Below are 57,671 nucleotides of genomic sequence, written 5' to 3'. Positions count from 1 at the left end.
TATTATACTTTAATCATAATAATTCCTATTATACCAATCATCTCTATTTCATCTGTATTAAGAGGTTATTTTCAAGGAAAACAAAATATGATTCCTTCTGCAATGTCCACCATTATCGAAACGATCTTTAGAATGATTTTTGGGATGATCTTTTCTTTAATCGGATTAGAAAAAGGAGTAGAGTATGCTTCAGCTGGAGCAATGATTGGTATGGTGATTGGGGAAATGGCTGGATTTCTTACCTTGCTCATTCAATACCAATTTCATAAAAACGAAAATAGGCCTGTTCAAAAACAGAAATTACGACCCTTATTGAATCAAAACGAAAATATTTATCACAAAATCAATCGTATTGCTCTGCCTGTTACTACTAGTCAGGTAATCGGTTCTCTTGCCTATTTTATTGAGCCAAGCATTGTTTCACATAGTTTAGCAATTGCAGGGATCTCAACAGCAATGGCTACTGCTTTATATGGGCAATTAGCAGGTATGGCCTTACTTGTCCTATTTTTCCCGACCGTAATCACTTATTCTTTATCTCTTTCCCTTATTCCAGCGATTAGTGAAGCAGCTGCGAGAAAAGAAATGTCTTTGGTTTATAAACGGTTGCACCAAGCTCTCAATATCGCATATATGATTGGTTTGCCTGCTTCTGTTGTGATGTTTATTATGGCAGATCCGTTAGCAAATCTTTTATTTGCAACCCCACAGGTTGGCCATTTAATGAAAATAATGGCACCTTTTGCCATCTTCTTATATATTCAACGCCCCTTAGCAGCTACGTTACAGGGATTAGATCAGGCAAAAGAGTCGATGAAGAACTCGATTATTGGAGCAATTGCCAAAACGATTGCAATTTTTGTGTTAGCCTCAAATCCTCGTTTTGGGATTGATGGGGTTGCTATGGCGATCAATTTAGGGATGATGCTTGTCACAGTTCTTCATTTCCGCTGTATTGTCCATTTGATTGGCTATACCATTAAATTAAAGCCGATATTAACGATTGGCCTATCCTCCTTAGCTATGGGTTATATTTCTTATTTAGTCCTGTCCTACGCTAAATTCCCATTTCCTTTGGGGATTCGTATGATTTTATCACTTGTTTTAAGCCTGATCGCTTATCTTTATCTATTACTGTTATTCAAGGTAATAAAAAAACAGGATATCGCCCGTATTCCATGGATTGGCCCTGGAATCGCTCGTATCCTGCCTTAATTCTTCTGATCCTTTAAGTCAATAAATAATTTACCTGTATGGTCAACGGTGGCAAAAAAGACCTGAGAAATATCTTTGATACCATGTTTACGAATTTCTTTCTTTAACCAATTGATATCCTTATTAATTTTTCCCAAATTGGTCTTAATCGCTTTTCCATCCTCGATAATAGCAAGAGGAAGTCCGTAGTAATCTTGACCTGAGATATTCAGGTCTTCTTTTGTTACTGGCAATTGACTTGGTTTAGGAAAAACGGTTAATTTCCCCGACGGCTCTAAAATGGCAAATTCCACATCTGCTACATTATTGATATTTTTCTCTCTTAGTTGAATCAAGAGATCATCCATGGAATAACGCTGTTTCGCCATTTCTTTATCTCTAATTTTTCCATTCGCTATCAAAACGGATGGTTCCCCTTCAACCAAATCTCTTACTCTTTTACTTTTTAACGAAATATAAGATAGGAAAACTTGGGTTACCATTAGAGCAAGAATTGGCAATATTCCCTTTAATATAGAGCTATTTGTATCTTCGATCACCAAAACCGCGATATCAGCCATCATAATATAAACGACGACATCAAAGATTGAGAGCTTTCCTATTTCTCTTTTTCCCATCAATCTCAAAACAACTAATACAAAAAAATACATAAAGAGCGTTCGAAATAGAGAAGTAAAGATTGTCATTTGCTACTCCTTCTTATCCTGAGTTTCAAATTTTAGTCTTTACCAACTATCCGATAATTATTACACCCTCACAACCATTTTCTCTTTTTAAATGCATACAACATGGTTACAGCTAAAAAGATCATTCCTAAAACAATAACCACGATCGAGAGTGGATGTTCTTCATAAGGAATCTTTACATTCATCCCAAATATTCCTGTAATAAAAGTTAATGGCATCATAATGGTAGAAATAATCGTTAGCACCCTCATGATCTCCGTCGTTTTGGCACTTACAATAGAATAATACGTATCTAATGCACTATTCACCAAATCCCGATACGTTTCAGTGCTATCGACGATTCGTTCAAGGTGGTCAATTAAATCTATAAAGTACGGGATATTCTCTTCATTCACTTCAAATGTCCATAACCCATTAAGATGAGCAAAAATTCTTTTTTGTGGCATAATCACTTTTCTGATTAAAATAATAGACCGTTTTAACGCCATAAATTCTTCTGTGATTTCTTCCATTCGATGTTCATACATTTCATCTTCTAATTCATCAATTCTAACACGAATTCGGTCAAGGATAGGAAAATATTCATCTGTAATCCCATCTACAATGGCATATAGCAAATAATCTGGCCCTTTGCTCATATAATCTGAATGATTTAAACTTCTAGCCGCTACTTTACCAATCGGATTTAATGGATTCTTATGAATGGTTACCACATAGTTATCTCCTAAAAAGACATTCAGTTCTAAGGTGGAAATTTCATCATCACTATCTTCATTATATTTTAATGCATGGAAGACGAAAAAAAAGTAATCGTCATAGCGGTCAACTTTGGCCCTGGGGCTAATCTGCAAACAATCCTCAATCGCTAAAGGGTGGAATTGAAACAGTTTTCCGATATAGGTAAGCTCTTCAGCTTTCACATCATACAAATCAATCCATAATAAATTCTCAGCAGATTGTAAATAACGATTCAACTGAGTTAAATCAATATCGTGATACATTTTTTGTTCGTTACGATGATAATAATATGTCTTAATCATTAGATAATCCCCCTTTAAGACCACTGAAATATTATACTAAAGAACCCAACATAATGCTAGAATTCCCAGCATAATATTTACAAACTAATAAAAATGGGAGGGATCAGGATGAAATTAAATCCAATGACAAACATAACACCTAAAATTACCAATCCAATCTTAAGCGGGCTTGTTTACACTTACGCTATTGTGATCATCGCTTCTTTATTTTGGGCATTGCTTCTTTATTTTACTTCTCTATCTGATACGAATCTATCACTTTTTAGTTATACAATTACTGCCATCAGTTTATTATTTGGCGGGTTTGTCTCTGGAAAAAGGGCAGGTTCAAGAGGATGGTATTACGGAGGGATTACAGGAGCAATTTATGGTTTGATCTTAGCCATTATTGGTTTCTTAGGTTTCGATGCAAGCTTCAATCTTAGAAACCTTGTTTTAATCATTTTAGCTTTCTTGTTTGGAGCACTTGGTGGTATTTTTGGCGTAAATAGTAAAAAATAGTTTAGGGTAACTGTGGGAAATTTTTGAAATGAAACATAGAATACTATATCTCCACTAGGGTTTATGGTACAATTAAAAAAGTTGCTAAAGTTGAGTACTAACCAAAGCGGCAGTTGAGTTCTTCTTTCAGGGGGGATTCTATGTTTCAATCGATGAATACCATCATTCTAACCGTTGCGATTTTAGTCATCATAATTTCATCGGTTCTATTACAAAAAAATCCGTACCGAACACTTAAAGATATGTTTGTGAAACTTTTTTCTGATAAAAAATACCTACTTCATTTTTTGGCCTTATTTCTTATTCTCTATTTCAACAAAATCGAGCAAAAAATAGAGAAAGATTTAGTTGTGCCAGATTTTACCCCAATGATACATCAGTGGGAAGGTAATATTGTTTATTTTATTCAGCAGTGGTTTATGAATGATTCGTTAACTTATCTACTTACCTTTTTCTATGTCATCATCTTTCCAACAATGATGGTTACTTCTTTTATTGTTTATTCAAATCATGATGATGACAGATCGTTTTATTCACTCATTTATGCAATGATGTTAAACTATATCATCGCTATCCCGTTTTATCTCTTTTTCCCAGTTTATGAAGTATGGTATTATGATCCACACGTTCAGTTTTTGATTCCAAAAGTATATCCTAACTTTGAGATCGAATATCGAGCTCTTTCAGGTCTCGATAATAATTTTCCAAGCTTACACACTTCGATTTCTGTCACGATTGCTTTAATTGCTTTGCGTTCAAAAAGTAAATGGCTTGGTAAGATTACCATGTTCAGTGCGGGAGTAATTATTTTCTCTATCTTTTATTTAGGGATTCACTGGTTATCTGATATGACAGCTGGTATTTTATTAGGAATGATCGCTAGTCAAACTGGCTATATTCTTAGTGATAACCTTTCTACCAGCAAACAGTTAAGACTTAGCTCTTCGCGAAGATAAAGGAAGAAATCTATAAAAGCGCCCCAATGTGATGCTAAAAAAGAGATAGACTCTGGATACCAGATCTATCTCTTTTTATGTATTTTTGTCTATTTCTTATTTTCTTCTTTGTTATCTTCAACTACACCATTGATTGCATTACGATCAAATGTTAATTTAGTGCTTTCATTTACGCGAAGGGTAACCTTATCGTCAGTTAAGTCAATGATCGTACCATATAAACCTCCAATGGTAATCACCTTATCGTTTTTCTTTAAGTTAGAAAGCATTACATTTCTTTGTTTTGTTCGCTTTTGTTGTGGGCGAATCAACAAGAAATAAAAAATAACAAACATTAGAATCAATGGTAATATAGTAGCTAATAAGCTACCTTGGGCTGCTGTCTCTTGAGCCAAATTCATGAATTTTCCCTCCTTTCCTTAGAGTATAGCATACCATAAAGTTTAGAATGAGCGTAACTCATTTATTCCATATTGTTCAAAAAATTCCTCTTTAAACTCTAAAAGCCGATCTTCCATAATAGCCTCACGAATTTTTTTCATTAGTTCCAATAAAAAGTATAAATTATGATATGAAGTAAGTCTTAATCCAAAAATCTCATCTGCTTTTAAAAGGTGTCTAACGTATGCTCTTGAATAATTTTGACAGGTATAACAACCACAAACTGGATCAATTGGCCCAAAATCCCTCGCATACTTAGCATTACGTACAACAAGTCTTCCTTGACTGGTCATCGTTGTTCCATTTCTGGCAATTCTTGTAGGTAAGACACAGTCAAACATATCCATCCCTCGAATAACCCCTTCAAATAATGATTCAGGATCGCCAACCCCCATCAGGTAACGAGGTTTATTCTCTGGTAGTAAAGAAGTGGTATATTCCAATACCTCATACATCATATCCTTTGGTTCCCCTACACTTAACCCACCAACAGCATATCCGGGAAAATCTAAAGAAGTAATCTCTTTGGCACTCTGTTCACGTAAATCTTTATACATACCACCTTGAACAATACCAAATAATGCTTGATCATTTGGCCGTTGATGCGCCTTTAGGGAACGCTCTGCCCAACGAGTGGTTCTTTCCAATGATTGCTTGACATATTCCCGTTCCGCTGGATATGGTGGACACTCATCAAAGGCCATCATAATGTCTGAGCCAAGCGCATTTTGTATTTCAATCGAAGTTTCTGGCCCAATAAAGAGTTTTTCCCCACTTAAATGATTGCGAAAATGTACCCCTTCTTCAGTAATGTTACGGAGGTCACTTAAACTAAAAACCTGGAATCCACCACTATCGGTTAAAATTGGGCGATCCCAATTCATAAAAGAATGAAGACCCCCAGCTTCTTTAACTATCTCGTGTCCAGGTCGCAAAAACAAATGATAAGTGTTGCTCAAAATGATTTGAGCATTCATCTCTTTTAACTCTTCCGGGCTCATCGCTTTTACAGTCGCTTGTGTTCCCACAGGCATAAAGATTGGTGTCTCTATTACGCCATGAGGTGTATGTAAACGCCCTAAACGTGCCCCTGTTTTTTTATCTTTTTTGATCAATTCATAGCGAACTGCCGACATGATATCTCTCCTTGTATTCAATAAATAAACATGGCATCGCCGAAACTAAAAAAGCGGTAATGGTGTTGAATTGCCTCACGGTAGGCTTTCATCACCTGCTCCCTTCCGGCTAAAGCACTAACCAACATGATTAACGAAGACTTGGGCAAATGAAAATTCGTAATCATCGCATCAATTGCTTTAAATTGATAACCTGGATAAATAAAAATATCTGTCCAACCCTGTTTTGCAATGAAACGCCTTGATTCTTGGTCTATCACGGTTTCTAGTGTACGTACCGAGGTTGTGCCGACAGCGATGATTCTTCGTCCATCTGACTTAGCTTGATTTAATTTTTCCGCTACCTCTTCTGATAAAGAATAGAATTCAGAATGCATATGATGTTCTTCAATATTCTCTGTTTGTACTGGGCGGAAGGTTCCTAAACCAACATGTAAAGTAATATAAAGGATTTCAATCCCTTTTTCTTTGATTTGTTCTAACAATTCCTTTGTAAAATGCAAGCCTGCTGTTGGAGCTGCTGCAGAACCTAAATTTTTGGCATATACCGTCTGATAGCGATCCTTATCTTCTAATTGTTCTTTAATATAGGGAGGAAGCGGCATTTGGCCAAGTTGGTCTAGGATTTCATTAAAAACCCCTTGGTATTGAAAACGGATGATTCTTCCCCCTACCTCTGTCATATCCTCAACGATTCCCGTTAATAAGCCATGGCCAAAGATAATCTGATGACCAACTCGTAGCTTTTTTCCAGGTTTAACAAGGGTTTCCCAACGGTCATTCTCTAGCTGTTTTAATAAGAGAACCTCGATTTTAGCCCCAGTCTCCTTTTTTATGCCAAACAAACGAGCAGGGAGTACTTTAGTATCGTTAAGCACTAATGTATCCCCCGGTTGTAAATAGTCCACAATATCTTTGAAATGATGATGCCTAATCTCCCCTGTTTTTCGATTCAAAGTAAGCATCTTAGATTCTGCTCGATTCTTTAGTGGGGTTTGAGCAATCAGCTCTTCTGGCAAGTAAAAGTCAAATAATTCAATATTCATTATTCAAGTTCATCCTTTATCTATGATCCACATTATGTACTAGTATTTCAAACTGGATTGGTCTATATACCCAAGCTATTCAACGGTATCTACTATAGCAATCCTTGTTGTTTTTGACAACACCATTCTTACATTTTGCTTCTTCTTACCCTCTTGCATAGATAAAACTAACATAATATAATCATAAATAAGCATAAACAAAAACAAACAGTCATATTTTTAATGTAAAACGCTTGCAAGCATTCATAAACAGTCATATTAATGTTGAAAGGAGGGAGCTATTTTCTTGTTTAGTGAAGAACGAAAAACCAAGATATTAGAATATGTGCAAAAATACGCTAGAGCCTCTGTTCCAGAATTAGCCGAACTTTTTCAAGTATCAGAGTCGACGGTACGTAGGGACCTTAAAGAACTAGAGGATGAAAAGCTAATCAAAAGAACTCATGGTGGTGCAATTCCGATTGAAGGGGTCAATTTTGAACCTACCTTTCAAGAAAAAGAAGATCGTTATAGTAAGGAAAAAGAAATGATTGCTAAAAAGGCTACTGATTTCATTGAAGAAGGAGATACGATCTTACTTGATTCAGGCACAACCATCTATTATTTGGTTAAAGAATTAAAAAGATTTAACAGATTGACTGTTGTTACGAATTCCCTTGTTTTTGCTCAAGAACTGCAAGATATAAAAGGAATTGAAGTAATCATCATTGGTGGCTCTTTAAGAAAAGAAACTTTAGCATTAGTTGGCCCTTTTGCAGAACAATCCTTAAGTATGATTAAAGTGGATAAGGCCTTTATCGCAACAAATGGAATCGATCTAAAAGAAGGAATCACAACTCCAAACTTACTTGAAGCCGCTACGAAAAGAAGGATGATTCAATCAGCAAAACAAGTGATACTACTTACAGATCATAGTAAAATTGGAAAGGTTGCCTTTGCAAAGGTTGCAGACCTTCAGGAAATCGATAAATATGTAATCGATGATGGGATTTCTGAAAGCGTCGTCAAGCAATTAAATGATCTGGGAGTCGATCTCTATCTTGTATCAACATAGGAGGGAAATCATGAATCAAACCATTATTACAGTCACCTTAAATCCCGCCTTAGATAAAACGATTACCCTCGATCAACTTGAAATTGGAGGCTTAAATCGAACAAAGGAAATACGTATCGATCCTGGTGGGAAAGGAATTAACGCGGCAAAGGTCTTAAAAACTTTTCATGTAGATGTATTAGCAACAGGTTTTATTGCTGGTCAAACAGGAAAACAACTAATCGGGCAACTAAATCAATTAGCAATCCCTAACCACTTTGTAGAGGTAAATGGTGAAACCAGAACCAATTTAAAAATCGTAGACGAAGATGCAAATGTGACAACAGAAATCAATGAACCTGGATTTAGCATATCTAATCAAGAAATAGAGCTTTTTAAACAGCAATTGTCTCAAAGAATCACTCCTCATTCTGTTGTTATTTTTGGCGGGAGCCTACCAGTCAATGCTCCTACATCCATTTATCAAGAACTTATAGATATGACCAATAAAAAAGGAGCGAAAACGATTTTAGATGCGGATGGACCTGCCTTACAAGAAGGGATCAAAGCGAAACCGTTTGCGATCAAACCAAATCTTTATGAATTAGAACAATTATTAGGTCAGACATTAGATCACCAACAAAAGATACTTTCAGCAGGAAAGGAAATCATTGAATCAGGTATTTCATTGGTGATGATTTCAATGGGTGAACAGGGTGCAATTATTTTAAATGCAAAAGAAGCCTATCATATTACCCCATTTTCAATTACACCGAAAAGCACTGTAGGTGCCGGTGACTCAATGGTTGCTACCCTTGCATATTCACTGTTGCAAAATAAAAGTTTAGAGGAAACCGGTTTACTAGCCACAACTGCTGGAACGATTACTGCATCTAAAGAAGGTACACAAGTTTGTACTTTGGAGGAAATAGTCCAATCCATCAATCGAAGTAAATCGTCTAATTTAAATAAAATGATTAAAAATTAAGAGGAGGATTTATATGTCTAAGAAAATTCTAGCAGTAACAGCTTGTCCAACAGGTATTGCCCATACCTATATGGCAGCTGAAAGTTTGCAAAAAGCAGCAAAAGAAAAAGGTCTGGATTTTAAAGTAGAAACAAGAGGGGCAGTTGGTGTCGAAAATGGTTTAACTGAACAAGAAATTGCTGAAGCACATGCAATTATTCTCGCAGCCGATACGGATGTAGATGAAGCACGATTTGAAGGAAAAAATGTGATTAAAGTAGGTGTGGCTGAAGCGATTAAAAATCCTAACAGCCTAATTGAGAAAGCGTTGTCACTACAACCTACGAACAAAACTAGTTATACTGAGAAGGTACAACAAATAAAAGCGGAGAGAAGTTCTCAACGTACTGGAGCATATAAACACCTAATGAATGGCGTATCTTATATGATTCCACTTGTTGTTGCCGGAGGACTTCTGATAGCTATCTCATTTATCTTCGGTATTAAAGCATTTGATCCTAACGATCCTGCTTATAATCCAATCGCTAAAGCGTTGATGGATATCGGTGGAGGCTCTGCCTTTGCTCTAATGGTTCCTGTCCTTGCCGGATTCATTGCATTTTCCATTGCGGATAAACCTGGTTTAACTCCTGGACTTATTGGTGGTATGTTAGCTAGCAAAATTGGTTCTGGATTTTTAGGTGGAATTGTTGCTGGTTTTCTAGCCGGTTATGTGGCTAAGTGGTTAAAAAACTCTATTAAGTTGCCTAAAAACTTTGCAGGTCTTATCCCAATCTTAATTATTCCTTTCCTTTCTACTTTAATTGTTGGATTATTGATGGTATTTGTTATCGGAACACCAGTAAAGACTGTGATGGATGGCTTGACCAATTGGCTTACAGGATTAAGTGGTACGAATAGAATATTTCTTGGTTTGATTTTAGGTGCAATGATGGCCTTTGATATGGGTGGTCCACTAAATAAAGCTGCTTATACCTTTGCTGTTGGATTACTTGGAAGTAATGTTTTTGAACCAATGGCCGCAGTTATGGCTGCTGGAATGACTCCACCATTAGGTCTTTGGTTAGCTACACGTCTTGCACCAAAAAAATATACGGTTGAAGAAAGAGAAGCTGGTAAAGCTGCTGCTGTGCTAGGGATCTCTTTTATCACAGAAGGTGCCATTCCATTTGCGGCCGCTGACCCATTACGTGTGATTCCATCTATTGTAGCTGGTTCTGCAGTAACAGGAGCTTTATCCATGTTATTCGGAGCTACATTACGCGCACCACATGGAGGAATCTTTGTTCTACCTATTCCACATGCAGTTGGAAATCTTCTGATGTACACTGTGGCCATTATTGCAGGTACTGTGGTTACAGCGATTGTGGTTAATATACTAAAAAAAGCTAAAGAATAAGGAAAAGTTAAATAAAAACATAGAAACGACTTGGAGGTTAAGCAACATGAATTTATCTACCCTATTAAAGGAAGAAACGATTAAGTTAAATCTACAAGCTATATCAAAAGAAGATAGTATCAAGAAAATGACGGAACTTATGAACAGTGCAGGCTTTCTATCTGACATTCAAACCTATACTGAGGCAGTTCTGAACCGTGAAAAGCAAGGCTCTACTGGAATTGGTTTTGGCGTGGCCATCCCTCATGGAAAATCAAATGGTGTTAAAAAGCCAGGTCTTGGCTTTGCCAGATTAGCTCAACCTGTTGAGTGGGAATCCCTTGATGGAAATCCAGTAACGATGGTATTCCTTATCGCAGTCCCAGAAGAAAGTGCGGGAAATGAGCATTTACAAATCTTAGCTGCTATTTCTCGTAAACTGATTCACGAAGAGTTTAGAAATCAGTTGATGACAGCTAATACGCCAGAAGAAATTTTAAATATTTTAAACACAGCTGAATAAACTATAAGCCGATCATAAGAAAGACGTGCTGACCAATAAGGTTTTCACGTCTTTTTTATTCTTTATATTTAATTTGGTACTTTCTCACTGGTTATAATTTTTTGTAAGAGTTGCTCCTGGATAATAAAATTGGAGAATCTCTTGATAGGTTTTTCCATCTTTAGCCATTTGTCTTGCACCAATTTGGCTCATCCCTACCCCATGTCCATAACCATCCCCAGTAAAGGTATAGGCCGTTTGCTCTAATTTTGTCGCTTTTGTCGCCCCTAAAACCGAGATTGGCTTCCCGTTTCGGCCTAATTTTTGTGTATTTGATGTACTTTTTACATAGAGGTTGGATGGCTCCATTAACGTTACCTGTGTAGCTGATTGAACAAAGACTGGCGCAGTCGAACTTGAGATCGTGAACAGTTGACTCTTTAATGATAGAAGAGATCTTAAATAGTCTTTTGAATCTTTATTCCTATCATTTTCATCAATCGAGGTATCATAGATACCATTTGTTCCAATAAATCTCAGATCTAGTACTCTGCCAGAAGGAGCTTTATTGATGATTTCTAAACTTTCTAAAGAGCCGATGTCTTTATTTTTGTTTCGTAGTCGATTTTCAATCTCTGATTTTGTATAGGTCACTTGCCAACCATGATAAGCATTTCTTGAGTCGTAAAGCTCTGCATATTTCTTATCATAAGGGTCAACCTTTGATACTAAATAGGGATATGAACTACCCCAAACGTTTTCTGCTGATTCAGTATATCCCCCATTTGAAGCAGAATATTGTGCGGCAATGAGTGAATTGTTATATGTGAGAACTTGTCCTGCTGTTTCCCCTACTGCTTGGTTAGAACGATCTCCCTCTCTAAACCCACGGCTGTAAACACCAGTATATGCTTGGTATCTTGTCGTATCATCAATCACTTGATTGGAATATTTCATGGCAAAAGTTCTTGCTGCGACTGCTTGGGCTTTTAAACTTTCTAATTCCCATGAAGGACTCATTTCAATCGGAACCACACCTTTTAAATAATCCTCAATATTTAATTCATTGATCATTTTAATCGTTGGTGTTGGAAGCGATGTTGGGTTACTCACAAGATCGATTCGAAACTCCATGATGTTCCGATATTGGTTGACATCGTATTTGATCCCTTGCCAATAGCGAACCACATCAACCAAAGGAAAAGACTCGCTATCCGTTGATGGAATTGGTATTAAGCGAATCGTATCTAATGGATCGCTAATCGTTTCCCCTCTTTTTTTGATAAATAATTTATTGTTTTCCATCACCACATCATAATGAATCAATCCTTGATCATCTTTATCTTCTAATTCAAGGATCGTTCCTTCTACAAAGTATTTTCCTCTAAGAGCAAAACCTATCGTGTCTACAGGCATCTTTTGCTTCGTTGCATCGGTATTGGTGATTTCCACTTTTACAATTGGGATCTCTCCTACCTCTTCTCCACTACTAGCATAAGTGATAGGACTATTCATGAATAAGATAGGAAGGAATAAAACTAGGATAAGGAAAAAAGAGAATCGCTTCTTTTGCATATAAACCTCCTAAGCAGTGATGTCATCGAATCTATCAATTTACCAATATAATAGATTCGATATAAGGGCTTAGAATCCTGCTTAGGTTTGTAGGTCATAGGGCTTATTTTAGTGCTTAAATATTTGATTGGAAAGATATTTTCTATTGAGGATAGTTATGAAGTTAAGTTACTGAATCAAAAAAGAGGGAATGGCTGATCATATGAAAAGGTATTGGGATCTTTAGTCGAGTCTAGTTACTGCATGCATCAGATAACTTAATAGGTTCTCTTGCTGTATCCTCATAGGTAGTCTAAAAACTTAAGTGATGATATACCATCGCAATTGGCGAAAAAGAGTTTCAATTCCTCATAGGTAGTCTAAAAACCAAGGAAGCGTTGTTAAAACTAGCGGATGAATTAGGGTTTCAATTCCTCATAGGTAGTCTAAAAACTAGACGGGATTAAAATCAAAAATCCATACAGATATTTGTTTCAATTCCTCATAGGTAGTCTAAAAACGGGATGGCAAGAACTAAACAAATCGCTACGGGAATGTTTCAATTCCTCATAGGTAGTCTAAAAACTTATTCAAACCACCAAGAAGTTCCTTTGGAATTGTTGTTTCAATTCCTCATAGGTAGTCTAAAAACCTTCCCAGACGAGGAATCCTATACCTCGTCTTCTGAGTTTCAATTCCTCATAGGTAGTCTAAAAACTCAATCACGACGCTTCACCTACCCGCTGCGCGAGGGTTTCAATTCCTCATAGGTAGTCTAAAAACTTTTTAATTTGAATATGTGTCATTGCCCTAGGTAAAAGTTTCAATTCCTCATAGGTAGTCTAAAAACTCGTAGTAAATTCAATCCTATCTGATTCATCATTGGTTTCAATTCCTCATAGGTAGTCTAAAAACTCATGAGATCATGTTCAGTTGTTCAAACTTAGAAAGGTTTCAATTCCTCATAGGTAGTCTAAAAACCGCGGGAAGCATTAGAAGCATTACAAGGTATATCTGGTTTCAATTCCTCATAGGTAGTCTAAAAACATAGTAGGTGGTTTTTACTATCACGTATTTAATGAGTTTCAATTCCTCATAGGTAGTCTAAAAACCTTCTTTTGTCCGCTTATCCAGTTCTATGATTTTTTGTTTCAATTCCTCATAGGTAGTCTAAAAACATCTGATGGGTATATGATTCGACACTATTTACCAAAGTTTCAATTCCTCATAGGTAGTCTAAAAACTATTTTACTTGCTTCATTACATTAGCTAGTTTTTTGAGTTTCAATTCCTCATAGGTAGTCTAAAAACTCTTCAACACGGTTCCGAGTTTTTGAGAAATTGGGAGTTTCAATTCCTCATAGGTAGTCTAAAAACCCATAAGTACCAATACCAGCCCGATTACGATGAAAAGTTTCAATTCCTCATAGGTAGTCTAAAAACATAGTATGCTTCTAATTTATTTTTCCCTTGTTTCCTGTTTCAATTCCTCATAGGTAGTCTAAAAACCTATGTAAACGATAATGTACCATTTGAGAGTCCATCGTTTCAATTCCTCATAGGTAGTCTAAAAACGAGTTATTATGGCTTCTGATGTAATTGATTCTTTTGTGTTTCAATTCCTCATAGGTAGTCTAAAAACCTGAAATAGAATCCCGTGACTACATCCTGATTAGAGTTTCAATTCCTCATAGGTAGTCTAAAAACCTGATCCAATCACATTAAATAAATATTCAATCCAAAGTTTCAATTCCTCATAGGTAGTCTAAAAACCAATACTCTGTTTGGAGGTGAATCCTGATGCCAAAAAGTTTCAATTCCTCATAGGTAGTCTAAAAACCTCCTGACTGGAGTCACCATGAAAGAATCTCCGGAAGGTTTCAATTCCTCATAGGTAGTCTAAAAACGCAAAAACAGCACTTGAATACAGCGCTGTTTGTTCGTGTTTCAATTCCTCATAGGTAGTCTAAAAACGACCTTCTTTTTCTGCACCTGTTCCGTTTGTTGTAGCGTTTCAATTCCTCATAGGTAGTCTAAAAACCGAACTCATAATCAATAACGTCACCAGGTGTTGCATGGTTTCAATTCCTCATAGGTAGTCTAAAAACAAACGTTGATTAGCACTGCTGTAGCCGATTCTACAGGTTTCAATTCCTCATAGGTAGTCTAAAAACTAAAAATTCCTCAAGTTTAACTTTGGTCAAATCGTCAGTTTCAATTCCTCATAGGTAGTCTAAAAACCCAGTACGCTGGTATATTCTTTGTTCATGGTTGCCCGGTTTCAATTCCTCATAGGTAGTCTAAAAACTGGTACGGACGTTTGGGGAACAGTAAGATGTCGGCGTTTCAATTCCTCATAGGTAGTCTAAAAACTAGACTTACCAGTATAAGTTGCTCCACTTGGAGTTGCGTTTCAATTCCTCATAGGTAGTCTAAAAACGAAGAATTTAGAAGAGCAGCAGTCGCCTCAAAGTAGTTTCAATTCCTCATAGGTAGTCTAAAAACGACACTTTGATTTATACGAGGTTATCCCCGAATCAGGTTTCAATTCCTCATAGGTAGTCTAAAAACTTGGTCTATGTTTTGAATTATCCATTTTAATTCTTGTTTCAATTCCTCATAGGTAGTCTAAAAACTTCATATGTTGCAGAAGCGTGAAGTTTGCCGATCAAGTTTCAATTCCTCATAGGTAGTCTAAAAACGAAGGATCCAAGCGCAAATGCAGTCGCACTTAGAAAAGGTTTCAATTCCTCATAGGTAGTCTAAAAACACAGCTACAACCCACCCAGGAGCATAAACAGCTGGGGTTTCAATTCCTCATAGGTAGTCTAAAAACCATATAGGTAGTCCGCATTTTGATGAAAAGACACTTTGTTTCAATTCCTCATAGGTAGTCTAAAAACACGTGGTTTGGTCCGAAAATCTGAGGGTACATGGCTCGGTTTCAATTCCTCATAGGTAGTCTAAAAACGAATGCAACAGAAGCTTACAAGAAAGCAGGATATAAAGCGTTTCAATTCCTCATAGGTAGTCTAAAAACATGTGAAAGTTTCACTTCACAAATTAAAAGGAGGAAGTTTCAATTCCTCATAGGTAGTCTAAAAACGTGACACAGAAGGTCTCATTCCAAACCAAAAAGCAAGTTTCAATTCCTCATAGGTAGTCTAAAAACTTTACTGTTATATGTCCCTGCAGCATACTTTTCTATGTTTCAATTCCTCATAGGTAGTCTAAAAACTGGCTAGTGTTTTTTTATATGACCTAGATATGTCGTGTTTCAATTCCTCATAGGTAGTCTAAAAACGCTACCTGTGGATACGAACACTTGTTTTATAACTTGTTTCAATTCCTCATAGGTAGTCTAAAAACCTGTCACTACATACATAAGTTAACCCTCCTTTTCTTCGTTTCAATTCCTCATAGGTAGTCTAAAAACTTCTTTTACACTAAAAACAGAACAAATGTTTGTAGGTTTCAATTCCTCATAGGTAGTCTAAAAACTTTGTTTTACTGGTGCTTCATCTCGTAGCACAAGAAAGTTTCAATTCCTCATAGGTAGTCTAAAAACGAAAAGTTTGCCAAAGGTGCATTTAGAAACTTAGTGTTTCAATTCCTCATAGGTAGTCTAAAAACAGATTGCCTACCCCCTCCCCATTGTTAGGATTAGGGTTTCAATTCCTCATAGGTAGTCTAAAAACTTGTTAGATCGCGGATACGTGAGGGGATAAGGATGGGTTTCAATTCCTCATAGGTAGTCTAAAAACCTTAGAAGCCGTTCAGTTTCTTTCATTGCAGGAGAGTTTCAATTCCTCATAGGTAGTCTAAAAACATTTCTTCGTCTGTGATTTCTCGTATTTCAACATTTGGTTTCAATTCCTCATAGGTAGTCTAAAAACACAAAAATGTACAAGTTAAAGTGTGCGGAATAACTGTTTCAATTCCTCATAGGTAGTCTAAAAACCCATTTCGGACGGGGCTAATCCTTTTTCTTCCGCAGTTTCAATTCCTCATAGGTAGTCTAAAAACTTAGTGATTCCTGCAATAATCATCTATGATACGTATGTTTCAATTCCTCATAGGTAGTCTAAAAACAAATGAAGTGAATTACAAAAGGCAGGAGGAAGGTTATGTTTCAATTCCTCATAGGTAGTCTAAAAACGTTTTGGGTTTTTTTATTTGTCTAAAGAAGGAGGATTGGTTTCAATTCCTCATAGGTAGTCTAAAAACCAGGAAGGAGGGTACTTCCCCACAGGTAGACGAACGTTTCAATTCCTCATAGGTAGTCTAAAAACTTACAATCTAAGGTGGAACATATTGCCTGTATGGTTTCGTTTCAATTCCTCATAGGTAGTCTAAAAACACGAGGTTATTCAAACATTACCACCAACAATGCAAAGTTTCAATTCCTCATAGGTAGTCTAAAAACCTAACTTCGGAAAATTAAAAATCTCACCCAATTTTTTGTTTCAATTCCTCATAGGTAGTCTAAAAACCTCTTCCCGTTTTCATCATTTTTTGTAAGTTCCATTAGTTTCAATTCCTCATAGGTAGTCTAAAAACTATGTTCAATTAGTCAATATTATTCTTAAAATTTTAGTTTCAATTCCTCATAGGTAGTCTAAAAACTTGCTGGAAATTTAATTGAAGGTATAGATTTTACAGGGTTTCAATTCCTCATAGGTAGTCTAAAAACCAACAAACAGACGTACAAAAACAACCATACATCATACGTTTCAATTCCTCATAGGTAGTCTAAAAACTTCAAGACATGCAAGAAACTGATCCAATGAATTTAAGTTTCAATTCCTCATAGGTAGTCTAAAAACTTCCAGGTATGGAAGGTAGAGCGTTATTCAAATCTAGTTTCAATTCCTCATAGGTAGTCTAAAAACGGTGGAGGTTGGGGGGGAAAAACAGGTTTGTATTTAGGTTTCAATTCCTCATAGGTAGTCTAAAAACTTGGCGTTGCACGTTGTGGGTATTGTGGTAGTAGCAGTTTCAATTCCTCATAGGTAGTCTAAAAACCCATTTCAACTTGATTATAATTGGGTTTTTATATTTTGACAAATATCATAAAAAATCGTACAAAATTTAAAAACCCTTGGTAATATTGTTCTTCTTGTTATGTCGATCCCGGCTGTTTATTACAGGATTATAAATCGACGGAAAACAGATGTTAATATGTTATACAAAAATATCCTGAGAATTTTTAGTTAAACCCATAACTTCTCTAGTGGAATATTTAGTACTTTGGAAAGAATAGATAATTACTGAATCTTCCTCTGTTTTTATGATTTTCCCAATTTCAAATTTTAGTTTTTTTAAATTCCCTTCACTCAATTCCCCTTCCAAAACTGAATTTTGCACCCAAGTTAAATATTCCCTGCATTTTTTTAAAACTTTATTTACTCGTTTTTCTCCTACATCATAAACTAATATTACAAACAATTTACCACCCCGCTATAAATGGTGAATACTCATCATCATTCGTGATGTGTTTTTGCAATTTATACAGTTCAAGTCTAATCAACCTCTTATAGCTTACTTTATTATCCAATTTTGGATGATTAATCTTAGTATTAAGCTTATCGTTATACTCTGAAATAAACTTTTTCTTCCCATTATCATTTAGTATGATGCCATTTAACTGACGTTGAAAATCTTTAGAAGTTATAACATTCTTGTTTAATAGTGAAAATATTACCCTATCAACGATTACTGGCTTAAATATTTCTGCAATATCAAGATTTAATGTAAATCTTCTATTGTTGGTTGAGTGCAAATATCCTATTCTTGGATCAAGCTGGGTTTGATATATTTCACCAAGAACAGTAGTATATATCAAAGAATTCCCAAAACTTATAAGTGCATTTAACTTATTCAACGGTGGGCGTTTACTTCTTTTATCAAATTCAAAGTCTGGTTTATTAATAATTTTGTCAAAACATTTATAATATCTTTCTCTGATATTTCCCTCAATGGCCATAAGAATTTCAATATCTGTCGCATTATTAATTGCTTTATACAGGTTACTTATGACATCAATATCCTCGTTTAGGTCAATCCCCCTGTTACGATAATATCTTAAGATGACAAGAATATTTAAAACAGCACCCTCTATAAATTTTTTAGCAATGGTCATTCTTTTCTCCGTATTTAAATAATATTCAGCTTGTTTTAGTATTACATAGCCCGAGTTCAGATGTTCTCTGGGATAAAAACTTCCTATATAGTAACCGTAATAATTAAAATAATGAAGAACTATCTCCTTTTCAGAGGCGAATTCCAAAAATCTTTTATTAATATCTACTTCGCCAAAAACCCATATATTATTGATCTCATTAACGGGAAGGTATTTTTTTTCGTCAGAACTTTCAAAAAATAGGGTATTATCCTTTCTTTTTAATTCACCATTGTTAAATATATAGAAATCTTTTTTCATATAACCTCCTAGGAGTAACAATATTCTTTGTAAGCACAATTCCGACACATATTTATCTTTTCAACTACAGGTGGAGAAGGCTTATCTATAATAGCCTCTATTTCATCTATCATCTTATTCAATTTCGCTTCTTTTTCTTCATCAAGCTCAACATCAATTCTCTTTCTTTCTTCGGGATATTGCAGTACTCCCTTAGCCTTGATATTGGCATCTTTTAAAATTTTTAAATAAAATAGTAGCTGCCACTGTGAAGCTTCCATAAATTTAGAAGTTTTTTTTGTTTCTCCAATAACTAATTCATTACCAGTTTCATATAGAACATCAAATACTACATTGCCGAATTGAATCTCTTTTTTGCTTCGCTTGTAATAATTTTCGTGAATAAATCTGCCCAAATCCACGTTTTTATCCTGCTGATCAGGTATAATTCCATGCGACATCAGCCAAACTTCCCTTTTGCAAATATTGTAATACCATACTAAAGTCCCATTAACTTCCATGGTAGCACCTCTACAATATATCGTAACCTTTTTCTTCCCTAATGAATCCTGTTATCATATTGTAGTAATCTTCTACGCCCTCATAGGGAAGAACATGCAGCCCAAATTGTTCATTAAAAATACCTTGATATTTCACAGGGAGCGAAACGGTATAATCCCTTAAGGTGTTTTTTATTTCCAGATAAATTTCCCTGCTTTTATAAAAGTTCTTCTCTTTAATCATTTCAAGGTACCTGTCAAATACCTTTTTTGCCGTTTGGTCATATATAATAAATCCATCAAAATAGCCAGCATTGTTTTCTATTAATGAAAACTTTTGTAAAGGTATTCTATCTTTCTCTTCATTCGCTGACTTATCACCAGAAAAATTCATAGAAATAATGGAATTAATCAGTTTTTCTGATTTATCTTTATTTTTTTTCTCTTGAATCTTTGTATAATATTGTTCGATTAATTTAAAATAATCTTCTTCGTATATCTCGGCTTGATTTTGTAGAATCTGTTTAACAATATTTAACGTTGAATTACCATATACATTTTTGGCATATAACGTTTCTTCCGCTTCTTTCTCATCATCATATAATGAGTAAATATATACTTCGCCGATATCTTTTAAGCCATTTCGATTGCACCTTCCGCTACACTGGATAATTGAGTCGATCGGTCCTATATCTCTTATTACGACATCAAAGTCGAAATCAACACCGGCTTCAACTACTTGAGTAGAAACAAGGATTATTTTTTTCCCTTGATCAAGAGCTGCTTTTACTTCTTCAATTCTTTTTCTTCTATGTACAGGTAATAGATTCGTAGAAAGGTAAAATATATCTCTGCCGATATTTTTTAACCCGTTAAATATTTTTATTGACTCATTGATTGTATTACAGACGATTAAATAGGATTTGTTCTCAATATTGTTATTGAACTCTTCAATGAAATCAAGAATATTTTTCTTTTCCAGTATAGGTATTATTTTAGTGCGATTGAAAAATTTAAAATACTTTTGATGAGCTGCCAAAAGTTCAACGGCCCCATTAAGTATAAACGGTTTTGTTGCCGTCATCATTATGATTCTTAAATCGAATAATTCACTAGCTTTCTTAATTACATGGTCTACCAAGGGGAGAAGCGAAATATCTATTGCCTGTACTTCATCCAAGAGAATAATGGAGCCTTTCATGCTAATCAATTTTTTTAGCATTCTGTTTCTTGTACCGATTAAAGTTTCAAGGAACTGCACAAAGGTTGTTATCACAATACCGCTGTTCCAATTTTCAATTAACAACTCCGCTCTTAATTTATCAATATCGTATTTATCCGTATTGTAATCCATATTGGCAAGACTGTGATGCTTTATTAAATACCTCCCTTTTTCGCTTTCAAAATCTTCAATATTTGCAAAAAGATCTTTGATAACATCATAATTCTGCTCAATAATTGATGTAAACGGAAGAGAATAAATAATTTTTCTATTATCATTCAACAGTTCTTTTAATTTTAGGGCAGCAAAGAATCCAGCATACGTTTTTCCTGTTCCGGTCGGTGCAGTTATCGTGAATAATCTCGTTTTGTCATAACTTCTTTGGATATTTTCTTGGATACTCTCAAATATTTCCCTTCTAATTCTATTTATTTCCCCACTCTTGCCTTTTATTTTTTCTTCCCTTTCCCTATTCAAATCAACATAAGTCACATATTTTTCTTCAGGAATTAATGTTCCGGAAGCACTTAGTTTATCTGCAGAAATTAAGGCAGAATAAAGAATTTGATGTATAAAATAATTTTCATCCGTTTTATTGTTTCTTTCCGTTAGTACTTCAATTCTTTTAATTTTTTTCATCAATTCTTCGATATTAACATGTAAGAATTCTTTAAAACAATCTTCATATCCTAAAATACGATAGACCTTTCCAATATCATCTCTATTTATAGATAAATCTTCTATCTGTTTTCTGACGATTTCAATTTTTTCCAATATTAAATAATCATTAGGGGTTATTTCTTTGAAACTTGACGGTAAATCGTTGGACGGATTTTCTAAATTGCCATGATGGTGTAAGACTGTATTAAATATAATTAACGGTATAGAATTATTCTCCCCAAATTCCTTAATAGCACAAAATCCGACGAATAGTGCGGAAATAAAACTGTGATCACTAAATCTATTACGTTTTCCGCCAAGCAAATATTTTTGAAAATATGTTGTAAATTTTCCAAAATCATGACCGTAAGCCATAATTTCATAAGCTTTCAGAAACTTATCTTCTACTTTGTCTTTATTTATATTAAATACTTCTTGAAGATGAACAATAAGTTTTTTATCAGGATGAGAATAGAATTCCATAATCAACCTCCCTAAAAAATAAGTGCCATTACTAGGCACATTACATCAAAACTATATTTTCACCGTTTATTCTATAAAAGTTTCCCTTTAACTTTACTCTTAAAGGATGACCCTCTTCATCGTAGATATAATCTTCAACTTCTTTTATTATTCTATCTTCGAAAAAATCCCTCGACATTTTCTCTTTTATTAAGCTTAAATTCATTCCTTTAATATCAATTCCTTTATCAGCTATTAAACTTTGTCTAATGATTGTGCTTATCTCGATAAAATCATTTGTATTTTGCTCTATTGCCGTAAAATTCCCTATATAATTTATGTTGCAGTTAAAAGGGGCAGCACCTAAGTAAGGAATATAATGGAATCGTCCGTTTCTAATTCTATCCTCAAGTTCTTCCATTATTATATGATCTGAATGGTTAACATAAACTCTGTAAATGACTCCCTTGTCTCCGGTAACCATTTCAAAGGGAATCTGAGTATGCCCTTCTTTTAGATCTGTTACGCTATCCCGTGATGTAGCTTTAATGTAATTTAAAGTTTGAATGATTTTTTTAGTAGGTGAAATTTTTCTTACAGCGATATTAAGTTTTTCTGTTGAAAGAATATCGTAATAATTATCCCTTTCATAGCCCAATATCGCAGCAATAATCCCTTCTATAGTTGTTCTGGGAGGTACTGAATAGGATAGAGAAGAAGAATTGGTGTAAAATTTCCTGAAATGAGCGTACCTTCCCTTTATATCAAATATTAAGAAATTCATTATTTTCACCCTACTTTACTTCAACAAGTTCGAAACCGTTTAGTACCTCGGATAATTTGCCAACTGTGTCAGCCGCCTTTATTTCCAGACGTTCATCAATAAAATAGTAAATCTTGTCAATTTTACTTTTGTTTTTATTTAACAACGAAACAAGATCAGTAATATCAAGGGATACTTCTTTGATGTCTCTTATGTTTTCAACCTTTTCTTCAAGTCTTATATAATCTCTTAAATCTCCAAGAATGGTTTCAGAATCCTTATAAGCTACTCTTAAATAAAGTCTTGGATACTGACCTATTTTACTCCTTGTCGCAAGATTAGGAATGGCATGTTTCATAGATTCGTCGAGAAGTTCCAAATCACTTTCCGTTAATTTGGTTTTTTTGGCCCTTTTACCACTAACCACTCCTGAAAAAGCAATAAGAGAATATTTTACCCGATAATCTTTACCGATAGTTCCTTGCTGTGCCTTTTCATCTGAGGAAAAATGAGAAGTAATACTTGATTCTAGAAGTTCGACTTTATTAAGGGAATAGCCCCAGTTAAATTGAACAGGACCGATAAATGTCTTGTTATCGCCTTTTACCGGCATTGTAGCACCAAACAACCTAACGTCGATAAGTTCATTTAAAATTGCTTCTTCTGAAAAATCTTTCATTTGTTTTACTCTTCCTTCAGCAGTAACCGACTTTTCATCCATCTTTCTCACAAATAAATCATATCCCTTGTCCAGTAAATAATCCCTTACATATCTTTTTAACCTTAAATCAGATACAAGATTTATATCCCGCTCATAATCCATACGGGGTCTGTTTTCTTCATCAGGATCACCATTAGGATTTGTCATTTTTGCATCATAAAGATATAAGATTTCGTTATTATTCATGCTTATTTTCCTCCTTTAATATTGGTTGGGTGGTTGCAAAAGAATAACCTGAAAGCAGATAGAATAAATTTTCATTTTTGTTTAACTTCCAGGAAGCAATGTTTGAATCGATAAGTCTTTTAAGTTCAAAATATGTAACTTCATTAAAAGCTCTTATTTTTTCCTGCTTTAATTTTGCAAAAACATCGTTCGTTAGCCTGACAATCTTCGTCTTATCAATCCCATTAAAATTCAGTTTGTTTAATATCGGTTTATTTCCGTCAAGCCTTCTATACTGAGCATTACCTATTTCTCCAATAAGATAGCCTAAGATAAACATGGCGCTTTGCTGTTCGTTGTAATTCATTTTTTCAATAAACGTTTTAATCCCATCACTTACTTTCAATGCAGAAATATCCAATGGATTTCCCTCCTTTAAACAACCGGTATATTCAAAAAACTTAATCAGCATATTTGCATTTAGAAGATAAAATGCTATTGAAAGAGTCCAGTTGATTTTGTCTTGGTCTGATTTTAAATTGTATCCTTCTTTATCTAACCGTTTCACATTAATTGCCTCGATAAATTTATCTATTAAATGCTGTTTCTTTATTGGCCTGCCTGTAAACAGGGCATCATAAAGATCAAGCAAATCCCTGTATTTAGTGACATCACCCTGTTTAACTTTAACAGGAATCATATAATATAGGTTCTGAAGTCCTACATACGACTTAAAAAATTCCTGATTTAATCCTTCCCTCATTCTTTTATTCGCCTTAATCGCAGCCTCGCCAATTCTCCTAAATATGGATGGTGATATATCCTTGATTAATCTTTGAATTTTGGTTGCTTGGTTACTAGGTTTGTAGAAGATAAAATTTAGAAGAAAGTAACTTTCTTCATTTCTTAGATCAAGAGATTCAAGGATATCTTTTTCAAACATTTCTATATCCTTAAGGTTTTTTGCTGTATTAAATGAAGAATTTATTTTTTTAATTGAATGTTCAAGTTCCTCTTTATTTAGCGGTGCACCATAAATAAAATGAGGTACTAGATAAACTTTAAAAAATCCCAATCTGGTATCGAGATTATTTTTTACAAAAACTTCACCTGATGAGAGGCTATCCATACAATTTTCACATATCTGCATATTTTTATGATAATTTTTATTATCTATGTTACTGGCAAATATTACTTGGTTCGTTGTGTAGTATTTAATTTTCATTTTTGATAGATCAGAAGTCACATTTTCTGAAGAACCACAAATACTGCAAATTTTTATACAGTTAATATTATTTTTTCCGCTTTTCAACTCAGGTTTTTTAGCTTCTATAACTTTTTCCTGATATTCATTAAATTTAGTAAGCGGCTTATCATTTATAAGAATGGTAAATAAACCTATTTCATTTAACTTCATACTAAACTTATTTTTAAGATATTTTTCAAATTCCTTTGCTAGTTCTTTAACTATATCCTTATCCTCTTTATGATTTTGTTTTAATTCACTATATATCTCCTTAACTTCTTTTTCAGTGCCAAGATATTTTGTCAAATTAAGAGCATAACGATATTTTGGTTTAATATTTTCTCCAAGATCAACATAAAACTTCTCAAATATTGCTTTGATTTGTTTATTAAGATTGTCTCCAAAATCTGTTTGTGCTAGATTATAGAATGTTTCTGTCAAATGGTAATTGATCGATTTTGATGTAGCAAACCATTGGGGAGAATTGGGGCCATCGGCAGAACCTACAAATAAATAGTTTTTTGCAGTTTCATCTGTCATTTCTTCAGTTACATCAACTTCTAAACTATTTTCTTTAAAGTTCAGTTTCAATACTTGAAGCACCTTATTTTTTCTTATTGATTCTGCTTTTTCAACCAAACTCTCAATTGAATAGCCAACTGCTTTACCGATTTGAACAAATCCTTCAATCAATTTTTATCACCCCCTATATTAATTCGATGCAACCAAATCCTTGGGAATTCTTAGAACCCAGCCCTGCGTCATAAGCGATCTTGATAAGTTCTTCTGAACCTTCAATATCAAATTCTCCGCTCCAACCTTTGATCACAATCCCTTTATATAAAATAATATTTTCTTTCAAATTTTTATTTTTAATAGGAACCAATTTAAAACTTGTATCAGAAGGTTCTATATTATAAAAGGCTATATATTTTTTTATTAAGTTATCTCTAATCAGTTGTTCAAACTCATTTTCCATCGGGTTATAATAATATGTTTTTTTATTGCCATTATGTTCAAAGGTGCTATATACAACAATCGGAGATTTTGTTCTAAACCTTCCCTTAGTCTTGATATCTGGATGAATGAGTTTAATTTGATCAATCAACACTTCGTTTCCCAAAATATTAAAATCACTGTTTATCAAAATGTTATTAACGAGATATTTTAGAAATTCATCATCGGCTGTTGATACTAGCAGATTAGCCTCATCAAAATAAGTTATTGTTTTGTTATGTTTATCAATTATAAACTTGCCTTCCAACCTAGAAAAGGTATACATTTTAAATTTTCTGTTATTGTATTCATATCCCGTATTATGTATAAACTTACTATAATTCTCATCGTTGAGCCATTTTAAAACAACTGCCTGAATGATATGATGATAATGTAATGGTAGAATTAAAGGTTTTTCAAATCGTAATTTTATCGATACTCTCACACAATCAATCCTTTTTAAAAAAAATTAAAATTAATAGGTTTATATTTCAGAAGACAAATTGTTACATTTATCGTATTTATGATTTATGATAACAGATAAATATTAAAAAAAACGTCGAAATTAGTCGAAACTCTAAAAATTTTTATTATACAATACAATAGAATCGATTCATAAAGGCGGTCGGTTCATTCCATGAAACAGATGTAAGTTATCTTAACACCGGCAGGCTCCCCGTTAACTTTTTTATCACCATAAATAGCAATTTCTAAGTTTTCTAAATCATTCATATTATAAGAGGATATTTTCTCCATATATGTTTCATAGTCGCATTTTGTTTGAAAATTCTAAAGAAATTTTAGTATTTTCTATATTTCAATGAAGTATATTTTGGTTTTTTGGGGTGAGATGAAATGATTTTGTCTGGACGCCGAAAGCAATTTTTGCAAAAAATAATTGATCTTTACAAAAAAAACAAATATCCCTGTTCATTATGTGACATTAGCAAAAGTGATAGGCGACAGTAAATGGAAAGCATACGATATGATGATGGAACTCGAAAAAAATGGCTATATCATCCGTGGTTATTCAGTGAATCCTGGTGAAAAAGGGCAGTCCCAAGTTGTCTTTCAACCATCGGCAAAGCCTACAAATCTATTTGATTTTAAACATTCTGATAACATATCCCAAGAAGAATAGAATAAAATCAAAAGTATGGTTCAAAATACTCTAATAAATGAAATGGGAGTCACTATGTTTGTCAGAACGGTGGTTGGTACAATCATCCAAACAATAAATCATGAAATAGGCATTGAAACTACTGATTTGGTCGTAAAGCCTTGATTGGAATGATTAGAACACCAATTAGAAAACCTTCCTTCTGTACAAGGCCAAAACATTATGAATAACACGTTTGGATATGGCGGTACAGGTATATTGATGTTGAAAAATTTTCTTAGTATCGAAAGAAGATATTCAACATAAAAAAATATTCATAATCTAGTGTTGACTTGCATATATTATTGTAGCCTATATTGGAGGTGAACTGTTTAACATGAATATCTTTCGCGATATGATCAATTATGTTGGGATTGCTAATTCCGAGGATTATCCTGAAACACCAATTTGTTTTAAGCAGTTTACACTTAATGAAAAAATAAATGTACCAGAGCAAAAACCTGATATTGAACAAATTCTCAAAGTTATGTCTATTGTTAAAATCATTAATAAAAGATTAATAAAAACACCGTATAATAAAAAAATTATAATTGATGGTGTAGTGAAACAAATATTTGTGTATACTGCTGCAACACCTGAACAATCCGTGCATTCCTTTAATAATGAGATTCATTTTTGTGAAATGATCATAATTGATAACGAAGTGAATGAGGATTTAAAACAATTAAAAATAAAAATTGTGGTGGAAGATATTCATGTTTTCCACCACGATTTAAGAAATATTCAAGTAAGCAAAGTTTTATGTGCAATCATAGAATTTGATCATTATCTTCCTCCTCCTCATTACGATGAAGAGGAAGAATAATTATTTTAGTACCGTTTGTAAAAGTGTATTTAGCGTAGTCCAAACAAACAATGTTACACATTTATTAATAGTGCGTGGATCAAGAAGATTCACTTCAACGTTTTCAATAATTACATTTACTGGTCCTGCTAGTATATCTTTGAGTGAAAGTCCTAATGAAGTTAGTAATTGCTCAACGGTAGATCCTGCAGGAATCACTAGTGGTATATTAATGAATGTACAGAACGGATGTTCATAATGGGATGAATGAACAGATTGTTCAGGCACACCCGCCGTGTAGACAACTTTTTGTCTCAATATACCTTCTACGATGACTTTAACTCCAGTAGGGGTTAGTATTGTTCGGTTATCCGTTACTATTGCCTCGACTAAAACAGAAATGATTTGTTCTACATTAGGTTTAGCTTCAGGAATGGTTAATCTCTCTTGAATTGCTATTTCATTATTGGGGTTTAATGGGCCGATAACTGGAAATTCACTAGGATCCGTAATTCCAATAATTTGAACAAAATCTCTCTGTGCCAATTTTAACACCTCCCTCTATCGCATGTAATTTATTTTATGTTTTTGAAAGAAAGAAGATATAATGAAACAGTCTATTTTTAATTTGGTTTAGCCAGGGAAAGGTTGAGAGGAAACAAATTCATGACGATAAAAATTTTAGTAGATGCTGATGCAATGCCTGTAAAAAAAGAAATTGTAAATGTAGCAAAAGAATTTCATTTACCGGTTATAATGTTTGCAGATACGAGTCATTTGATTGATGATGGTTATTCCAAAGTCATCACCGTTGATAAAGGAAGAGATTCAGTTGATATGAAGCTCGTCCAATATGTCAAAGCAAATGATATTGTGATCACGCAAGATTATGGCGTTGCTACCATGGTATTAGCGAAGCAGGCTTTTGCCATGCATCCTAATGGGTTCTTATTTCAAGCTGATAACTTAGATCAACTCCTATTTGAACGCTATCTCTCACAAAAATCACGAAGAGCGGGAATAAAAACCTCTGGACCAAAAAAACGTTCCAAAGATGCAAATCATCTATTTGAATTTGAATTTCGCAAACTAGTTCAACGAGTTTATTTTATGATAAAGTGAAACATCATCCCTTCGTTCTGTGTTTGCTAAGAAAAAAATAGATCACCACAAGAACCAGAATTATAAAACCTATTGGCAATGATTTGAATTTTTTGTTCTAATTTAAAACCGATCATATAGGGTATATAACTAGCAACGGTAAAGGTTAAACTCATCCCTATAGCCAGCCAAATCATCTCTTGTTTGGTTGGGTTTAAAAGGTATCCATAGCTAACAATGAAAATGAGAGATGGTAATGGAAGAGTTGAACCTTTAATAAACATGGCTATAAATAGGCCAATCATTCCAATGTCATTGAGATAATTCATGATGGTTTGTAGCATGTTTATTCCCCAATCGATGATTCTAACATCATATTTGATTTCATTATATTCTTGCTTATTTATCTCAATTATTTTGGCCAATTTTTACCTATTAAATGTAATGTAAAAATATTTGAACAGGGATTTTATTTCTGAATGTTCCTTCTGATTATTTAAAAAGAGATGAGTTTCACTAGGCTGTGTTTGCGCGATCACTCTTCCATTTCTAATAGAATTGGATACGGGCACTTGACGGCGAATCGCATCATATGAATTTTTAGCAGGAAGGATGATAAGATTCCCTTGTTTTGCTACTTAAACCACCTTAACAACCACATAATTCCTGACAACACTAGACTCAACACAATACTAGTCATTACCGGAAAATAAAAGCTGAAGTTTTCTTTTTTAATCACAATATCTCCTGGCAACCTGCCCAATGACAAGAATCGACCACCAAATTGCCAGATCACTCCGATTACAATCAATAAAATTCCAAGACTAATGAACAATTTAGACATTGGATTCATCAGGAATACTCCTTCCTAAATGATGATACGCTGCGTTGGTTACCATTCTCCCTCTAGGTGTTCGTTGCAGAAAACCAATCTGCATCAAATAAGGTTCATACACATCTTCAATCGTATTTGACTCTTCACCAATCGATGCGGCTAATGTATCTAAGCCAACAGGACCACCTTTGAAATTATCAATGATGGTGGTGAGTAGTTTATGGTCGATATGGTCTAAACCCAAACGGTCTACTTGAATTTGTTCTAAGGATGATTTGGCTACTTCTTCTGTAATCATCCCATCAGCCACTACTTGTGCAAAGTCTCGAACTCGTTTTAATAAGCGATTGGCTACTCTTGGTGTTCCTCTTGAACGCAAAGCAATCTCTTTGGCTGCATCTCCTACTATTTGCACATCTAGTAAATCAGCAGCCCTCGTGACGATATAGCTTAATTCCTCTACCGTATAATATTCTAAACGACTTACTACCCCAAATCGATCACGAAGTGGAGAAGACAATAGACCTGCTCTGGTGGTTGCACCTACTAAAGTAAACTTAGGTAGATCTAATCGCACAGATCTTGCACTGGGTCCTTTACCGATAATAATATCTAGCGCAAAATCCTCCATCGCCGGGTATAAAACCTCTTCTACACTACGGTTTAGACGATGAATTTCATCGATAAATAGAACGTCTCCTTCTTGGAGATTGGTTAAAATCGCTGCTAGATCCCCTGGGCGTTCAATGGCAGGGCCCGAAGTAGTGCGAATACCTACTCCCATTTCATTAGCAATAATATTAGATAACGTTGTTTTTCCAAGTCCAGGCGGTCCATACAATAGAACATGGTCAAGGGGTTCATTGCGCAATTTGGCAGCCTCAATAAAGATCTTTAAGTTTTCCTTTGCTCTAGTTTGCCCAATATATTCAGATAAAAAACGAGGACGTAGGCTAAATTCTACGGTTTGATCTTCTGACAACATTTGTGATGAAATAACGCGATCCTCCATTGCCCTTTCCTCCTATTCCCTCATCAATATGATCAATGCTTGCTTAATCAGGCGGTCAAGAGATTGGCCACTTTCAATCGAATCTTGCAAAGCTTTTACTGCTTTTTGAATCTCTTGATCATGATAGCCAAGCGATTTCAAGGCTTCTATCAATTCAGATCCTGCCTGTAATTCGCTAACCACCTTTAGATTTTCTTCTTCTATTTTAGCAGATGGCATTCCTTTAAAGGTTAATCCCTTGACTTTATCCTTTAAATCTAGAATGATTCTTTGGGCGGTTTTCTTTCCTACTCCTGGCATTTTGGTTAAGGTTTTCTCATCTTCTGTAGCAATAGCCTGAATCACCTGATTTGGATTGCCTTGACCTATCATCGCTAGTGCGCCTTTAGGGCCAATCCCAGAAACACTTAACAATAGGCGAAATAAATAACGTTCTTCTTTTTCTTGAAAACCAAATAATCCCATCCAATCTTCACGAAAATAATGATGAGTATGTACGAAGCAATCTTGGTTTAACAAAGCTTGATAGCTTTCAGGGCGAGGGACAAAGATTTGATAGCCAATCCCATTCACATTGATTACAATGTAATCCTCTTCAATTCCAACCAAAATTCCTTGAATAAAATCGATCATTTGCTATTCCCCTTATTGATGATTGCTGTCATTTTTGCAGAATGAACATGGCAGATGGCAATAGCCAAAGCATCGGCTACATCATCTGGCTTAGGTACTTCCTTTAGACTAAGATACATCCTAACCATTTCTTGTATCTGTTTCTTTTCTGCTCTCCCATATCCAACAATCGCTTGTTTTATTTGTAATGGTGTATACTCAAAAATTGGAAGATTTGCTTCCACGGCAGCAAGCATAAGAACACCTCTAGCTTGGCCAACTGTAAAAGCTGTCGTTACGTTTTTATTAAAATATAGTTTTTCAATCGAAACAGCCTCTGGTTGATAGTTCTGAATAATTTCTTTTGCTGCATCATAAACCTGTTTTAAACGAATTCCTGTATCTAAACCTGCTTTGGTTTGGATACTACCATATTGAAGAGGACGAATCTGATTTCCCTCTTTTTTGATCACACCAAAGCCGACGATCGCAATTCCTGGGTCAAAACCTAATATAATCACACTATTTCCCCCATAAATGTATACGAACATATATTTTCATATGCTGATTATATCAGAAAAAAGCAAACAAAAAAAGCCACTTATTAGCGGCTTTCGTTATCATCCATTGAAAATTCACTGTAGGTCGATAAAATACTATTATATTCTGCTAAATCTCGAATTGGAATTCCTTGATGTAATTGTTCGATCGGTTCAGAAGGAAGCGCACTTTCCAAACTATCAATATCAATTCGGAAAAAAGTTTCGATCACTTCATTCTCATTTGGAGTACCTTGATATAAGGTAAAATAACCATCTGGGCTTAGACCAAAATAAGCACCATTCTTAATCTTTGGCGATAAATCTTCAAGGTACCTCTCCATCTTGATTTCCTGATCTGTTTTTGCAATGATTTTCCAACCAGCATATTTTTGTTCTAATTCTGTGAGTGAAGTATAACTTTCATTTTTCGTTTCTACCAAATCTTCACCTACAACATAGTGAGTGACCATCACTAGTTTTGTGTTGATCGGTGAGGCTACCTCTTGAGCCAGTGGTTCAGTTGCATCACTGTTTGGTTCTTCACCCTTTTCAGTTAAAAGCGGATAAAAGCCAATGGCCAATGCAATAAGAAGTAATGTAATCAAATATGAATATTTTGTTTTATGATTCCCGAAAAACATAGAAAAAAACTCCTTTTTTTGGTCTTTTTTTTATTCATAACCAAAAAAAAAGGAGTTTATACCTACAATGTGAATGTAATTAGAAAATTAGTTAAATGCCAGGCATCAGTAACCGTTTATGCTCACTATTACGATGGAGTCGTTCGATTTCCTCAATCACTTCTGGTTTTCCTTTCCCAGTTAACAAATATCGATCTAAGTCTTCATATGTAAAGCCCATCTCTTGTTCATCGGTTTGACCTGCCCATAAATCTGCTGAAGGGGCCTTGGTGATAATTTGCTTAGGAATACCTAAATATTCTGCTAAAATTCGAATTTGATGTTTGGTCAAACTAGAAACTGGGTTAAAATCTGCTAATCCATCGCCACCCTTTGTCATATAGCCCACATAGATCTCTGAATAGTTACAGGTATCAGAAACAAGGTATCCTAATTGTCCTGCGATTCCATAAAGAGTGGTCATTCGGAGTCTAGCTTTTGTGTTCCCCTTTACCAAATCATTTAGTTTTTCTATCTTTTCCATTTCCTTTGTAATGGCATCGAAGGCAGGGCCTACATCCACCGTAACCAACTTTAAATTGATCGCTTCTACTAGTGCCTTTGCATCCTTTTCATGTACGGGACTAGAATAGGCAGGCATCCAGATTCCAAGCACATTCTCTTTTCCTAAGGCTTTTATACATAATGCTGCAGACACCGCACTATCGATCCCACCGGAAATCCCGACAACTGCTCCTTTTGCATGAGCACTTTCGATATACTCACGGATAAAATCGGTTCTTTTTTTTACATCTTCTTCGATATTTTCTAGGTAGGCTTCTAGTTTTTGTTGAAAAATATCCATGGAACTTCCTCCTTTTGTTTAGGCTTGTCTTTTATTCATTACCAAAATCATACACAAGTTTGTAGCTTGTTTCAAATCAAATTCTTTTATTGCTAATCAAATCCTTACAATTTCTTTTTGATATTGTGTAAAACGATCCCATTCCTCCATATAATGGTTCATCATTTTGCTAACATTCTTTCTTCTATATTTTTCTGGTCTTTTATATACGCCAAGACTTTCACGAAAAAATTCATTAGGATATAAAGATAATTGATGAATCAATTTTTTCTCCTGATCCCTTAGTTTATGATTCTGTTGGTATTGTTCTTCCATCTGTTGAAATATATTCAAATCCCATTTCCACTCAACCATCGCCCGATTGAATAACTGCCAAACATCTAATATCTGTACTTCATAACCAGCTAAATCAAAATCAATCATCGATGTTTTTTCTCCAATTAAAAAGTTGTGACTAGCTACATCCCGGTGGGCTAACATTCGATTGTCTATTGCTTCTTGCTGCAAGCGATTTATCCATTGGCCATCTAACGTTTCTAGTGCTCTTTCTGCAAAATGAATCATATCAGGCCCTAAGGTTATAATTTGTTGCTCAAAAGGATCTAGATTTGTTTTAAAAAGAAGATTCTGATACAGTTGTTTAAATTCATTCAGGCGATCCATCCATTTTTCTTGGATTGTAGAGCGTTTTTTAGGCTGGGCTTTCGTCTGAATCCATGATCCATGATGATGAAATTCTGCAAGAACATTTAATACTAGAGATAGGTCTTCTAAACAATGATAATCTGCATGTCGACCTTCAACATATTCCATCACCATAAAAGGATGCTCGAATGTGCCAAACCAGGGAATTTGATAACGATTTGCTACAATTTGCGAAAAATGAGCAAACCCTTTTCTTTTTAGTGCTTGAGTCATATCATATAACCAATGAATCAGAATAGCCTGCTTAGGATACGCCTTTATAATCCATGTTCCTTGGTTCGATTCGACTTGCCACAAATGATAAAATGATTTGATCTGGGTAGGTTCTATCCCATAGTTATTAATAAGCTCTTGACTTAGCCATTCTTCCATTGTAAAAACCTCCTAATATTCAAGTGAAATAAAATGCTATCCCCTAAAAATTAAGGGATAGCAGGTATGCACTTGTAATTAGTCATCCTGTTTAGAAGAATGGACGAGGTCTCTGAGGAAAAGGAGCCCGATGGCTACCATGAGAACTACTCCCCATCGAACTGCTGGAGCTTGGGCTTGATGAGCTTGAACTGCTCCCATCCGAGCTAGAACCCATACTTGAACTGCTTTCCATAGAACTGCTAGAGCCATAGCTTGAGCTTCCATCCCATTCATAGGCTGGATACATTCCCATTGGCATTTGTAGACATGGATCCATCATATACGGAATTTGTCCATATGGCATTTGTGGTCTCATCGGCATTCTTCTTGGAATTCTAGGCCTTGGACCCATTTGCCATGGTGATACATAGGGTGACATCGGCATTTGTGGTTGCATTGGCATCGTCGGTAGCATCGGCATCGGCATTTCTGGCATCATCGGCATATAATGGTGATGATGATGATGTTTGTGTTTTTTATGCTTATGATGAGGTGGCATCATTGGCATGGGCATCATAGGCATTTGTGGTGGTAATTGTGGTGCTGGTGGAGCTGGGGTCTCCGGCTCTGGTATGACCGGTGGTTGTGGAACAGGCATCTTTGGTGTTGGACGCTTCGGTTCCATTGGCATTCCTCCTGTTGGTATCATAATTTTCATCCCAACATCAATGACATCAGGATTTGTAATTTGAGGATTCGCATCGATTAAGGTTTGCAAATCCACATTATGTCTTTGCGCAATTTTCCAAAGAGTATCTCCTTTTTTGACAATATAAATCTTCATTGTCTACCCTCCTTGCTAAATACACTACATCATATGCGCCTATGAGTATTTTGCTAATGATTTGGGCACAAAAAAACTCGCCATCTTATTAAAGAAGCGAGTTTCATCGTTTATTCCTTTTTTAGGTTTTCTTATCGTTTAGATTGCTGTTTGATGAACTTCTGGATAAACTTGAATGCCATCCTCTTTCACTAACTTTTGGAACTCATTGAGTAAGGCTTTGGTAATTGGACCACGTGAACCATTTCCAATCATACGCCCATCTACTTCAGAAACTGCAATCACTTCTGCAGCTGTTCCCGTTAAAAAGACCTCATCCGCTACAAAAACATCGTGACGAGTGAAAGGCTGTTCCAATACTTCAAATCCCAAACGTCTAGCAATATCCATAATGGCTTGACGGGTAATTCCCTCTAAGGCACCTAAATAGCTTGGTGGAGTATAAAGCTTTCCATTCTTTATGATGAAAATATTATCCCCTGATCCTTCGGCCACATAACCTTCACCATTTAACATTAAAGCCTCACTTACCCCAGCTAAATGAGCTTCTATTTTTACCAATATATTATTTAAATAGTTAAGAGATTTAATCTTGGGATTCAGAGCATCTGGAGTATTTCTTCTTGTCGGTACGGTAATAATTTTTAGACCCTTTTCATGCATTTCCTCATTAAATAATTTAATTTTATCAACAATGATAATCACTTGAGGATGATGGCATGTAAATGGATCTAAACTTAAATTACCTTTTCCTCTTGAAATCACTAAACGAATATAGGCATCCTTAAGGTTATTCTTCCTTACTGTATTTACAACGCTTTCGATCATTTCTTCCTTTGACATTGGAATATCTAGTAGGATCGATTTTGCAGAATCATATAGTCGGTCTATATGTTCCTTTAATCGGAAAACGTTCCCCGAATAGACACGGATTCCTTCAAAGATACCATCACCATACAAAAAACCATGATCAAAAACAGATACTTTTGCCTCTTCTTCCGTTACATACTCCCCATTCATGTAAATATATCGTTTTTCCTCTGAGTTCTCTCCCATTCTCCCCAGATCCCCTTTCCATTTTTTTGAAAATACATGACTGTAATTAACCATCATTATAAAGAGTTAAAGAAATGAAGTCAATATAAAATTTTAAATAATCTGTCGATTAGCAGTAGAGTGGTATACTATTGCCCCTTCTTTTTCAATGGATAATGTTTTAATTTGAAAGTCTATTTGCTCGTCCATAGCTACATTTTTCAAGTAATTTTCCATCGTAGAAATTTGTTGTTCATTGACAAAAAGTAGAATAGTTGGCCCAGCCCCACTTAAAGCAGCACCGTAAATGCCCATCTGTTCCATATCTTCCAAAATTCGCTTTAACCCTTTTACCACGTTTTGCCTATATGGCTGATGAATTCGATCGTTCATTGAAGTTGCAAGCTTTTCGATTTGCCCAGTCATTAAAAAAGAGATGAGTAAAGCCGTTTGACCTATATTGTAAGCAGCATCTTTAACTGGAACATGGTTTGGAATTTCTTTTCTCGCCGATTCAGTCGATAATGTATAAGTGGGGATAGCCAACATTATGCGAAGGTTTTCAGCAAAAGGAAAATGTGTGATCATTGCTCTTTTTCCATCAAAGGATGTGGCAACAAATCCACCAAACAATGAAGCACCAACATTATCTGAATGACCCTCTAGTTGGGAAGCAATTTGAAAAAGCTCTTCTTTAGACTTTTTCCTTTCTAATAGTTCATTTGCCGCTAATAATCCTCCAACGATGGCTGAACCACTGCTACCTAATCCTCGTGATAATGGAATTTCACTTTCAACTTCAAGGGAAATTGGAGGCAATTTTTGTTCTTCTAAATGAAATAAATGCTCCATAACCTGATAAATCAAATTGCTTCGATCCCTTGGTAATGAGGATAAATGATCTCCAATAATCTTGATCGAGGTCTTTGCTGCTGGTTTAAGACGAATGGTTAAATACAGTGGCAAAGCAAGCCCCAAGGAGTCAAACCCTGGTCCTAGATTAGCTGTACTTCCAGGAACCTTCACTTCAAACATCTGTGCATTCATATTGCTTAACCTCTCTCTGTTAAAGATTGAATCGCTTGTAGGACGGCATCATAGTTATTCTCAACGATCGTTGGCTTGGTATTTACCGTCTGTACTGCAATGTTCGGATCCTTTAGTCCATGGCCTGTTAAGACGCTTACGACAGTAGATCCTTTAGGCAAATATCCTTCCCTCCACTTTTTAAAGATACCTGCTAAAGAAGCTGCTGAACCTGGCTCGACAAAAACACCTTCTTTTCTAGCAACCAATTGATACGCTTCTAAAATTTCATCATCTGTTACAAAATCGATAACCCCTTGAGATTCTTGAACGGCGTTCATAGCCCCATTCCAGCTTGCTGGACGGCCAATTCGAATGGCTGTTGCAATCGTCTCAGGATGTAAAATCGGTTCCCCCTTGACAAGAGCAGCTGCTCCTTCTGCTTCAAAGCCTAACATTTTTGGTAAAGAGGACATTTTTCCTGCCTCTTTGTATTCTTTAAATCCTTTCCAATAAGCTGTTATATTGCCTGCATTTCCTACAGGAATGGCCAAATAATCTGGTGCAAACCCAAGTTCATCCACAATTTCAAAAGCTGCCGTTTTTTGTCCTTCAATCCGATAGGGGTTCACAGAGTTAACTAGAGTATAGGCTTCTTGTTTGGAAATCTCCCGAACAATATCTAAGGCATCGTCAAAATTCCCTTTAATAGAGATGACCTTTGCACCATATGTGAGGGCTTGCGCTAATTTTCCTAGAGCAATATTAGCGTCTGGAATGACAACAATACTGTCCATTCCGGCACTTGCTGCATAGGCGCTTGCTGCTGCAGATGTATTTCCAGTAGAAGCACAGATGACTGTTTTGCTTCCTTCCTCAAGGGCTTTAGTTACAGCTAAAACCATGCCCCTGTCTTTAAATGATCCAGTTGGATTCATCCCTTCAAATTTTAAAAATAAGCGAATCCCTAACTCTTTAGAAAGCTGTTTTGCTTCAATTAAAGGAGTATTTCCTTCATGAAGAGATAATATAGGTGTCTGTTCATTGATTGGTAAAAATTCTTGATATTTTCTTAATAATGGCTGCCAACTCATGCGATTTCCCCCTCCTCAACTGGAAAAACACTACTGATTTGATCAATAATTTCTAATTTTTCCATCAATGCTAAAAATTTATTTAACTGTGCTTTTGATGTTTCATGGGTGATTAAGATTAATTGAGCTTTTTGTTCTTCTGTATCAGGTAACTGGAGAATCTCTTGCAAGCTAATCATGTGTTCAGCCATATGTTGGGTAATCTTTGCAAGAACTCCAATTTGATCAAGAACCCTCAGACGGATAAAGTAACGAGAGGTAATTAAATCGTCGGATTTTAATTGTTTTGGCCGGTACGGAGCAACGACCCCTCTACCATTAACCCCCAAATTCATTTGCTTTATCACAGTGACAAGGTCAGAGACAACGGCTGTAGCGGTGGGAAGTTGACCTGCTCCTGGACCATAAAACATCGTTTCCCCTACCGCTTCCCCATATACATAGATCGCATTGTATACCCCACTTACTTTTGCTAAAGGATGGTGTTTGTTAACCATGGTAGGTTGGATGCTTACTTCAAGAAGATTATCATTTTGTTTGGCAATACCTAGGAGTTTAATTTCGTAACCAAGTTGTTTACCAAATCGAATATCCTCTTCGGTCACTTTAGTGATCCCTTTGACTTCTACATCATGAACATTCACATCCATGTGAAAGGCAAGATTGCTTAAAATCGCCATTTTTCTTGCAGCATCATAACCTTCTACATCAGAGGTAGGATCTGCTTCGGCATAACCCAATTCTTGAGCCTTTACCAAAACTTCATCAAATGGTAGTCCTTCTTCACTCATCTTCGATAAAATATAGTTGGTCGTTCCATTAACGATTCCAACCACCTTAGTAATACGATCGGAGGCAAAGCCTTCAACCAATGCACGAATAATTGGGATTCCCCCTGCAACACTTGCTTCGTAATATAGGTCGCAATGGTGCTCACTTGCCATCGCCAAGAGTTCTGCTCCATGAAGAGCCATTAGGTCTTTATTGGCTGTAACCACATGCTTCCCTTTCTCTAAAGCAAACATCAGATATTCATAGGTAGGATGGATATTCCCCATCACTTCAATAATTACATCAATTTCTGAGTCTTTTAATACTTCCCATGGATCATCTGTCACTAATTGTTTATCGATAGAGATCTCCCTTTTTTTATCCTTATCTTGCACTAAAATCTTTTTAATCGTAATACGATTTCCAGTTTGCTTGATTAAATCCTCTTGATGGCCTTCAATCAGTTTTGCCACACCAGTGCCCACCGTACCTAATCCAAGCAATCCGACTTTAATCTCTTTTTCCCCACTCATCTTTTCTCTCTCCTATCCTCTTCCTAATATTTGTGTTTTGCGTACTCCCGGCATTTTTTTTAAAGTATCTAGTAAATCGGTAACACTTAATTCCATATAGACGGTATCGATTGATAGAATTACATTCGCCGTCTCTTGCAAAGGGATGGTTTGGTTGATCGTTAAAATATTCCCACCAATCTGAGCAATATAGGTTAAAACCTTGGACAAAATTCCTGATTTATGTTCAAGATCCATCGAAATGGTCACGATCTTTTCTTTCATCATTGCATTAAAGGGAAAGACCCCATCTTTGTATTTATAATAGGCACTTCGACTTAAGCCAACTTTTTCTACCGCTTCATACACGGTTTCTACTTCATGACAATCCAGTAACTTTTTTGCTTCAATCGTTTTTAAAATCGCTTCAGGTAAAATGTCTGACCGCACTAAATAATAGATTTCTTCACTTTTTCGTTTACTCATTATTGTCCCCCTGAAATAAACATTTGTTTGTTTATAATAGACATTGTAATCCTTCTTTTCACTTTAAACAAGTAAAATTTTTAAGGAAATAAAAAAAACTTAGGGTTTCCCCTAAGCTGGTCTTCACTAAATGATTCTATTCCTTTAAGTTATTCTACAAATTCAAATTCATAATCAGCAATTCGAACACTATCTCCATTTTCGGCACCTAATCTACGCAATTCATCATCTACACCCATCTTCCTTAAGATTCGAGCAAAGCGCTGAACTGAATCATAGTGATTGAAATCCGTCATTTTAAATAGTTTTTCTATTTTTGCTCCTTCAACTACATAAATTTCATTTTCTTTTCTTACAGTAAAAGTATCTTCTTCCACAGGTTCAGCCTTATAGACTTTTCTTTCCTCTTGTTCAATCTCTTCAACAAGCGGTGTTGCTGGTATTTGATCAAGCAGATCAGCAATTCCATATAATAATTCTTGAACTCCTTGTTTTGTTGCAGCTGAGATTGGATAAATGGGATACTGCTCCCCTACATTTTCGCGAAAATGGGCTAAGTTCTCTTCTGCTCCTGGTACATCCATTTTGTTCGCGGCAATAATTTGTGGGCGCTCCATCAGTCTTAAATTATATTGCTCCAATTCCTGATTGATTTTGACCCAATCCTCGTAAGGGTTCCTTCCTTCTGTGCCTGCCATATCAATAACATGGACAATAACTCTGGTTCGTTCAATATGCCTTAAAAATTGATGGCCTAATCCTGCACCTATATGGGCTCCTTCAATCAATCCTGGTAAATCAGCCATTACAAAGCTCCGCCCATCTCCTACATCCACAACACCTAAATTAGGAGAAAGGGTTGTAAAATGGTATGCTGCAATTTTGGGCTTTGCTTTGGAGACAGAAGAAAGTAAAGTAGATTTCCCTACACTCGGGAATCCAGCTAGCCCAACATCAGCCATCACTTTTAATTCTAAAACCAAATAACGTTCTTCACCAGGCTCACCCTTTTCAGCGATATCTGGAGCAGGGTTGGCAGGTGTTGCAAATCTCATATTTCCACGGCCACCACGGCCACCCCTTGCTACGACAACCCTTTGATCATGACGGGTTAAATCTGCAATCACTGCTTGGGTATCATCATCAATAATCACTGTCCCAGGTGGAACTTTGATCACCATGTCTTCTGCATTAGCCCCGTGCTGTGCTTTGCTACGGCCATGTTCCCCTCTTTCCGCTTTGAAATGCTTTTGATAGCGAAAATCTAATAAGGTTCTTAATCCCTCATCAACTTGAAAAACAATATCCCCACCTTTTCCACCATCACCACCAGCGGGACCGCCCATAGGAACATATTTTTCTCGGCGGAAGGCTTTTTGGCCATTGCCGCCATCACCAGCTTTTACATAAATTTTTACTTTATCTACAAACATGATTTACACCTCTAATTCCTTTAAACGGAAAGTGAAGTTCCATGATACATTCATCTTCATTGTATAAATCAATTTCAAATTTTCCACCTTCAGAGTCAATTTGTTTACCCATGGCTTTTATTTTCTCCATCACGGGGCTAATATTTCCCTCATATTCAAAGATGATAATCATTTTTTTGTCTAAGTTGTTTAGTGAAAGAAATAAGGAATGGTATTCTTCATCCATATTTGCCCTTTGATCAAAAAGATCAAGAAATCCTTTTAAATGGTGTAAAATCCACTTTCCATCCACATCTTCTTCTTTGATTTCTAACCCTTCATCTAGTTCTAATTCTATATTTAGTTTTGGGTATTCGATCATCATCATATACAAAAAAACGGCTAATTCACTTGGTTCAAAATTTGAAATGATGCTTCGCTTTTTTGCATCTTCAATGACCTTTTGTATGTAGTGAGGAATTTGCTCATATTTTTTTAATGAAACATACCCTAAGATCACTTGAAAATGGTTTAACCAATCATGACGATAAAATTTCATCAGATCTATTATTTTTATATGATAATCATCGCTTCCTTCTTCATTCGTTTGTTGAATCAGATTCTTATCTATCATGTACTCAACTCCACTTTCTAATTCCTATCATCCATATAGTATATCAAAGGTTATGGTTTTGGCAAAAAAAATTCCCAGCCTATTGACTGGGAATCGCTTTAATCTAATCAGATTTAAATCAAACTCTTAAGCTTCAACAGCTACAGGATAAACACTTACTTTTTTACGGTCACGTCCAAGACGTTCAAATTTCACAACGCCTTCTACTTTAGCAAACAAAGTGTCATCGCCACCGATACCCACATTTACACCTGGATAAATTTTAGTACCACGTTGGCGAACTAAAATGCTACCAGCAGAAACGTGTTGTCCGTCAGCACGTTTTACACCAAGACGTTTTGCAATACTATCACGACCGTTTTTAGTACTACCTACTCCCTTTTTAGAAGCAAAGAGTTGTAAGTTCATTTTTAACATAATGTCCACCTCCTGTTAGGATGTTTGTATATTGACTCGTATATAGCGACCATATTCTTTTTCAATCATTAACAACGATTCAACAAGTGCTTTCATCAGCAACTGTAATCGATCATCTGTTATAGGGTCATCCATTTGCGGGACGTTCCAAAATAAATAACCACCCTGTTTAGGATTTTCCTCTGGCTTTAAGTCTATTCCTAGTAAAATTTCTACAGAATTAACTGCTCCTAAAGCCAAAGCTGAAACCGCTGAACAGACGATATCTTGACCAAGCTTGCCAAAATTAGCGTGCCCGTGAATAGTAACTTGTAAAATCCGTTGTTCATCGCTCGATTTTATTACTTTAACTTGAATCATCGTTTTAATTAAGCATTGATTTTTTCAATAACTACTTTAGTAAATGGTTGACGATGTCCTTGTTTTTTATGGTAGTTCTTCTTCGCCTTGTACTTAAAGACGATAATTTTTTTACCTCTACCGTGTTTTTCTACTTTACCTGTTACTTTTGCACCTGCAACTGTTGGGTTACCTACGACTATACCATTGTCTTTGGAAACAACTAAAACTTGATCAAATTCAACAGTTTCCCCTTCATTTGCTGACAATTTCTCAATGTAAATGACATCGCCTTCTTGAACCTTGTACTGTTTACCACCTGTTTTAATAATTGCGTACATGAATGCTGAACCTCCTCTTTTTAGGGACTCGCCAAAATTAGGTGCAACAAGATGCTTTAACCCATTTTGTGCGGTACTCGTGTATTTAACACATACTTTAAGAATAGTAACATAATTGAAGGGAAGTGTCAACAAATCCAATCAAAATCTCTTAATATGGAACTAATCCACCTTGTGATGGATCTCGAATTGGTGAAGATGAAAAGCTGGATTTCCTTTCACTTGAACCTTCATTCCTAGTTGTTTTTCTAAACGATGTAGGTTCTCTCCATTTATCCCAATTAAATAAGATGTGACATAGGGATGAGCTTCAACTAATAGACTTTGAATAGTCGTGTAATCTTGGTAGGTTACAAGCTCCTTCTCGATCTTCCGACTCATCTCCTCTTCTGAAATCACTTTCCCTATTCCATCACACATGGGGCAAGTCCTTAATAAAGTACTCTCCAAATTTTGACGTACTTTTTTCCTCGTCATTTCAACTAGACCTAGCTGAGTATAACCTAAGATATTGGATTTAGTTCGATCCTTCTTCATTTCTTCTTGTAAAATCTGAAGCGTTTTTTCTCTATGTTCTTCCTGTACCATATCAATAAAATCAATAATAATAATCCCGCCAATGTCCCTTAATCTTAACTGACGAGCGATTTCTACCGCTGCTTCCATATTTGTTTTAAGGACGGTTTCTTCCAAATTAGTGTGGCCGATATATTTACCAGTATTCACATCGATTGAAGTGAGTGCCTCTGTCCTGTCAATGATCAGATATCCTCCACTTTTTAACCATACTTTTCTTTTCATCGCTTTTTCGATCTCAGCTGTGATATGAAAAGCATCGAATACCGGTTCTTTTTCTGTATATAAATAAAGACGTTCTGTTAATTCAGGTGCGGAATATTGGATCATCTCACGTATTTTACGATATTCGAAGCCATCGTCGATCATGAATTGAACGACATCCTCAGATAATAAATCTCTAACTAAACGGGGGACTAAATCCAAATCTTTATATAATAACATTGGTGAATGGCTCTTCCTACTTTGTTCTAATACTTTTGTCCAAATCATTCGTAAAAATTGAAAATCTCTTTTTAGTTGTTCTTCGCTAGCCCCTTCAGCTACTGTACGAATAATCATTCCATCATTTGCTTGCTTCAAAGATTCTCCAATCGTTTTTAATCGATTTCGTTCTTCTTCACTCTCTATTTTTCTTGATACGCCAATATAATCCCCGTCTGGAATGTAAACAAGATATCTTCCAGGAATAGAAATATGACTCGTCACCCTTGGCCCTTTATTGCCAAAGGATTCTTTTTTGACCTGTACGAGCACTTCCTGCCCTACTTGCAAAACTTCTTTTATTGTTGGTAGCACTTTCTTTCCTCGCTCTTCTTGCTTTTTGGAAGGGACAGCATCATCCACATACAAAAAAGCATTTCGGTCAAGGCCAATATCGACAAAAGCAGCCTGCATTCCTGGCAACACGTTAACTACCTTTCCTAGGTAGATATTTCCAGCTAGTTGTTCATCATCAAGTTTTTGAACATAAAATTCCACAAGTCGTTCATCTTCTAGTATGGCTGCTCTTGAATCATGCTGTGTCACATGGACAATGATCTTTCTCATCGTTTCCCTTCCTTTCCGTCCAAATTCTATTTAATTTAATTTATTTTATCATATCCTGATAGTCAGAGTATATGATGAATGGGTTGATACAATTCTTTTTCCTGATAAATGGTTTGTAGTACTTTTTCTTCGGGGAGTACACGAATCACCTCACCATTATTGGATAATAGATAAAAAAGATGATAACGTTGTTTTCTTAATAAACGTAAAGCCTGCATCACAGTAGTGTCTTGATGGACGATAATAGGAATAGCAGCTACATTTCTCATTGGTTCCATTTGTACCTTCATCAAGAGAAATTGCCAAAAATGATAAGGTAATTGCTTTGCATCCATCCAATTGATGTAGATAAAAAAGATCGCTAGAATAAGACCATTGATATTCATTTTCTCACTAAATCCAAACCCACTTCCCCAAATAAGAAAAATCACGGATAAAAAAAGACTTAAAAAAATGGAGGTATGGATCGCTTTTCTAAATGACAAAAAGATGTAAAAAAAGATCTTCATAAGTTTGCCCCCATCAAGGGGAGAAATAGGTAAAAGATTAAATAAACCAATCCAAGTATTTGCTTGAATAAAAAAAGTGGTCCAATCATTTGACCACAAATGTAATCTCTCAAAAACGATCGCGACCAAAATCATCATTAGATTTTGAAATGGCCCTGCAATCGCTACAATAAACTCTTGCCAGAGTGAATCTGTTGCTTGTTCTACTTTGGCTACTCCACCAAAGGGCAATAGCTGAATCTCCGTTACTTTCCAGTCATAACTTCTTGCTGCAAAGACATGTCCAAGTTCATGAATAATCACAATTCCAAATAGGGTAATGATTTCTAAAAACTGCCCTGTAAGAATTGCCCCTACAATCACAAGCCAAAAAAAAGGATTAATAGCGATTTTGGTTTCAGATAGGATGTTAATCAAACGGTATCACACCCAAAGGATTGATGTATTTGTCTTGGTTTTTCATAGCAAAAAACAAGATTCGTTCTGTTCTACCAACCATTTGACCTGCTTCAATCCAATCATTTGTAGTTACTTCAATTTTGCTAAGTCTTCCATAAATACTTTCAATTCCATTGGTATGACGAATTATGATGGTCTGTCCTAGCTTTTGGTCTTCCCCTACAAATTTAACTAATCCTCTGTCTACCGCAACAACGGTTTCAGCTGAATTGGTTTGGATCAGGATTCCCTGATCTGCTCCTTTTACATCAATAGGTGGAGTGTTGATAGGGGACCCAAAAACTTGAGTCTCGGATGATTTTTCTTTGATGGCGAAGGTAGGTAAAATAGCTGGGTTCCCTGCAAATGTTTCGTGATACCAACGATTCACACCAGCAAAATTATATTCCTTTGTTAAAGCCTCTTTTGTAAAGTTTTGGATCATTTGAGCAACAGGATGGTTTGATTGAAATACAAAATAAAGGGCGGTAATTAGCACCAGCGATAAAAAAATCCTAAATACAGACTTAAAATGATCTTTATTCTCTACTTGGGTAGAATAGGGATAGGTTTTCTTTTTGGTTGGAAATGGGATACGACTAGGTTTTTGCGGCCCCCTCACACTTCTCATCCTTTCGGCTTGTCTTATTTAAAAGTAAAGAAAGTGTAACTCTTTCTTCCTCTCATCATTGGAGGTTTGTATATTCCAAAAGCAGCAATCGTAGGACGACTAGCAGCTTTAGCTGTGTAGCGTCACTTGTACACTTTGTGTACTTTGGGAATGTATTTCTCACCTTTTTTCAGTCATAGAAATATACGGACAACGGAGCGCTGGAATATACAAACTTAATAAAAGATATGACAAGCTAAAGGAATATATACCTTATTCAAACATTAATGTTTTTCTTCTCATCCCTATATTTAAAATAATTCCTAATGAAATAAAATTGGCCAATAAAGAGCTTCCCCCATAACTAATAAAAGGTAACGGAATCCCTGTAATCGGCATTAAACTAATGGTCATGCCCACATTCTCATAGATGGTAAAGACCCACATGCCAACCATTCCAGCAGCTACATAAGTACCAAAGCGGTCTTTTGATTCCATCCCAATCCGAACAATACGATAAATCAAGAGAAAAAAGAGTAAGATCAATAAACTAGCCCCTATAAAGCCATGCTCCTCTGCAATCACAGAAAAGATGAAGTCTGTATGGGCCTCAGGTACCCAGTTATTCTTCCCCTGTTTTCCCTGATATAAGCCAACTCCTTTTAACATTCCTGAGCCAACAGCGATTAGCGACTGGATCACTTGGTATCCACTGCCTACTGGATCCTTACTAGGATCTAAAAAGGAAGTTAATCGAAGCCACTGGTATTTAGCGATGATTTTGAAGAAGATTTTTTCCTGAAAATAATAAAGATACGTTAAGAATGCAATCCCTGTTGCTCCTATACTACCTAAGATGGCAAAATGTTTGATTTTTACTCCGTAGACTAACATCATACTAACCATGATCGTAATAAAGACTAATCCAGTCCCTAAGTCAGGTTGTAAAAGAATTAAAAGGAGAGGAGCACCGATGATCAAAAAAATAGGATAAAGATCAATAAATCGATTAAAAGGCCGTTCTTCTCGTTTATGAAGGTACCTTGCTAGGGTGATAATCGTAAAAATTTTCATCGGCTCTGACGGCTGAAATTTTATTCCAGCAATTTCGTACCACCCCGTAATACCTTTTGTTTCGTCTGCAAAAAATAATAGCCCTAGTAATAGAACCATTCCAATTCCATATAGAAAGTACGCATATTGGCTTAATAGTTCATAATCAATCAACAAGACCATGATCAAGACAAAGAAACCTAACACAAACCAAATCAATTGTTTTGTTGCAAAAGAACTATCTGGTTTTGCACTAGAAATCCCAAAATAACTAAATACACCTAAGCCAATAACGATCATAATGATCCAATAATCAATATATTTCAGATATTTTTTTGAAAAATCCATCCTTGTAGCCTCCCTAAAAGAAAGCTCGGCCTATGCCAAGCACACTACTATTATAACCTACAAAGCACACCGAAAAAATAGCAGGAACCCTTAAAAGGCCTGCTATTTCATGCCAAGTAATTTTTTCATTTTATAAAATAATCCTTGTTTTTCCTCTAGATTGATTAAAGGAACAGTTTCCCCTAAAATCCGACGGGCAATATTACGATAAGCGATTCCTGCTAAGGTCTCGGGATTTAAGGCAATCGGCTCACCATGATTAGAAGATTTAATCACATGCTCATCATCTGGAACAATGCCCAATAGATCTATAGCTAAAATGGAAACAATCTCTTCCACATCTAGCATGTCTCCCTTTTTCATCATGTGAGGACGTATCCGATTGATCACTAATTTGGGAGAGCTTATATGACGTTCAGCCTCCAATAAGCCAATCACTCGATCTGCGTCACGGACTGATGCTGTTTCAGGCGTTGCAACAACAACAGCATGATCTGCCCCTGCCACTGCGTTTTTAAACCCTTGTTCAATTCCCGCTGGACAATCGATTAGAATATAATCAAAGTCTTTCTTTAATTCATTCACGATCTCTTTCATCTGTTCTGGATAAATAGCATTTTTATCTTTAGTTTGTGCTGCTGGTAATAGAAAGAGGTGATCAAATCGTTTATCTTTGATAAGGGCCTGCTGTAATCGACAGGAACCATCAATCACATCAACCAAATCGTAAATAATTCGATGTTCCAGTCCCATCACTACATCTAAATTCCTTAAACCGATATCAGTATCGACCAAGCATACTTTTTTTCCAGATAAAGCAAGGGCCGTTCCAATATTAGCGGTTGTTGTGGTTTTACCAACTCCACCTTTTCCAGAAGTAATGACGATTGCTTCTCCCATTTTAACCCCTCCCCTAAATCACCGAATTCATAATCTTTTTAAACTTAGTAAAATACTGTATTGGATCGATGACAACCTGATCATCTTTTACATAAGCATATTCTTGGATTGCATGTTTTTCCCACTGATCAGGAGATCGACTCACCACATCAGCAATTCGTAATTGTGTTGGTTTCATCACGGATGCTGCAATAACCGCATCTTTATTCCCCCCAAAACCAGCATGCGCCAACCCACGTAACGAACCAAGGATATAAATATCCCCAGTCGCTATTATATTCCCGCCAGGATTTACATCACCGACAAAAAGTACATTTCCCTCAAATCGATATACCTGTCCTGAACGTATCGTCCCTGAGATCAATTGAACCTGATCTTCCGGTTGTTTTTTTAATTCATCTTCTTCGCTTTCAAAAGAATGGATATATAAATTCCCCTGAATTTTTACTACATCCTTGATCAATTCCTTTTGAAAGGGTGTCAACTTTCGATTTCCTGTTTTTACTGTGACTCTCATGATTGGACCTGTTAAAATCGCTTGATGGCTATGTTCTAATTTTTCCTTTATTTCTTCAATGATATCGTCAAATAAACAATCATCATTTAAAAGGAACATTAGGCCATCTTTGGTCCCTTTGATGATTACATTTTGTTTCATAGTCATCGCCAAAGATCACCTCGTTCTTTTACAATTCGCCAAGTTATTGATTATTCCTGCTTAGGATTCGATCCATTTTTATAGATTTCTAAATAGGCCTTTACGATCTCTCTCGCAATCGGTCCTGCAGTTGAGCCACCATAACCACCATGAGGGACAATAATGGCAAAAGCGATTTCTGGATCCTCATATGGTGCATATCCAATCAATACCGCATTATCTTCTTTTCTTCGATCCGAGGACTGAGCCGTACCCGTTTTTGCAGCAACTCTTATAGGGAGATTTCCTAAGCTGCTATAAGCTGTTCCTCCTGGCTGGGTTACCAAAAGCATTCCTTCTTGTACGGTTTTTAAATTTTCGGGTGATATTTCTACTTTATTTAACACCTTAGGTTCTCGTTTAAATAATATTTTTCCGCTTGTTCCTGATGGGGTTCCTTCTTCAATCGCTTGCACGAGGTAAGGTTGCATACGGTAACCCCCATTAGCAATTGTACTTACATATTGAGCTAATTGTAATGGCGTAAAAGTGTCATTCTGCCCAATCGATTGTTGAACATAGTTGCTATTTGGGAAAGTAGTTCTTTTTTCTTTTCCATTCACTTTGATTGTTTTAGAACTCATTGCAATCATTCCTGGTAGTTCTTCAGGAAGGTCAATCCCTGTATTTACACTTCCTAGGCCAAACATTTGATCATAATACCGCATCTTTTCCATGGTTTTTGAAAGACCATATTTTGCTCTCATTCTCATGACGACTTCAGTCATAAAAATATTACTTGATTTTTGTAAAGCAGTTTGAGGATTTAAGTTGCCGTAGGCGTGACCTTGCGCATTTCTCATATAGATTGGATTACCCAATGGATCCTTATCATATTGAATTCTACCATTGTCAAAAATATACGTATTTGGAGTAATCACGCCTTCTTGTAATCCCATAAGAACAGTTAATGGCTTCATGGTAGAACCCATTGGAAAACGACCGCGTATAGCCGTATTTGCCTCATAAGGCATAATTTTCTCTTTATAAAGCTCAGTGGAAATTGAGCCATTATACCAATTGGGATCAAACCGGGGATAGTTTCCCATTGCCAAAATAGCTCCCGTTTTCGGGTTCATCACCACAGCCGTAGCAATTTCGACATCTTTTGCCGGTTTTATAGGCCTATTTTTAATTTCATTGACTTGTTTTTCTAATGCCTTTTCTACTTCATCTTGAAACCTTTTATCAATACTTAAAATGAGGTTATTACCCGGAACAGGGTTCGTAAACGATTTTTGCTCCACTGTTTCATAATCGCTGTTTACTTCAACAACATATTCCCCATCTTTTCCATGCAAGACTTCCTCATATTGCTTTTCTAATCCATATCGCCCAATGCGATCGTTTAATTTATAACCTAAGGCAAGGTAGTAGTCCAATTCAGAACTAGGAATATTACGGGTATATCCTAAGACATGACCCATAAAATCCCCATTGATATAATTGCGCATCTGGTCTGGAATCACTTCAATTCCAGGTAATTCCGACTTATGTTCTTCAATAAAAGCTCTGGTTTTTTCATCAATATCTACGCGAATCGTTCTAGGAATATATTTTGAAGCCCTAAAAAAAGGACCCACATCCATATCATTTAAAATCGTTTCTTTTAATTTTTGCTTGTCTTCATCAGGCTTAACAAGAATATCTGCTAAATAGGCTGCAATTTGTTCGTAATCTTGTTTTTGGTTTTCATTGATTTGGAACGTAATCGTCCAAACTGTTTTGTTATTCACAAGCACCTCATGGTTCGCATCCATAATCAATCCACGCGGTGCAGTAAAAGGAATCTCTTTAACTCGATTTGTATCAGCTAAAGCTTTATATTTAGCCCCTTCTACTAATTGCACAAAAGATAGGCGGAAGATAATGACAGCAAACAAAAGAAACACAATAAAAAATAAGATATTGATCCGTATTAAAGAAATGGGTTTCTTTTCTTTGGTTTTTTTCTTCATTGTCATCACCTCACTCTATACTAGCCATCTTTTCTTTTTTCTTGTATAAGTCTGAAATATGGTTTATACACCAAGATAGCAAAAGCAACATTCACAACAACAGATGGGATCATTAAGTGTAACATTGACCATTCTATAGATATATCAATCAGATGAAATAGACGTAACATTCCATATAGATAGAGCTCAAAAAGGAGCTGGCTAAAAAGTTGAAACAAAACATAGATTGATAAAGAAGGATGAAAATATTGAATTAACCATCCACTAAAATAACCAATAGCAGCCATTCCAATCGTATAGACCCCAATTACATTTCCATAGACAATGTCTTGAAGAAATCCAAAAAAAAGTCCTACATACAAGCCATAAGTTTTACCTTTAAAAATTGAGATGAAAATGATTGTGGCTAGAACAAAACGAGGAACAATCCCATATGAAGAACCATATCGATCAGCGGTCAAGAATTGGAAAATTGTACCTTCAAAAAGGAAAAGAAGAAAAAGTATACCATTGATCCAACCTTTCCCCATTACTTTACCTCCTTCGATGGTGTCTCTTCAGATTCTTGTACTGTTCCACTGTTACTCGATTGAACATTGGTTTTCATCACAATATATACTTCATTTATATGGTACAGATCTGCTGCAGGTTGAACATATGCTGTTTTGGTTAAACCTCCATTTTCTCCTTCTTCTACCCTAACCACTTTTCCGATCACTATCCCTGAAGGAAATACGCCACCTAAATTTGAGGTAGTAACCAATTGTCCAGGCTCGATCACAGCATCGAGGTCAATTTTTTTTATTTGCAATTCATTTCTCTTTTTGTCATAACCCTCAACCACACCATATGTCATAGGTTCACTTTGAATAGCAGCAAAGATAAAGCCACCATCTGTGCTACTAGAGACCAATTGGACGGTAGAAGAAAAACTAGACACACTATATACTTTCCCAATCAAACCTTGGGTCGTAATAACTGCCATATCCTTTTTGATCCCATCGTTTGAACCTTGATCTATGATAAGCATATTATTCCAGCGGTCAGGAGATCTGGCAATAACCTGTCCTACTTTAAGTTGGTACTGGTTGACTGCCTTCTCCTTGTAATCTAGCATTTCTTTTAATCGTTTATTTTCGTCTCGCAGCTGATTTAATTCTGCAACGACTTGTGAATATTGATGTAATATCTTTTTAAGTGACTTATTTTCTTTGTAAGTCAAGGTGTAATTGTTGATATCTTCAAAGAAACCCGCTATTTTGCTAGCGGGTTTATATAAAATACCTTGGGTTAGCGAGATAGTATCTTTTAAAAATTTCTCTGGCCATGTTAATTCACGATGATTAAGAGTTAGTCCCATTACGATGACCAAAATAATTAAACTAAACAAAATAATAATCAGATGCTTATTACTAAATAACTTAGAAAACAATCCAAACACCTACTCGTTCTCTATTTGTTCGGTCAAACCTTACCCCTATTTACTTTTCTTTGATCGTTTTCCTTTATCCTTGTCTTTAAATAAATGCATATGTTCTAAAGATTTTCCTGTACCAATGGCCACACAATCTAATGGATTATCCGCGACAACAACTGGCATACCTGTTTCATCACTAAGTAAACGATCTAGATTTCGTAATAAAGCCCCGCCACCAGTTAGTACGATCCCTCGATCCATAATATCTGCTGCTAATTCAGGTGGGGTCTTCTCCAATGTAATCTTTACAGCGTCGATAATGTTATCTACTGTATCAGTTAAGGCTTCAGCAATTTCCTTAGAAGTCACAGTAATTGTTTTTGGCAAACCTGTGATGAGGTCACGTCCTCTGATTTCCATCTGTTCATCCTTAATCGGTGCAATCGCTGCTCCAATATCGATCTTTAATTGTTCTGCCGTTCTTTCCCCAATCATTAAACTATACACTTTTTTGATATATTGAGTAATGGCTTCATCCATTTCGTCCCCACCCACACGGATAGAACGACTACTTACAATTCCACCTAGAGAGATAACCGCAACTTCAGTTGTTCCACCACCAATATCTACAACCATACTCCCTGTTGGCTCCCAAACAGGTAAATCTGCACCAATAGCAGCTGCTAAAGGTTCCTCAATCACTTCAGCTTCTTTAGCACCAGCTAGTTTTGCAGCATCAATGACTGCTCTTTTTTCCACTTCTGTAATACCAGATGGAACACAGACCATAATATATGGTTTTCTTGGGATCAAACCACGATTTTTTACTGCTTGGCTAATAAAGTAGCTGATCATTCTTGCTGTTGTTTCAAAATCAGCGATTACCCCATCCTTCATTGGGCGTCTAGCCACGATACTTCCAGGTGTTCTCCCAATCATTTGTTTGGCTGCATTACCTACCGCTCTAATCTCTTTCGTTTCATTATTAATGGCTACTACAGAAGGTTCTCTTACAACTATTCCTTTTCCTTTAACATACACTAATGTATTTGCTGTTCCTAAATCTATACCGATGTAACGTCCACTAAACATAATAAAAAGTCTCCCTTCGCCCTATACAAATGATGTCATAAAAGTTTACCAATTAATTTAAAATTATACTTCAATAAAGAAATAAATCCATCACCATTTTTAGGTAAAAAATCCTTTATCTTTTAACGATGTATATCGTCCATCACCAATTACAAGATGATCTAACAGATCAATCCCCAAAATCTCACCTGCTTGTGCTAAACGCTTTGTCACATCAATGTCTTCACGACTAGGTGTTGGATCACCACTTGGATGGTTATGTGCAACAATTATCGCCGAAACACTTTTCTTAATTGCCGGTTTAAATACTTCACGAGGATGAACAATTGAAGAATTTAATGTTCCAATGGTGATTACCTCTTTTGCCAAGATTTGATTCTTGGTATCTAACAATAAAGCAACAAATTGTTCTTGTTTAAGATATCTCATATCTTCCATTAAATAATCAGCAACATCCTTTGGGGAACGAATTGTCACTTTATCTTGAGGAGAATGTTTTGCTATTCTTTTACCCAACTCAATCGCTGCTTTTAATTGCACAGCTTTAGCCGGACCTATCCCTCTAATTTTAGTAAGTTCCTCTATAGTAACGTCTAATAGGTTCTGTAATGTTTCCATTTCTGATAAAATTTTTTGGGCAAGTTGAAAAACAGATTCATTACTACTCCCCGTTCGCAACAGGATCGCTAACAATTCAACATTACTTAAACTGTCAGCACCATAATAGATCATTCGTTCCCGCGGACGTTCATCTACAGGAATGTCCTTAACCATTATTTGTTTCATCTGTTCCATGTGAGTTCCTCCAAACATCACATCCGAAGCGTTAGAGGATACATAGAGGTTTAGACTATGCTTTTAGGATGGATCATATCCTTTAAAATTTGTATACCAAAATCTTTTAATAAAGTAGATAATAAAGCAACAGGGAGCCCAACCACATTGAAATAATCTCCCTCAATTTTTTCAATAAATATGGCACCAAAGCCTTGAATCCCATAAGAACCGGCCTTATCCATCGGTTCCTTCGTCGCAATGTACAAACGAATCTCTTCTTCTGATAAGGGATCCATATATACTTTTGTCATTTGATAAGATGCCTTCACTTCCCTTGTTTTTGCATCAACGACTGCAACTCCACTAAATACCTGATGGGATCTACCTTGTAGTCTGTTTAACATTTGAAAAGCGTCTTCTTCATCCTTGGGTTTCCCTAAAATTTGCCCATCCAATACAACAATTGTGTCAGCACCAATGATGATTCCCTCTTGATAATAGGAAGCAATATCCATAGCCTTTCTTGTTGCCAGCTGTTTCACTATATCTTCAGGGGAATTTGACTCATTATAACTTTCATCTACATCACTTGGATGAACCAAAAAGGAGATTCCAATTAATTCTAATATCTCTCTACGCCGAGGAGATGAAGAAGCTAAAATGATTTTTTCCATTGAAATCACCTATATTTTCGATATAACCAGAATGCTAGGCCTAAACCAATAAAACTGGCTAAGTTTAGTTTAACCTGAACATTGAAATCATACTTCAAAATATTTAAATCTGCGCGTGGGTGCCAAACAATTTGTTGACTTTCCTTCAAAATTGGAAGCCATTCTCCTAGGATTTGTCCAATTAAACTTCCTAAGAGCAATCCACTAATGAGAATAATAACAAATATCAATGTCTGCGGTGCCTTCATCTGTTTCGATTTCTCCCCTAAACAATATATTTTTTGTTTAAAATTGTCATGATATGTCAATTTAAGTGTAGCAAAAGTATCATAAGGTGACAAGCAAAACAACAGAAGTTTCCTTACAAAATTCGAAGGGAGTCGTCACTTTTGTGGGGAGAATGTAAAAAAGACTGCTAGAACTCCTAACAGTCTTAAGTAAATCTTTAAGGTTCATCTAAGAATCAGTTGGGCTCCAGCAATGCCTGGAGCAGTCATTTCTTTGGTATCTAAAATCAGTTCTAGTTCCTCTTCTGTGAGTAAACCTCTTTCTAAACAAATTTCCCTTACAGGTTTGCCTGTTGTTAATGCTTCCTTTGCCACCTGTGTTGCAATCTCATATCCTACATGCGGATTAATCGCGGTTACAATGCCCACACTATTTTCAACCAATTGTTTACAACGTTCCACATTTGCCGTTATTCCATCAATTAAATATTGGGTGAAAACACGAATACCATTTTGAAGAATACTTAATGATTGCAAAAGATTAAAAACCAATACTGGCTCCATTACATTTAACTCTAATTGGCCTGCCTCTGAAGCTAAGGAAATAGTATGATCATTGCCAATGACTTGGAAAGCTATCTGGTTAATCACTTCTGCCATAACAGGATTCACCTTACCAGGCATAATGGATGATCCAGGTTGCCGAGGCGGTAAATTGATTTCATTGAATCCAGTGCGAGGACCAGAGGCCATCAATCGCAAGTCATTAGCCATTTTCGAAAGGTTGATCGCTAATATTTTAAGTGAAGATGAGACTTCTGTGTAAGCATCTGTATTTTGAGTTGCATCCACAAGATTTTTGGCATTTTTTAAAGGTAGACCCGTAATTTCAGCTAAAATTTCTACAACTCGCTTAATATATTGAGGCATGGCATTTAATCCAGTTCCAACAGCTGTTGCTCCCATGTTCACTTCTCCAAGGTGTTGAACGGATTGTTGAATCCGAATGATATCACGGCTAATCACATTGCCATATGCGCTAAATTCTTGCCCTAAACGAATAGGCACTGCATCTTGAAGATGAGTTCTACCCATTTTAATTACATCGTCAAATTCTTGCGTTTTCTTCTCCAATGATTGATGTAGTTCCTTTAATGCTTCAATCAACCCCTTGGACAAGTTGAAAACAGCAATATGTATAGCAGTTGGAAAGGCATCATTGGTGGATTGAGCCATATTGACATGGGTATTAGGGCTTACTAATAGGTAATTTCCTTTTTCCCCACCCATGATTTCAATAGCACGGTTGGCAATTACTTCATTCGCATTCATATTAAATGAAGTTCCTGCTCCACCTTGAATAGAATCAACAATAAAATGTTCATGCAATTTACCTTCTATTACTTCTTCAGCCGCTTGAATAATCGCACCAGCTATTTTTTTGTTTAATACCCCTACCTCTGAGTTAGCCATTGCAGCCGCTTTTTTTACATAGCCAAAAGCCCGAATTAATTCCTTGTGTGGAGGATATCCCGTAATGGGAAAGTTTTCTACTGCACGCATGGTTTGAATTCCATAATAAGCATCTTTTGGTACTTCTTTTGTGCCTAACAGGTCTTTTTCTAGGCGAAATTCACTCATCTAAGGTTACCCCCATGTAATTTCAAAATTTACCATCCTTATTATCTCACTGAGGCAGTAGAAAAACAATCAATATTCAATTTTTTTAACTTACTTTAGGAAAGATGGACTGATAATTCATTTTATAATTCATCAATGCCTCTTGAATTTTCCAGGCATATTGAGGATTGGGATTTTTTTTGTATGCATTCAGTGCGGTTATCGCATAGTTCATCTGCTCCGTCATTTTTTGTACGATATTTTGTTCGTTTAATTGATTATCCTGTGTAAGTAAACCAGTTAATACTTGACCCTCCACAGTTTTGCATATAAATTTTAAGCGCATATAGCCTAAAGCACTGGTACATGTAGTGTTTTAGGCTAATTTTATTTTTATTTTATTAAAAATTTTTATAGCGAATTATAGCGAAATGTTGTATAATGGATATATATTCCGAGTTCTAGATAGGAGGATGTGTATGTATCTTAAAAAAACTCGTCAAAAAAATGGTCGTATCTTTTTATCCATTGTGGATGGTTATTATGATAAGGACAAAGGACACTCCAGAACC

The 57,671-nt window shown here is 35.8% G+C and carries 59 protein-coding genes and 1 CRISPR repeat array (1 of these 60 running past the window's edge); of the genes, 10 read left to right on the top strand and 49 right to left on the bottom strand.

Annotation, left to right across the window (positions count from 1 at the left end; genetic code table 11):
• Positions 1-1,215 carry the 3' portion of a stage V sporulation protein B gene (gene spoVB, locus BEN26_RS00295; protein ID WP_069800356.1) on the top strand. The gene continues 360 nt to the left of window position 1, outside the view, so only the last 1,215 of its 1,575 coding nucleotides appear in the window; its start codon lies beyond the left edge, outside the window; its stop codon occupies positions 1,213-1,215.
• Here spoVB and BEN26_RS00290 read toward each other — a convergent pair.
• Both BEN26_RS00290 and corA read right to left on the bottom strand, forming a co-directional pair.
• Positions 1,212-1,901: a DUF421 domain-containing protein gene (locus BEN26_RS00290; protein WP_068723190.1), complete on the bottom strand. Its 690-nt coding sequence runs from the start codon at positions 1,899-1,901 to the stop codon at positions 1,212-1,214. The genes spoVB and BEN26_RS00290 overlap by 4 nt on opposite strands.
• 68 nt (positions 1,902-1,969) lie before the next feature.
• Complete coding sequence (corA, locus tag BEN26_RS00285) at positions 1,970-2,941, bottom strand: magnesium/cobalt transporter CorA (RefSeq protein ID WP_069800358.1); 972 nt, start codon at positions 2,939-2,941, stop codon at positions 1,970-1,972.
• 108 nt (positions 2,942-3,049) lie between these two features.
• Here corA and BEN26_RS00280 point away from each other — a divergent pair, with 108 nt between their 5' ends.
• Together BEN26_RS00280 and BEN26_RS00275 are read left to right on the top strand one after the other, a co-directional pair.
• Positions 3,050-3,442, top strand: coding sequence for a TIGR04086 family membrane protein (locus BEN26_RS00280; RefSeq protein ID WP_235589055.1), 393 nt, complete (start codon positions 3,050-3,052; stop codon positions 3,440-3,442).
• Positions 3,443-3,582: 140 nt separating this feature from the next.
• Positions 3,583-4,398, top strand: coding sequence for a phosphatase PAP2 family protein (locus BEN26_RS00275; protein WP_069800360.1), 816 nt, complete (start codon positions 3,583-3,585; stop codon positions 4,396-4,398).
• 89 nt (positions 4,399-4,487) lie between these two features.
• On the opposite strand, the gene yajC is transcribed toward BEN26_RS00275, so the two are convergent.
• From yajC to queA, 3 genes are read right to left on the bottom strand one after another with little or no spacing between them, the layout of a single operon-like run.
• Entirely contained in the window at positions 4,488-4,799 is a 312-nt protein-coding gene (gene yajC / locus BEN26_RS00270; RefSeq protein WP_068723185.1) for a preprotein translocase subunit YajC, read from the bottom strand.
• A 42-nt stretch (positions 4,800-4,841) separates the two neighbouring features.
• Positions 4,842-5,975: a tRNA guanosine(34) transglycosylase Tgt gene (tgt, locus tag BEN26_RS00265; RefSeq protein ID WP_069800362.1), complete on the bottom strand. Its 1,134-nt coding sequence runs from the start codon at positions 5,973-5,975 to the stop codon at positions 4,842-4,844.
• 17 nt (positions 5,976-5,992) lie between these two features.
• Complete coding sequence (gene queA / locus BEN26_RS00260) at positions 5,993-7,021, bottom strand: tRNA preQ1(34) S-adenosylmethionine ribosyltransferase-isomerase QueA (protein ID WP_069800364.1); 1,029 nt, start codon at positions 7,019-7,021, stop codon at positions 5,993-5,995.
• Between the two features lie 286 nt (positions 7,022-7,307).
• Here queA and BEN26_RS00255 point away from each other — a divergent pair, with 286 nt between their 5' ends.
• The 4 genes from BEN26_RS00255 to BEN26_RS00240 are packed head-to-tail and all read left to right on the top strand — an operon-like array spanning position 7,308 to position 10,943.
• On the top strand, positions 7,308-8,075 hold the full coding sequence (locus BEN26_RS00255) for a DeoR/GlpR family DNA-binding transcription regulator (RefSeq protein ID WP_069800366.1): 768 nt from the start codon (positions 7,308-7,310) through the stop codon (positions 8,073-8,075).
• A 10-nt stretch (positions 8,076-8,085) separates the two neighbouring features.
• Positions 8,086-9,042: a 1-phosphofructokinase gene (pfkB, locus tag BEN26_RS00250; protein ID WP_069800368.1), complete on the top strand. Its 957-nt coding sequence runs from the start codon at positions 8,086-8,088 to the stop codon at positions 9,040-9,042.
• Positions 9,043-9,055: 13 nt separating this feature from the next.
• Complete coding sequence (locus BEN26_RS00245; protein ID WP_069800370.1) at positions 9,056-10,441, top strand: PTS fructose transporter subunit IIC; 1,386 nt, start codon at positions 9,056-9,058, stop codon at positions 10,439-10,441.
• Between the two features lie 46 nt (positions 10,442-10,487).
• Positions 10,488-10,943: a PTS sugar transporter subunit IIA gene (locus tag BEN26_RS00240; RefSeq protein ID WP_069800372.1), complete on the top strand. Its 456-nt coding sequence runs from the start codon at positions 10,488-10,490 to the stop codon at positions 10,941-10,943.
• 84 nt (positions 10,944-11,027) lie between these two features.
• Here the strand turns inward: BEN26_RS00240 and BEN26_RS00235 are convergent, their stop codons facing one another.
• The 9 genes from BEN26_RS00235 to cas6 all read right to left on the bottom strand — a co-directional run bounded on the left by BEN26_RS00235 (position 11,028) and on the right by cas6 (position 26,077).
• Complete coding sequence (locus BEN26_RS00235) at positions 11,028-12,497, bottom strand: SpoIID/LytB domain-containing protein (RefSeq protein ID WP_069800374.1); 1,470 nt, start codon at positions 12,495-12,497, stop codon at positions 11,028-11,030.
• Between the two features lie 337 nt (positions 12,498-12,834).
• Positions 12,835-17,501: a CRISPR direct-repeat array (repeat unit 30 nt; unit sequence GTTTCAATTCCTCATAGGTAGTCTAAAAAC).
• Positions 17,502-17,660: 159 nt separating this feature from the next.
• Positions 17,661-17,924, bottom strand: coding sequence for a CRISPR-associated endonuclease Cas2 (gene cas2 / locus BEN26_RS00230; protein ID WP_069800376.1), 264 nt, complete (start codon positions 17,922-17,924; stop codon positions 17,661-17,663).
• 1 nt (position 17,925) lies between these two features.
• A complete protein-coding gene (cas1b, locus tag BEN26_RS00225) occupies positions 17,926-18,918 on the bottom strand; it encodes a type I-B CRISPR-associated endonuclease Cas1b (RefSeq protein WP_069800378.1) in 993 nt (330 codons plus the stop codon).
• An 8-nt stretch (positions 18,919-18,926) separates the two neighbouring features.
• Entirely contained in the window at positions 18,927-19,418 is a 492-nt protein-coding gene (gene cas4 / locus BEN26_RS00220; RefSeq protein ID WP_069800380.1) for a CRISPR-associated protein Cas4, read from the bottom strand.
• Between the two features lie 10 nt (positions 19,419-19,428).
• The gene (locus BEN26_RS00215; RefSeq protein ID WP_069800382.1) at positions 19,429-21,762 is read right to left on the bottom strand and encodes a CRISPR-associated helicase/endonuclease Cas3; all 2,334 of its coding nucleotides are present in this window, start codon (positions 21,760-21,762) and stop codon (positions 19,429-19,431) included.
• A 40-nt stretch (positions 21,763-21,802) separates the two neighbouring features.
• Positions 21,803-22,525 carry a type I-B CRISPR-associated protein Cas5b gene (gene cas5b / locus BEN26_RS00210; RefSeq protein ID WP_069800384.1) on the bottom strand — a complete coding sequence of 241 codons (723 nt, stop codon included), beginning with the start codon at positions 22,523-22,525 and terminating at the stop codon, positions 21,803-21,805.
• A 10-nt stretch (positions 22,526-22,535) separates the two neighbouring features.
• Complete coding sequence (gene cas7b, locus BEN26_RS00205; protein WP_069800386.1) at positions 22,536-23,411, bottom strand: type I-B CRISPR-associated protein Cas7/Csh2; 876 nt, start codon at positions 23,409-23,411, stop codon at positions 22,536-22,538.
• Entirely contained in the window at positions 23,404-25,329 is a 1,926-nt protein-coding gene (locus BEN26_RS00200; RefSeq protein WP_069800388.1) for a TIGR02556 family CRISPR-associated protein, read from the bottom strand. Before BEN26_RS00200 ends, cas7b begins: the two co-directional genes overlap by 8 nt.
• A 13-nt stretch (positions 25,330-25,342) precedes the next feature.
• The gene (gene cas6, locus BEN26_RS00195) at positions 25,343-26,077 is read right to left on the bottom strand and encodes a CRISPR-associated endoribonuclease Cas6 (protein WP_068723168.1); all 735 of its coding nucleotides are present in this window, start codon (positions 26,075-26,077) and stop codon (positions 25,343-25,345) included.
• Positions 26,078-26,530: 453 nt separating this feature from the next.
• Between cas6 and BEN26_RS00190 the strand changes: the two genes are divergently transcribed.
• Positions 26,531-26,773, top strand: a complete 243-nt coding sequence (locus tag BEN26_RS00190; RefSeq protein ID WP_069800391.1) for a hypothetical protein — start codon at positions 26,531-26,533, stop codon at positions 26,771-26,773.
• Positions 26,774-27,128: 355 nt separating this feature from the next.
• Positions 27,129-27,617: a DUF3794 domain-containing protein gene (locus tag BEN26_RS00185; RefSeq protein ID WP_068723159.1), complete on the top strand. Its 489-nt coding sequence runs from the start codon at positions 27,129-27,131 to the stop codon at positions 27,615-27,617.
• Here BEN26_RS00185 and BEN26_RS00180 read toward each other — a convergent pair whose 3' ends face one another.
• Positions 27,618-28,142 (bottom strand): DUF3794 domain-containing protein, encoded by a 525-nt coding sequence (locus BEN26_RS00180; RefSeq protein WP_068723157.1) that lies wholly within the window; start codon positions 28,140-28,142, stop codon positions 27,618-27,620. It abuts the gene before it with no gap.
• Between the two features lie 120 nt (positions 28,143-28,262).
• On the opposite strand from BEN26_RS00180, the gene BEN26_RS00175 reads away from it, so the two are divergent.
• Complete coding sequence (locus BEN26_RS00175) at positions 28,263-28,718, top strand: YaiI/YqxD family protein (RefSeq protein WP_220126386.1); 456 nt, start codon at positions 28,263-28,265, stop codon at positions 28,716-28,718.
• A gap of 26 nt (positions 28,719-28,744) precedes the next feature.
• On the opposite strand, the gene BEN26_RS00170 is transcribed toward BEN26_RS00175, so the two are convergent.
• The 34 genes from BEN26_RS00170 to BEN26_RS00005 all read right to left on the bottom strand — a co-directional run bounded on the left by BEN26_RS00170 (position 28,745) and on the right by BEN26_RS00005 (position 57,418).
• On the bottom strand, positions 28,745-29,122 hold the full coding sequence (locus BEN26_RS00170) for a hypothetical protein (protein ID WP_181482146.1): 378 nt from the start codon (positions 29,120-29,122) through the stop codon (positions 28,745-28,747).
• A gap of 209 nt (positions 29,123-29,331) precedes the next feature.
• The gene (locus BEN26_RS00165) at positions 29,332-29,550 is read right to left on the bottom strand and encodes a DUF2905 domain-containing protein (protein WP_068723153.1); all 219 of its coding nucleotides are present in this window, start codon (positions 29,548-29,550) and stop codon (positions 29,332-29,334) included.
• On the bottom strand, positions 29,534-30,544 hold the full coding sequence (gene ruvB / locus BEN26_RS00160) for a Holliday junction branch migration DNA helicase RuvB (protein WP_068723151.1): 1,011 nt from the start codon (positions 30,542-30,544) through the stop codon (positions 29,534-29,536). Before ruvB ends, BEN26_RS00165 begins: the two co-directional genes overlap by 17 nt.
• A gap of 12 nt (positions 30,545-30,556) precedes the next feature.
• Positions 30,557-31,177 (bottom strand): Holliday junction branch migration protein RuvA, encoded by a 621-nt coding sequence (gene ruvA / locus BEN26_RS00155; RefSeq protein ID WP_068723149.1) that lies wholly within the window; start codon positions 31,175-31,177, stop codon positions 30,557-30,559.
• Positions 31,174-31,707 (bottom strand): crossover junction endodeoxyribonuclease RuvC, encoded by a 534-nt coding sequence (ruvC, locus tag BEN26_RS00150; RefSeq protein WP_399167561.1) that lies wholly within the window; start codon positions 31,705-31,707, stop codon positions 31,174-31,176. Before ruvC ends, ruvA begins: the two co-directional genes overlap by 4 nt.
• 53 nt (positions 31,708-31,760) lie before the next feature.
• Positions 31,761-32,339, bottom strand: a complete 579-nt coding sequence (locus tag BEN26_RS00145; RefSeq protein ID WP_069800395.1) for a BofC C-terminal domain-containing protein — start codon at positions 32,337-32,339, stop codon at positions 31,761-31,763.
• Positions 32,340-32,430: 91 nt separating this feature from the next.
• On the bottom strand, positions 32,431-33,183 hold the full coding sequence (gene nadE, locus BEN26_RS00140; protein ID WP_069800397.1) for an NAD(+) synthase: 753 nt from the start codon (positions 33,181-33,183) through the stop codon (positions 32,431-32,433).
• Positions 33,184-33,279: 96 nt separating this feature from the next.
• Complete coding sequence (locus BEN26_RS00135; protein ID WP_069800399.1) at positions 33,280-34,260, bottom strand: phosphotransferase; 981 nt, start codon at positions 34,258-34,260, stop codon at positions 33,280-33,282.
• A 91-nt stretch (positions 34,261-34,351) separates the two neighbouring features.
• Positions 34,352-35,086: a LysM peptidoglycan-binding domain-containing protein gene (locus BEN26_RS00130; RefSeq protein ID WP_069800401.1), complete on the bottom strand. Its 735-nt coding sequence runs from the start codon at positions 35,084-35,086 to the stop codon at positions 34,352-34,354.
• A gap of 138 nt (positions 35,087-35,224) precedes the next feature.
• Positions 35,225-36,142 carry a branched-chain-amino-acid transaminase gene (gene ilvE, locus BEN26_RS00125; protein WP_068723136.1) on the bottom strand — a complete coding sequence of 306 codons (918 nt, stop codon included), beginning with the start codon at positions 36,140-36,142 and terminating at the stop codon, positions 35,225-35,227.
• Between the two features lie 93 nt (positions 36,143-36,235).
• Complete coding sequence (thrB, locus tag BEN26_RS00120; protein WP_069800403.1) at positions 36,236-37,168, bottom strand: homoserine kinase; 933 nt, start codon at positions 37,166-37,168, stop codon at positions 36,236-36,238.
• Positions 37,169-37,173: 5 nt separating this feature from the next.
• Positions 37,174-38,241, bottom strand: coding sequence for a threonine synthase (gene thrC, locus BEN26_RS00115; protein WP_069800405.1), 1,068 nt, complete (start codon positions 38,239-38,241; stop codon positions 37,174-37,176).
• A complete protein-coding gene (locus BEN26_RS00110; protein WP_069800407.1) occupies positions 38,238-39,545 on the bottom strand; it encodes a homoserine dehydrogenase in 1,308 nt (435 codons plus the stop codon). Before BEN26_RS00110 ends, thrC begins: the two co-directional genes overlap by 4 nt.
• Before the next feature lie 12 nt (positions 39,546-39,557).
• The gene (locus tag BEN26_RS00105) at positions 39,558-40,010 is read right to left on the bottom strand and encodes an ACT domain-containing protein (RefSeq protein ID WP_069800409.1); all 453 of its coding nucleotides are present in this window, start codon (positions 40,008-40,010) and stop codon (positions 39,558-39,560) included.
• A 149-nt stretch (positions 40,011-40,159) separates the two neighbouring features.
• Entirely contained in the window at positions 40,160-41,443 is a 1,284-nt protein-coding gene (gene obgE, locus BEN26_RS00100) for a GTPase ObgE (RefSeq protein ID WP_069800411.1), read from the bottom strand.
• Positions 41,430-42,056 (bottom strand): Spo0B domain-containing protein, encoded by a 627-nt coding sequence (locus BEN26_RS00095; RefSeq protein WP_069800414.1) that lies wholly within the window; start codon positions 42,054-42,056, stop codon positions 41,430-41,432. The genes obgE and BEN26_RS00095 overlap by 14 nt, the downstream gene beginning before the upstream one ends.
• A 126-nt stretch (positions 42,057-42,182) precedes the next feature.
• On the bottom strand, positions 42,183-42,473 hold the full coding sequence (rpmA, locus tag BEN26_RS00090) for a 50S ribosomal protein L27 (protein ID WP_069800416.1): 291 nt from the start codon (positions 42,471-42,473) through the stop codon (positions 42,183-42,185).
• A gap of 15 nt (positions 42,474-42,488) precedes the next feature.
• Positions 42,489-42,833: a ribosomal-processing cysteine protease Prp gene (locus BEN26_RS00085; RefSeq protein ID WP_068723120.1), complete on the bottom strand. Its 345-nt coding sequence runs from the start codon at positions 42,831-42,833 to the stop codon at positions 42,489-42,491.
• Between the two features lie 8 nt (positions 42,834-42,841).
• Positions 42,842-43,153 carry a 50S ribosomal protein L21 gene (gene rplU, locus BEN26_RS00080; protein WP_068723117.1) on the bottom strand — a complete coding sequence of 104 codons (312 nt, stop codon included), beginning with the start codon at positions 43,151-43,153 and terminating at the stop codon, positions 42,842-42,844.
• 162 nt (positions 43,154-43,315) lie between these two features.
• A complete protein-coding gene (locus BEN26_RS00075) occupies positions 43,316-44,779 on the bottom strand; it encodes an Rne/Rng family ribonuclease (RefSeq protein WP_069800418.1) in 1,464 nt (487 codons plus the stop codon).
• A gap of 62 nt (positions 44,780-44,841) precedes the next feature.
• Positions 44,842-45,705, bottom strand: coding sequence for a M50 family metallopeptidase (locus BEN26_RS00070; protein ID WP_084818869.1), 864 nt, complete (start codon positions 45,703-45,705; stop codon positions 44,842-44,844).
• A complete protein-coding gene (locus tag BEN26_RS00065; protein WP_068723107.1) occupies positions 45,698-46,348 on the bottom strand; it encodes a M23 family metallopeptidase in 651 nt (216 codons plus the stop codon). The genes BEN26_RS00070 and BEN26_RS00065 overlap by 8 nt, the downstream gene beginning before the upstream one ends.
• A 261-nt stretch (positions 46,349-46,609) precedes the next feature.
• Positions 46,610-47,737 carry a rod shape-determining protein RodA gene (gene rodA, locus BEN26_RS00060; protein WP_068723105.1) on the bottom strand — a complete coding sequence of 376 codons (1,128 nt, stop codon included), beginning with the start codon at positions 47,735-47,737 and terminating at the stop codon, positions 46,610-46,612.
• Between the two features lie 102 nt (positions 47,738-47,839).
• Positions 47,840-48,637, bottom strand: a complete 798-nt coding sequence (gene minD, locus BEN26_RS00055; RefSeq protein WP_069800420.1) for a septum site-determining protein MinD — start codon at positions 48,635-48,637, stop codon at positions 47,840-47,842.
• Positions 48,638-48,650: 13 nt separating this feature from the next.
• Positions 48,651-49,301 carry a septum site-determining protein MinC gene (minC, locus tag BEN26_RS00050; protein WP_069800422.1) on the bottom strand — a complete coding sequence of 217 codons (651 nt, stop codon included), beginning with the start codon at positions 49,299-49,301 and terminating at the stop codon, positions 48,651-48,653.
• Positions 49,302-49,345: 44 nt separating this feature from the next.
• Positions 49,346-51,292 carry a penicillin-binding protein 2 gene (mrdA, locus tag BEN26_RS00045; RefSeq protein WP_069800424.1) on the bottom strand — a complete coding sequence of 649 codons (1,947 nt, stop codon included), beginning with the start codon at positions 51,290-51,292 and terminating at the stop codon, positions 49,346-49,348.
• A 20-nt stretch (positions 51,293-51,312) separates the two neighbouring features.
• The gene (gene mreD, locus BEN26_RS00040; RefSeq protein ID WP_069800426.1) at positions 51,313-51,822 is read right to left on the bottom strand and encodes a rod shape-determining protein MreD; all 510 of its coding nucleotides are present in this window, start codon (positions 51,820-51,822) and stop codon (positions 51,313-51,315) included.
• Entirely contained in the window at positions 51,822-52,724 is a 903-nt protein-coding gene (gene mreC, locus BEN26_RS00035; protein WP_069800428.1) for a rod shape-determining protein MreC, read from the bottom strand. Before mreC ends, mreD begins: the two co-directional genes overlap by 1 nt.
• A 45-nt stretch (positions 52,725-52,769) precedes the next feature.
• Complete coding sequence (locus BEN26_RS00030; RefSeq protein ID WP_069800430.1) at positions 52,770-53,801, bottom strand: rod shape-determining protein; 1,032 nt, start codon at positions 53,799-53,801, stop codon at positions 52,770-52,772.
• A 99-nt stretch (positions 53,802-53,900) separates the two neighbouring features.
• On the bottom strand, positions 53,901-54,596 hold the full coding sequence (gene radC, locus BEN26_RS00025) for a RadC family protein (protein WP_082732334.1): 696 nt from the start codon (positions 54,594-54,596) through the stop codon (positions 53,901-53,903).
• A gap of 50 nt (positions 54,597-54,646) precedes the next feature.
• Entirely contained in the window at positions 54,647-55,252 is a 606-nt protein-coding gene (locus tag BEN26_RS00020) for a Maf family protein (RefSeq protein ID WP_068723086.1), read from the bottom strand.
• A gap of 5 nt (positions 55,253-55,257) precedes the next feature.
• Positions 55,258-55,500, bottom strand: coding sequence for a DUF4321 domain-containing protein (locus BEN26_RS00015; protein WP_068723084.1), 243 nt, complete (start codon positions 55,498-55,500; stop codon positions 55,258-55,260).
• A 204-nt stretch (positions 55,501-55,704) separates the two neighbouring features.
• On the bottom strand, positions 55,705-57,120 hold the full coding sequence (aspA, locus tag BEN26_RS00010; protein WP_069800432.1) for an aspartate ammonia-lyase: 1,416 nt from the start codon (positions 57,118-57,120) through the stop codon (positions 55,705-55,707).
• Positions 57,121-57,205: 85 nt separating this feature from the next.
• Entirely contained in the window at positions 57,206-57,418 is a 213-nt protein-coding gene (locus BEN26_RS00005; protein WP_181482145.1) for a hypothetical protein, read from the bottom strand.
• Between the last annotated feature and the right edge of the window lie 253 nt (positions 57,419-57,671).

It is taken from the genome of Tepidibacillus sp. HK-1, from assembly GCF_001748485.2.
Lineage (GTDB): Bacteria > Bacillota > Bacilli > Tepidibacillales > Tepidibacillaceae > Tepidibacillus_B > Tepidibacillus_B infernus.
Note: the sequence above shows the minus strand (reverse complement) of the source record. Positions and strands in the feature narration are given on the sequence as shown.

What these genes read in the sequence shown, in the direction of transcription:
- BEN26_RS00290 (WP_068723190.1), bottom strand. Translation starts at nt 1,901, where the DNA reads ATGACAATCTTTACTTCTCTATTTCGAACGCTCTTTATGTATTTTTTT.
- corA (WP_069800358.1), bottom strand. Translation starts at nt 2,941, where the DNA reads ATGATTAAGACATATTATTATCATCGTAACGAACAAAAAATGTATCAC.
- BEN26_RS00280 (WP_235589055.1), top strand. Translation starts at nt 3,050, where the DNA reads ATGAAATTAAATCCAATGACAAACATAACACCTAAAATTACCAATCCA.
- BEN26_RS00275 (WP_069800360.1), top strand. Translation starts at nt 3,583, where the DNA reads ATGTTTCAATCGATGAATACCATCATTCTAACCGTTGCGATTTTAGTC.
- yajC (WP_068723185.1), bottom strand. Translation starts at nt 4,799, where the DNA reads ATGAATTTGGCTCAAGAGACAGCAGCCCAAGGTAGCTTATTAGCTACT.
- tgt (WP_069800362.1), bottom strand. Translation starts at nt 5,975, where the DNA reads ATGTCGGCAGTTCGCTATGAATTGATCAAAAAAGATAAAAAAACAGGG.
- queA (WP_069800364.1), bottom strand. Translation starts at nt 7,021, where the DNA reads ATGAATATTGAATTATTTGACTTTTACTTGCCAGAAGAGCTGATTGCT.
- pfkB (WP_069800368.1), top strand. Translation starts at nt 8,086, where the DNA reads ATGAATCAAACCATTATTACAGTCACCTTAAATCCCGCCTTAGATAAA.
- BEN26_RS00245 (WP_069800370.1), top strand. Translation starts at nt 9,056, where the DNA reads ATGTCTAAGAAAATTCTAGCAGTAACAGCTTGTCCAACAGGTATTGCC.
- BEN26_RS00240 (WP_069800372.1), top strand. Translation starts at nt 10,488, where the DNA reads ATGAATTTATCTACCCTATTAAAGGAAGAAACGATTAAGTTAAATCTA.
- BEN26_RS00235 (WP_069800374.1), bottom strand. Translation starts at nt 12,497, where the DNA reads ATGCAAAAGAAGCGATTCTCTTTTTTCCTTATCCTAGTTTTATTCCTT.
- cas1b (WP_069800378.1), bottom strand. Translation starts at nt 18,918, where the DNA reads ATGAAAAAAGATTTCTATATATTTAACAATGGTGAATTAAAAAGAAAG.
- cas4 (WP_069800380.1), bottom strand. Translation starts at nt 19,418, where the DNA reads ATGGAAGTTAATGGGACTTTAGTATGGTATTACAATATTTGCAAAAGG.
- BEN26_RS00215 (WP_069800382.1), bottom strand. Translation starts at nt 21,762, where the DNA reads ATGGAATTCTATTCTCATCCTGATAAAAAACTTATTGTTCATCTTCAA.
- cas5b (WP_069800384.1), bottom strand. Translation starts at nt 22,525, where the DNA reads ATGAATTTCTTAATATTTGATATAAAGGGAAGGTACGCTCATTTCAGG.
- cas7b (WP_069800386.1), bottom strand. Translation starts at nt 23,411, where the DNA reads ATGAATAATAACGAAATCTTATATCTTTATGATGCAAAAATGACAAAT.
- BEN26_RS00185 (WP_068723159.1), top strand. Translation starts at nt 27,129, where the DNA reads ATGAATATCTTTCGCGATATGATCAATTATGTTGGGATTGCTAATTCC.
- BEN26_RS00175 (WP_220126386.1), top strand. Translation starts at nt 28,263, where the DNA reads ATGACGATAAAAATTTTAGTAGATGCTGATGCAATGCCTGTAAAAAAA.
- BEN26_RS00165 (WP_068723153.1), bottom strand. Translation starts at nt 29,550, where the DNA reads ATGAATCCAATGTCTAAATTGTTCATTAGTCTTGGAATTTTATTGATT.
- ruvB (WP_068723151.1), bottom strand. Translation starts at nt 30,544, where the DNA reads ATGGAGGATCGCGTTATTTCATCACAAATGTTGTCAGAAGATCAAACC.
- ruvA (WP_068723149.1), bottom strand. Translation starts at nt 31,177, where the DNA reads ATGATCGATTTTATTCAAGGAATTTTGGTTGGAATTGAAGAGGATTAC.
- ruvC (WP_399167561.1), bottom strand. Translation starts at nt 31,707, where the DNA reads ATGTTCGTATACATTTATGGGGGAAATAGTGTGATTATATTAGGTTTT.
- BEN26_RS00145 (WP_069800395.1), bottom strand. Translation starts at nt 32,339, where the DNA reads ATGTTTTTCGGGAATCATAAAACAAAATATTCATATTTGATTACATTA.
- nadE (WP_069800397.1), bottom strand. Translation starts at nt 33,183, where the DNA reads ATGGATATTTTTCAACAAAAACTAGAAGCCTACCTAGAAAATATCGAA.
- BEN26_RS00135 (WP_069800399.1), bottom strand. Translation starts at nt 34,260, where the DNA reads ATGGAAGAATGGCTAAGTCAAGAGCTTATTAATAACTATGGGATAGAA.
- BEN26_RS00130 (WP_069800401.1), bottom strand. Translation starts at nt 35,086, where the DNA reads ATGAAGATTTATATTGTCAAAAAAGGAGATACTCTTTGGAAAATTGCG.
- ilvE (WP_068723136.1), bottom strand. Translation starts at nt 36,142, where the DNA reads ATGGGAGAGAACTCAGAGGAAAAACGATATATTTACATGAATGGGGAG.
- thrB (WP_069800403.1), bottom strand. Translation starts at nt 37,168, where the DNA reads ATGAATGCACAGATGTTTGAAGTGAAGGTTCCTGGAAGTACAGCTAAT.
- thrC (WP_069800405.1), bottom strand. Translation starts at nt 38,241, where the DNA reads ATGAGTTGGCAGCCATTATTAAGAAAATATCAAGAATTTTTACCAATC.
- BEN26_RS00110 (WP_069800407.1), bottom strand. Translation starts at nt 39,545, where the DNA reads ATGAGTGGGGAAAAAGAGATTAAAGTCGGATTGCTTGGATTAGGTACG.
- BEN26_RS00105 (WP_069800409.1), bottom strand. Translation starts at nt 40,010, where the DNA reads ATGAGTAAACGAAAAAGTGAAGAAATCTATTATTTAGTGCGGTCAGAC.
- obgE (WP_069800411.1), bottom strand. Translation starts at nt 41,443, where the DNA reads ATGTTTGTAGATAAAGTAAAAATTTATGTAAAAGCTGGTGATGGCGGC.
- BEN26_RS00095 (WP_069800414.1), bottom strand. Translation starts at nt 42,056, where the DNA reads ATGATAGATAAGAATCTGATTCAACAAACGAATGAAGAAGGAAGCGAT.
- rpmA (WP_069800416.1), bottom strand. Translation starts at nt 42,473, where the DNA reads ATGTTAAAAATGAACTTACAACTCTTTGCTTCTAAAAAGGGAGTAGGT.
- BEN26_RS00085 (WP_068723120.1), bottom strand. Translation starts at nt 42,833, where the DNA reads ATGATTCAAGTTAAAGTAATAAAATCGAGCGATGAACAACGGATTTTA.
- rplU (WP_068723117.1), bottom strand. Translation starts at nt 43,153, where the DNA reads ATGTACGCAATTATTAAAACAGGTGGTAAACAGTACAAGGTTCAAGAA.
- BEN26_RS00075 (WP_069800418.1), bottom strand. Translation starts at nt 44,779, where the DNA reads ATGAGAAAGATCATTGTCCATGTGACACAGCATGATTCAAGAGCAGCC.
- rodA (WP_068723105.1), bottom strand. Translation starts at nt 47,737, where the DNA reads ATGGATTTTTCAAAAAAATATCTGAAATATATTGATTATTGGATCATT.
- minD (WP_069800420.1), bottom strand. Translation starts at nt 48,637, where the DNA reads ATGGGAGAAGCAATCGTCATTACTTCTGGAAAAGGTGGAGTTGGTAAA.
- minC (WP_069800422.1), bottom strand. Translation starts at nt 49,301, where the DNA reads ATGACTATGAAACAAAATGTAATCATCAAAGGGACCAAAGATGGCCTA.
- mrdA (WP_069800424.1), bottom strand. Translation starts at nt 51,292, where the DNA reads ATGAAGAAAAAAACCAAAGAAAAGAAACCCATTTCTTTAATACGGATC.
- mreD (WP_069800426.1), bottom strand. Translation starts at nt 51,822, where the DNA reads ATGGGGAAAGGTTGGATCAATGGTATACTTTTTCTTCTTTTCCTTTTT.
- BEN26_RS00030 (WP_069800430.1), bottom strand. Translation starts at nt 53,801, where the DNA reads ATGTTTAGTGGACGTTACATCGGTATAGATTTAGGAACAGCAAATACA.
- radC (WP_082732334.1), bottom strand. Translation starts at nt 54,596, where the DNA reads ATGGAACAGATGAAACAAATAATGGTTAAGGACATTCCTGTAGATGAA.
- BEN26_RS00020 (WP_068723086.1), bottom strand. Translation starts at nt 55,252, where the DNA reads ATGGAAAAAATCATTTTAGCTTCTTCATCTCCTCGGCGTAGAGAGATA.
- BEN26_RS00015 (WP_068723084.1), bottom strand. Translation starts at nt 55,500, where the DNA reads ATGAAGGCACCGCAGACATTGATATTTGTTATTATTCTCATTAGTGGA.
- aspA (WP_069800432.1), bottom strand. Translation starts at nt 57,120, where the DNA reads ATGAGTGAATTTCGCCTAGAAAAAGACCTGTTAGGCACAAAAGAAGTA.